Genomic DNA, 47,857 nt, shown 5'->3' on the forward strand with positions numbered 1-47,857 from the left:
TTTTGGGGGGCGGCGGGCTCTCCCCCCCCCCCCCGCGCGCCCCCTGCCCGGGCGGCCCCCCACAGAGGGGGGTGCCTCGCGCGAACCTGTCTCATCTTCCGCCTTACCCCATGCCGCCTCCACCGCAGCAATTGCCGCCGCCGGCAATTCTGCCGAAAATGCGATGTAATCGTGCAAGGTCAACCCGTTATCACCGCGCTCTAACCTCTCCAGCAACTCGCGCGGCGTTTGCGGAATCCCCTCAACGGCGTAGCCCTGTTCCCTCAGGTCATGCAGCATTGCCAGCACGCTGGACGGCACGTCGAGGCCGACTGCGTAGCCGGTGCGACCGGGGGCGCTCGGATAGTCGGGGATCAGGATGGCCAGCTTGCGTTCCGCGCGGGGCGTCCGCTGCAGGCGCACGAAGGCCTCGACACGGTTCGCCACTTGCGCCACGCGGTCGGGCTCAGGCCGGTTGGCGAAGGCGCGAAAGGCCAATGCGGGATCGGTTTCGCTTTCATCCTTGAAGGAAATGGCGCCGGCCAAGATGCGGCCGTCGAGCTCGGGCAGGACGACATGCATGGCAAGGTCGGCGGGCGCCAGGCCGCGCTGGTTACGTTGCCAGATGTCGCGGCGGGTGGTCGCGACGATGACCTGGAACACCGGTACGCCGGCGCGGTCGAAGAGGGTTTCGATGCCAGGCTCGGCCCCGGAGGCGAAAGCAGTGGTGGTGATGATGGCGGCAGGCTTCAGGGTTGCAAGCGCGGTTTCGACGAAGGCGAGCGAGGCCGGGTCCTTGAGGCTGGAGACGAAGATAGGGACCGGCGCTATGCCGCGCGCGCTCAGCGCTTCGAAAAGCGCATCGATGGGCGCCACGTCGGCGGCGAGCAGCATCGAGCGGTAGAACAGGATTGGCACGACGTCTCCCTCCCCCTCGAGGGGAGGGTGGCCCGAAGGGCCGGGTGGGGTCGTCGCGGCAGTGCTCGACGTTTTCTGTTGGTGCGCTTCAAAGTGTTGGCGCGCTTCGGAGAGGACCCCACCCCCGGCCTGCGGCCGGACCCTCCCCTCAAGGGGGAGGGGGACGCCGCGTTCTACGACACCCCGTCCCGGCTCGTAAAATCCTGCCTTTGGCACGCTGACCGGTTCAGCGACCGCCACACCCGATCCAGCGAGACTTGCCAACCTCTGCACCAGCGCCGCCATATTTGCCGGACCGCCTTCGCGGAAATAATCGAGCAAGCTGTCCAACTCCTCGCGCGGCAGCGTTGAGCCTTCGATCAGTCGCAAGTCCTCGTCGTGGCTCTCGCCCGGCAGGAGCGCGAGCTTAATACCGCGATTTCGCGCGACAACGGCGAGCTGATCGCAGCCATAGCGCCACCAGTCATAGCCGCCGAGGATGCGGACCAGAATGACCTTGGCGTGGCGGGCGACGCTGTCGATCCAGAGATCGACGGACATCGGATGGCGCAGGTCGCGCAAGGCGGCGAGCCGCATCGATGGCAGGCGGTGCGCATCTGCCTTCCACGCCGTCGCCAGCCCGGCCAGGTCGCTGTCGGTGAAGGACAGCGCCACGACATCCGCAGGCGTTTGCCTGAGATCGACAGGCTCGGCGAGATCGTCGAGCGAGGCGGATGTGGTGGTGAGGATGTGCATCGCGGCTCGTACCTGGGGTCAGCCGGCTAGGATACGCTCGATCGCCGGGCGGTTCAGCCCTTTCAGGCCGATGACGACAAGGCGCGAGCGGCGGTCGTCTTCAGCGGTCCAGGCGCGGTCGTAATAGTGATTGACGCGCGGACCGACGGCCTGCAGCAGGAGCCGCATCGGCTTGCCGCCGACTTCGACGAAACCCTTGACGCGCAACACGTTTTCCTCCTCCGCCGCCGTGGCGACGCGTTGTGCGAGCTCGTCCGGGTTGGACACGGACGCGATGTCGATGACGAAACTATCGAAGTCGTCATGCTCGTGGTCGAGCTCGTCGTCGTGGTGGGTCTTGCGGTTCTCGATGTCGTCCTCGACGGCGAGGCCGAGGCCGAGCAGCACCGACGGGTCGACCTTGCCTTGCGAAGTCGGCACGATCTTCACCGCCCGCGCAACATGCTTGCCGATGACGGCATTGGCGCGGGCCGAGCCGGCTGCGTCCATCAGGTCGCTCTTCGACAGGATAATCAGGTCGGCGCAAGCGAGCTGGTCCTCGAATACTTCCTCGACCGGATCGTCGTGTTCGAGCGTCTCGTCCTGCGCGCGCTGCGCCTGCAGGGCGTCCATGTCGTTGGCGACGCGGCCATCAGCCAGCGCCGGTCCGTCGACCACGGCGATGACGCCGTCGACCGTCACGCGGCTTTTCACCGACGGCCACTGGAAGGCCTGGACCAGCGGCTTGGGCAAAGCGAGGCCGGATGTTTCGATCAGGATGTGGTCGACCCTCGGCGTCAGCGACAGGATCTGGTCGAGCGCCGGGACGAAATCGTCGGCCACTGTGCAACAGATGCAGCCATTGGCCAGCTCGACGATGTTTTCGTCGGGGCAGCTGTCGATGCCGCAGCCCTTCAGGATCTCGCCGTCGATGCCGATGTCGCCGAACTCGTTGACGATGATGGCCAGCCGCTTGCCCCCGGCGTTTTCGAGCAAATGGCGGATCAGCGTCGTCTTGCCGGCGCCGAGAAAGCCGGTGACGACGGTGCAGGGAACGCGCGAAAGGGAGGCAGCGGTCATGTCAGTTCCTTCAAAAGGTCAAGGGGAGGGATGCGGGCAACCAGGCCGCGCTTCAGGCAATCGGGACGGCCGCGCCACGGAATGAGCCCATCCGTCGAGGTGGCGAACAGCTTTGCGCCGGTCACGAGATCGGCGCCGCTGGTCGCGGTCAGGTCGCCGAAGACGTAGCTCCAGCAGCCGTCGCGCAAAATCGCGGCGCTGAGCCGGCGCTTGCAATTGCCGAGGCATTCGACGGTGCGGATTTTGATGTTTTCGCTGGAAGCGGCGCGGCGCGCGTCCTCGGCGAGCAGTTCGCCGGCGCGGGGATGGGCGTCCGAACCGGTCTCGTCACGGCAGGACGAGCAGACGATGACGGTAACGCCGGCCGGGGAATCACCGTGGCCGGACAATAAATCCGCTGTCTCAGCCGGAAAACTGCTGTCGCGTTCCAAATCAGGCTCCTTGCCCGGAAAACCCGCCAGGCGATCGGATTCTTATGTCCTAGACGGCAGGTCTCCTGGCTCGCGCGTCATCGCCTGGGTGCCGCCTTCCCGGGAATATCCCAGTGGTTTTCGGCCGAGGCTCGTCGCTTACAGTTGCGGGGACAGCCGCGGATTTGAAATCGAGATTTCGCACCGCATTCCCTCTTGGCCCCTGCCGTTGCGGGCAGGGGACCGTCTGGAATGGATTTAGGCGGTTTGGGCAGTGGAAGTCAACGCGGCGTCAGTTGCGCCTTGATTCCATTATGCATCCGTTGGCTTTTTTGTACGACCTTTTAACCAGTTCGCAGCGGTGCCCAACAAACTCGCTTTGGTAGTCTTCTCTTCCGGTAACGCAAGAATGACCTGGCGCAATGCCTGGTACCCGTCGCCGGGTGCCAATCCTGACCAACGATCAGTTCTTGGGCTTCTGGCCATGTTTGGTTATCCAGCAGAACTTCGCTGCCGACCAGTGCTCCTCCATGGCTCGCCAGGAATATCCGGACGAAATGACTGCCGGGGTGAACGCTGGCCGCGAACAACTTTTCCAATCTGGCATAGAACACCGGGTATGTTCGGTTGAGCGTGCATTCCACCGCAGCTTGGGTGATGACGGGTCCGCCGTAGATCTTCCAGCGGGTATCGTCCCGCTGCCAAAACTCGATTTCGGCTTGCATGTTCTCGCAAACATGCTTCGCGAAACCTTCGATCAGCACATGAAATACACCGAGCAGGAATTTTCCGAAGGCCTGGTCCAGCGCTCGTTCACGCGTGTCTCCCATGCCGACAAACGATTCGATGACTGGCTGAGTGTCCAGCAGCGGCGAGAAGATGTAGATTTCAAGGACCAGCCTGTGAGTGGTATCTCGCTGCTCCTTGTCGAAAACTTCAGCTTCAAAGCGAAGGTCTTCAAGTTCAAGTCTGACATCGTATTGTCCGCGTATAGCGCTGATCCCATGCGCAGTCAGAGCGTCGTGAATCAGGTCGAGAACTTCTTGCGATGCCATGTGGAACCTCGACCGACAAACCCCTCAACCGTCTGCGGTCGAGAGCAGTTGTCAAGAGCGCCCTTCGCTATTGAACGCATTCAACAGCGCCGGACCCAGATCACCGGCTGGTGTCACCTCGATGCATTCCAGGCAGAGCCAGCCCTGCATCTGCTTCAGCTCCTCGACCAGCGCGGCCGCTGTTTCAGCCGGTGCGCTAGGTTCGGCATAGGCGGCGTGGACCCGCAGCACGCCGGCCGGACGGTCGGCCCTGAGGTCGACGCGCCCGACGATGCTGTCGCCGAGCAGGAACGGCAGCACATAATAGCCATACTGGCGTTTTTCGGCCGGCGTATAGATCTCGATGCGGTAGTGGAAGTCGAACAACCGCTCGGTGCGCGACCGCTCGAAGACGACGGGATCGAACGGCGCGAGCAAGGCGCGCGCCTCGATCCTGCGCGGCAAACGGGCGTCCTTGTGGAGATAGGCCGGCTTGTTCCAGCCTTCGACGCTCACCGGTAACAGCTCGCCGGCCTCGACCAGTTCCTCGAGGCGGCCCTTGATATCGGCGGGCGAGAGGCGGAAATAGTCGCGCAGATCGCCTGCCGTGGCGACGCCGTGGGCGCGGGCGGAGATACGCAGCAATTCGCGGTGCGCATCCTCGGGGCAGGGAACCGGCAGAGTGAGTACCGCCGGCGGCAGTACGCGCTCCGGCAGATCGTAGAACCGCTCGAAGCCGCGGCGATGCGCTGTGGTGATGCGGCCGGCCCAGAACAGCCATTCGAAGGCGTGCTTGGCATGGCTCCAGCCCCACCAGCCACCATTGCCCTTTTGGCCTTCGAGGGCTGAAGCGGCGATCGGGCCGTGATCGACGACCTGGCGATAGATCTCCTCGATATAGGCGGGGTGCTCGCGGCCCCATTTGGCCAGTCCGCTGTACATTTCGTCGCCGCGCTCGGCCCGCTGCATGCGCCAGCGCATCAGCGGATAGGTCTCGACCGGCAGGAACGAGGCTTCGTGCGCCCAATATTCGAAGACCATGCGCTTGCGCGTTACGGCAGCGTCGTCGAGCAGCGCAAGCTTGTAGGGGCCAAGCCGCGAATAGAGCGGCATATAGTGGGCGCGCACCACCGCGCTGACGGAATCGATCTGCAGCAGGCCGGTACGGGCAAGCACGCGGGCCAGATGCCTGCGGTCGGGCGTACCGGCGGGGCGGGGGTCGTTGAATCCCTGTGCCGCGAGCGCGATGCGACGGGCCATGCGAAGCGAGATTTTTTCCTTCATCAACGCGGTATCCTGATGATGCTGGACAGAGCAGAGAACCTGCGATTCCGTGCCATGCTAGCAGGGTTTTGGCGGCATCCATGTCAGGAGAGAAAAGTGGAGTGAAAAGTGAAAGAAATCAAACAGGAGCGGATCGGACCAGTTTTGCCGGATATGCCGCCCAGCACCGCGATTTGAACAAGGTTTGACTTGCTTCGCCGAAAGCGCTGCGCTAACCCTCGCCGCGTTGCAGCATAGAGCCCCCTTAAAACGGTTCAGTGGTTAAACTGTCACGCTTCCGCAAGTGGGTCCGGTGCTGTAATCAGAGTGGATTGGCCGCCAACGGAAACTGCAGCATGAACGCACTTTTAGGTTCGTACCTGCCCATAGTCCTGTTCATCGGCGTGGCGCTGGTGGTCGGGCTGGCGCTGCTCGCCGCACCCTTCCTGGTGGCCTACCGCAACCCCGATCCGGAAAAGCTTTCGGCCTATGAGTGCGGCTTCAACTCGTTCGACGACGCCCGCATGAAGTTCGATATCCGCTTCTACCTGGTGTCGATCCTGTTCATCATCTTCGACCTGGAGGTGGCCTTCCTGTTTCCTTGGGCGGTGTCGTTCAGTCAGATCGGCATGCTCGGTTTCTGGTCGATGATGGTGTTTTTGGCGGTGCTGACCATCGGCTTTGCCTATGAATGGAAGAAAGGAGCGCTGGAATGGGATTGAGCGACAATTCCGGCACGCTCGTCGCGCCGAAGCCCAAGGGCCTCATCGACCCCAACACCGGCAGGCCGGTGGGGGAGGATGATCCGTTCTTCCTGGAGATCAACAACGAGCTCGCTGACAAGGGCTTTCTCGTCACCTCGACCGAGGCGCTGATCACCTGGGCGCGCAGCGGCTCGTTGATGTTCATGACCTTCGGTCTCGCCTGCTGCGCCGTCGAGATGATCCACACCTCGATGCCGCGCTATGACTCGGAGAGGTTCGGTGTCGCGCCGCGCGCGTCTCCGCGCCAGTCCGATATCATGATCGTCGCCGGAACGCTGACCAACAAGATGGCGCCGGCGCTGCGCAAGGTCTACGACCAGATGCCGGAGCCGCGCTACGTCATCTCGATGGGCTCCTGCGCCAATGGCGGCGGCTATTATCATTATTCCTATTCGGTGGTGCGCGGCTGCGACCGCATCGTGCCGGTCGACATCTACGTGCCCGGCTGTCCGCCGAGCGCCGAAGCACTGCTCTACGGCATCCTTCTGCTGCAGAAGAAGATCCGCCGCACCGGCACGATCGAACGGTGAGCGGCATGACCCAGGCGTTGAACGATCTCTCGACCTATCTCGGCGAGAAGCTGACCGGCCGGATCGGCGAGGCGGTGCTCGCCTATGGCGAACTCACCATCTCGGTCGAGCCGCGCGACCTGATCGAGGTGGTGACCTTCCTGCGCGACGACCCGAAATGCCAGTTCATCTCGATCATCGACGTCTGCGGCGCCGATTACCCGTCGCGGGCAAAGCGCTTCGACGTCGTCTATCATTTGCTGTCGCCGAGACAGAATATCCGCGTCCGCATCAAGGTCCAGGCCGACGAAGAGACGCTGGTGCCGTCGATCACCGGCATTTATCCCGGCGCCGACTGGTTCGAGCGCGAGACTTATGATCTCTACGGCGTGCTGTTTTCGGGCCATCCCGATCTGCGCAGAATCCTGACCGACTACGGCTTCGAGGGCCATCCGCTGCGCAAGGATTTTCCGCTGACCGGCTTCGTCGAGGTGCGCTACGACGACGAAGCCAAGCGCGTCATCTACGAGCCGGTCGAGCTCAAGCAGGAATTCCGCAATTTCGATTTTCTGTCCCCTTGGGAAGGCACGGATTACGTGCTGCCCGGGGATGAGAAGGCAAAGCAGTAAATGGCTGAAACCTCCGTCCGCAATTTTAACATCAATTTCGGCCCTCAACATCCTGCAGCGCATGGTGTTTTGAGGCTGGTTCTTGAGCTGGACGGCGAAGTCGTCGATCGCGTCGATCCGCATATCGGGCTTTTGCATCGCGGCACGGAAAAGCTGATCGAGCACAAGACTTATCTGCAGGCCGTGCCTTATCTCGACCGGCTCGACTATTGCGCGCCAATGAACCAGGAGCATGCCTTTGCGCTTGCCGCCGAGCGGCTGCTCGGTATCGAGGTGCCGAAGCGCGGGCAACTTATTCGAGTTCTCTACTCCGAGATCGGCCGCATCATGTCGCACATCCTCAATGTGACGACGCAGGCGATGGATGTCGGCGCGCTGACGCCGCCGCTGTGGGGTTTCGTCGAGCGCGAAAAGCTGATGGTGTTTTACGAGCGCGCCTCTGGCTCGCGCATGCACGCCGCCTATTTCCGGCCGGGCGGCGTCCATCAGGACCTGCCGCAGAAGCTGATCGAGGACATCGGCAAGTGGATCGATCCGTTCCTGAAGTCGGTCGACGATCTCGACGCGCTTTTGACCGGCAACCGTATCTTCAAGCAGCGCAATGTCGACATTGCCACCGTCTCCTTGGCGGACGCCTGGGCTTGGGGTTTTTCCGGCGTCATGGTGCGCGGCTCGGGTGCGCCGTGGGATCTGCGTAAATCGCAGCCCTACGAATGCTATGCCGAGCTGGATTTCGACATTCCGATCGGCAAGAACGGCGACTGTTTCGACCGTTATCTGGTGCGCATGGAAGAGATGCGGCAGTCGGCGAAAATCATGCGCCAGTGCGTCGACCTGTTGCTCGGCAAAGAGGGCAGCGGGCCGGTGTCCAACCTCGACGGCAAGGTGGTGCCGCCGAAGCGCCAGGCGATGAAGCGCTCGATGGAAGCGCTGATCCATCACTTCAAGCTCTACACCGAAGGCTACCGCGTGCCGGCCGGCGAGGTCTATGCAGCCGTCGAGGCGCCGAAGGGCGAATTTGGCGTCTATCTCGTCTCCGACGGCTCCAACAAGCCCTATCGCTGCAAGCTGCGCGCGCCCGGCTTCGCGCATCTGCAAGCCATGGACTTTTTGTGCCGCGGCCACATGCTGGCCGACGTCACCGCCGTTCTCGGCTCCCTCGACATCGTGTTTGGTGAGGTCGATCGCTAAATGTCAGTCCGCCGTCTCGCAGAAGCCAGCCTCCAGCCAGCCTCCTTCGCCTTCAACCGGGCGAATGCGGCAGCGGCGAAGCAGTGGATCAAGAAATATCCGAAGGGGCGCGAGCAATCCGCGATTATCCCCTTGCTCATGCTGGCGCAGGAGCAGGAAGGCTGGGTGACCAAGGCGGCGATCGAAACGATCTCCGACATGCTCGGCATGCCCTATATTCGCGGGCTGGAAGTCGCCACCTTCTATACGCAATACCAGCTCAATCCGGTCGGCACCCGCGCCCATATCCAGGTTTGCGGCACCACGCCCTGCATGCTGCGCGGCTCGGAAGCGCTGATGGATGTGTGCCGCTCGAAGATCCATCACGACCAGTTCCACACCAACGACAAGGGCACGCTGTCGTGGGAGGAGGTCGAGTGCCTCGGCGCCTGCGTCAACGCACCGATGGTGATGATATTCAAGGACACCTACGAGGATTTGACGCCGGAGCGGCTTGCCGAGATCATTGACCTTTATGACGCCGGCAAGGGCGCTACGGTGAAACCGGGACCGCAAAACGGCCGTGTCACTTCCGAGCCGGCCAGCGGCCTGACGACCCTCAAGAGCGAAAAGGCGATCCTGAAGGCGACCCGCGACCGGGAAACCAGGGCCGCGACCAAGGCCGCCAAGGAAGTGGCGCCGGCGGCTGCCGCCGCAGCACCCGCGGCGCCGGCCCTGCCAGCCGCTCCTGCCGCACCGGCGCCGGTTGCGCCCTCGAATGCCAGCAAGCCGAAAACCGATGCGGTCGAGACGAGCCCGGCGCTGAAATCGCCATCGGCGACAAAAGTCGCGCCCGCGGCGGAAAAGGCGGCGAGCGTTGCAGCGCCGCTGCATTCGGCCGCCAATGCCAACAAGGCCGAGCCGCAGGTCGAGGACGTCTCGAAACAGCGCAAGGGGCCCAAGAACAAGGCCGAGCCGGCGGCTGCTTTCAAGGCGCCGGAGGCCAAGGTTAAACCGGCGAAGGCTGCCGCCAAGCCGACCAAGCCGTCGCCCGGAAACAGGAGCCGGCCGACCGGCAAGAAGCCGGTCTGAGGAACGAGCAATGCTTCAGGACAGAGACCGCATCTTCAACAACATCTACGGCCGCTTCGACAAGTCGCTGGCCGGCGCCATGGCGCGCGGCGCCTGGGACAACACGCCCGGCATCGTTGCCAAGGGGCGCGAGTGGATCGTCAACGAGATGAAGGCCAGCGGTCTGCGCGGCCGGGGCGGCGCCGGTTTCCCGACCGGGCTGAAATGGTCGTTCATGCCCAAGCAAAGCGACGGCCGGCCGAGCTATCTCGTCGTCAACGCCGACGAGTCCGAGCCCGGCACCTGCAAGGACCGCGACATACTGCGCCACGACCCGCACACGCTGGTCGAAGGCTGCCTGCTTGCCGGCTTTGCTATGGGCGCGGTCGCCGCCTACATCTATGTACGCGGCGAGTTCATCCGCGAGCGCGAGGCTCTGCAACGCGCCATCGACGAGGCCTATGCGGCCAAGCTGATCGGCAAGAACAACACCTCCGGCTACGATTTCGACATCTACATGCATCATGGCGCCGGCGCCTATATCTGCGGCGAGGAAACGGCGCTGCTTGAAAGCCTCGAGGGCAAGAAGGGCCAGCCACGGCTGAAGCCGCCATTTCCGGCCAATGTCGGCCTCTATGGCTGCCCGACGACGGTCAACAATGTCGAGTCCATCGCGGTCGCGCCGACCATCCTGCGCCGCGGTGCCGCCTGGTTCTCGTCGTTCGGCCGGCCCAACAATGTCGGCACCAAGCTGTTCTGCATCTCCGGCCACGTCAACAATCCGTGCACCGTCGAAGAGGCGATGTCGATCCCGTTCCGCGAACTGATCGAGACGCATTGCGGCGGCATTCGCGGCGGCTGGGACAATCTGCTGGCGGTCATTCCGGGTGGCGCCTCGGTGCCGCTGGTGCCGGCCGAGCAGATCATCGACGCGCCGATGGATTTCGATGCGCTGCGCGACCTGAAATCGGGCCTCGGCACGGCGGCTGTCATCGTCATGGACAAATCCACCGATATCGTGAAAGCGATCGCGCGGCTTTCCTACTTCTATAAGCACGAGAGCTGCGGCCAGTGCACGCCCTGCCGTGAGGGCACCGGCTGGATGTGGCGGGTAATGGAACGGCTGGTGCGCGGCGAGGCGCAGAAGCGCGAGATCGACATGCTGCTCGATGTGACCAAGCAGGTCGAGGGCCACACGATCTGTGCGCTGGGCGATGCCGCGGCATGGCCGATCCAGGGCCTGATGCGGCATTTTCGCGGCGAGGTGGAGCGCCGCATCGACGAGTTTTCGCGCAACGCACACCGCGCCCAACCGGTGCTGGCGGCGGCGGAATAGAAGAATTCGAAATGCGGACGAATGTCCGAAACGAGGAAACGAGCGCGGGGCAGACGGAAACGACCAGGAGACCACCTATGTCGCTGTTTTCGACACCCGACGATTTTACGCCCGAAATGGACCCGTTGTTGAAGATGAACCATGATCTGACCAGGATGATGCCGAAGGAGATGGCCAGTGCCGTCAATCTCCTGGCGCATCCTGTCGCGGGCGCGGCGGCGATGACGGCACTCGGCATCGGCCTTGCCAACCACGCCTTTGGTATCTGGATGGGCGTGCTCTCAGGCGCGGCCGAGACATCGCAGCGGCTTTGGCAGCCGGTTGCCGAGGATTTCGAGGCCCGAACTGACCGCTTTTCTGCGACCGGCAAAAGCTCATCGATAAAGGCGCGCGCGGCGGCCAAAACCCTGATTGCCGAGGCGCAGTCCTTCGCCAACGACGTGACCGACATTGCGACGAGCACCGCGGCGCGGAGCTTGGCGAATGCCAGCACCGTTGCAGCGGACGCGTCGGCCGGGCTGATGCCGGAAGATTTCAAGCAGCCCAAGCCGATGGACCGGCCAGCCGAGCCCGCCGACCTCAAGGCGATATCGGGCATCGGACCGAAACTGGAAAAGGTGCTGAACGGCCTTGGCATCTGGACATACGCCCAGATTGCCGCGTGGACGCCGCAAGAGATCGCCTGGGTCGAAGATTACCTGTCGTTGAAGGGCCGTATCGGCCGTGACGGCTGGATCGATCAGGCGGCGGCGTTGGCCGGAGCCAAAAAGTGAATTCAATATCGTGCGCGGCCTCGGCAGCGCCCGGAAGGAAAGATTGCGGAACGTCCGCAGGGGTTTGAGGCGAAATGGCAAAGCTCAAGGTCGACGGGAAAGAGATCACTGTACCCGACCATTACACGCTGTTGCAGGCGGCCGAGGACGCCGGCGCGGAAGTGCCGCGCTTCTGCTTCCATGAGCGGTTGTCGATCGCCGGCAATTGCCGCATGTGCCTGATCGAGGTCAAGGGCGGGCCGCCCAAACCGCAGGCGTCCTGCGCCATGGGCGTGCGCGACCTGCGCCCGGGCCAGAACGGCGAGCCGCCGGAAATCTTCACCAACACGCCGATGGTCAAGAAGGCCAGGGAAGGCGTGATGGAATTCCTTCTGATCAACCATCCGCTGGATTGCCCGATCTGCGACCAGGGCGGCGAGTGCGACCTGCAGGACCAGGCGATGGCGTTCGGCGTTGATTCCTCGCGCTACCACGAGAACAAGCGGGCGGTCGAAGACAAGTATATCGGGCCGCTGGTCAAGACGATCATGAACCGCTGCATCCATTGCACGCGCTGCGTCCGCTTTACCACCGAGATTGCCGGCATATCGGAGCTTGGTCTGATCGGCCGCGGCGAGGATGCCGAGATCACCACCTATCTCGAAAGCGCGATGACTTCGGAGCTGCAGGGCAATGTCATCGACCTTTGCCCGGTCGGCGCGCTGACCTCCAAACCCTATGCGTTCCAGGCACGGCCTTGGGAACTGACCAAGACAGAATCCATCGACGTGATGGACGCCGTCGGCTCGGCGATCCGCGTCGATAGCCGGGGCCGCGAAGTGATGCGCATCCTGCCGCGTACCAACGAGGCGGTGAACGAGGAATGGATTTCCGACAAGACCCGCTTCATCTGGGACGGCTTGCGCACGCAGCGCCTCGACCGCGCCTATGTGCGCAAGGACGGCAGACTGGCCCCGGCAAGCTGGGCGGAGGCTTTTGCCGCGATCAAGGAAGCGGTGTCGAATGCCGCACCCGAAAAGATCGGTGCCATTGCCGGCGATCTTGCCGCCGTCGAGGAGATCTACGCGCTGAAGCTTCTGATGGCTTCGCTCGGCTCGAAGAACACCGACTGCCGCCAGGACGGTGCCGCACTCGATCCGTCGCTCGGCCGGGCGAGTTATGTGTTCAACCCGACCATCGAAGGCATCGAACAGGCCGATGCGGTGCTGATCATCGGCGCCAATCCGCGCTTCGAGGCGTCCTTGCTCAACGCTCGCATCCGCAAGCGCTGGCGGGCCGGCAATCTGCCGGTCGGCGTTATCGGCGATGTCGGCGATACGCGCTATGATTACGAGCAGCTCGGCGCCGGGCCGGAATCGCTGAAGGATCTGGCCGACGGCAACGGCAAATTCTTCCAGCTGCTGAAGAAGGCGACGCATCCGCTGATCATCGTCGGACAGGGTGCGCTGGCGCGTCCGGACGGCGCGGCCGTGCTTGGCCAGGCGGCGAAGCTCGCTGTCGCCGTCAATGCCGCAAGGGCCGACTGGAACGGTTTTGCCGTGCTGCACACCGCGGCGGCGCGCGTCGGCGGCCTCGATGTCGGCTTCGTGCCGGGCGAGGGCGGCAGGAACGTCGCCGGCATGCTGGGCGAGACCGACGTGCTGTTCCTGCTCGGCGCCGACGAGATCGACATGGCCAAGACCGGCGGCGCTTTCGTCGTCTATATCGGCACGCATGGCGACAAGGGCGCGCATCGCGCCAACGTCATCCTGCCGGGAGCAGCGTATACCGAGAAGTCGGGCACCTTCGTCAACACCGAGGGCCGCGTACAGCAGACCAACCGGGCGGGCTTCGCGCCCGGCGAAGCACGCGAGGACTGGGCTATTCTCAGAGCTCTGTCGGATGTGCTCGGCAAGAAGCTGCCGTTCGATTCGCTGCCGCAGCTGCGCGCTAAGCTCTATGCGGAATACCCGCATCTTGCCCGCATCGACCATGTCGCGGCCGGCGATCCGGCCGACATCGCCAGGGTGGCCAAGCTCGGCGGGCGGCTGAACAAGGGCACCTTCACCTCGCCGGTCAAGGATTTCTACCTGACCAACCCGATCGCGCGGGCTTCCGCGGTGATGGCCGAGTGCTCGGCTTTGGCGAAGAACGGCTTCAGGCAGGCGGCGGAGTAGACATGGACACCTTCTTCTCCTTCTACGTGCTGCCGGCGCTGCTGATCCTTTTGAAGTCGGTCGTGCTGATCGTCGTTCTGTTGATCTTCGTCGCCTATGTGCTTTACGCCGACCGCAAGATCTGGGCGGCGGTGCAATTGCGCCGCGGACCGAACGTCGTCGGCCCGTGGGGCACGCTGCAGGCCTTCGCCGATCTGCTGAAATTCGTCTTCAAGGAGCCGGTGATCCCGTCCGGCGCCAACAAGGGCGTTTTCTTGCTGGCGCCCTTGGTGTCGGCGGTGCTTGCGATCTCTGCCTGGGCGGTCATCCCGGTCAATGAGGGCTGGGCCATCGCCGACGTCAATGTCGGCATCCTCTATGTCTTCGCCATCTCCTCGCTCGAGGTCTATGGCGTCATCATGGGCGGCTGGGCATCCAATTCGAAATACCCGTTCCTCGGCGCGCTGCGCTCGGCGGCGCAGATGGTGTCCTACGAGGTCTCCATCGGTTTCGTCATAGTCACCGTGCTGCTTTGCGTCGGCTCGCTCAACCTGTCCGATATCGTTTTGTCGCAGCAGGACGGGTTGGGCACGCGGCTCGGCCTGCCCAACACCTTTCTCGACTGGCATTGGCTGTCGCTGTTCCCGATGTTCATCGTCTTCTTCATCTCGGCGCTGGCGGAAACCAACCGTCCGCCCTTCGACCTCGTGGAAGCCGAATCGGAACTCGTCGCCGGCCATATGGTCGAATATTCCTCGACGCCGTTCCTGCTGTTTTTCCTCGGCGAATATGTCGCCGTCGTCCTGATGTGCGCGCTGGCCACCATCCTGTTCCTTGGCGGCTGGCTGCCGCCCTTCAACTTCGCGCCGTTCACCTGGGTGCCGGGGCTGATCTGGTTCGTGCTCAAGGTCTGCCTGGTGTTCTTCATGTTCTCGATGGTTAAGGCGTTCGTGCCGCGCTACCGCTACGACCAGTTGATGCGGCTCGGCTGGAAGGTCTTCCTGCCGATCTCGCTGTTCATGGTGGTCGCCACCGCCGCCTTCCTAAAGATCACGGGGTTTGCCTGATGTCTGCATTATCCCAAGCCGCCAAATCACTGCTTTTGCAGGATTTCGTCAGCGCTTTCTTCCTGTCGATGCGCCAGTTCTTCGCGCCGAAGGAGACGATCAACTATCCGCATGAGAAGGGGCCGGTCAGCCCGCGCTTCCGCGGCGAACATGCGCTGCGCCGCTATCCGAACGGCGAGGAACGCTGCATCGCCTGCAAATTGTGCGAGGCGATCTGCCCGGCGCAGGCCATTACCATTGAAGCCGGCCCGCGCCGCAACGACGGCACGCGGCGCACCGTGCGCTACGACATCGATATGGTGAAATGCATTTATTGCGGCTTCTGCCAGGAAGCCTGCCCGGTCGACGCCATCGTCGAGGGGCCGAATTTCGAATTCGCGACGGAGACGCGCGAGGAGCTTTATTACGACAAGGATCGGCTTCTGGCCAATGGCGACCGCTGGGAGCGTGAGCTGGCGCGCAACATCTCGCTGGATGCGCCTTACCGCTGATATTTGACGCATGGACGGGGCGAGGGCCCTCGTTTAAGGAACACGCAACTTGCCGACCGGAGGCGGTGGCAAAAAAACAGGACGAACGTCCTGTTCTGACAGGAAACCCGGGGGAACCCATGCTGAGTGGACTAGAGGCGGCCTTTTTCTACCTCTTCGCCTTTGTCGCGGTGGCATCGGCGTTCATGGTCGTTTCGGCGCGCAATCCCGTGCATTCGGTGCTGTTCCTGATCCTGACCTTCTTCAACGCCGCCGGCCTGTTCATGCTGACCGGCGCCGAGTTCCTGGCGATGATCCTGCTCGTCGTCTATGTCGGCGCAGTCATGGTGCTGTTCCTGTTCGTCGTAATGATGCTCGACGTCGACTTCGCCGAAATGAAGGAAGGCGCCCTGCAATATGCACCGATCGGCGCGCTGGTCGGGCTGATCCTGGCGGCGGAGCTGATCGTCGTGCTTGGCGGCTATACATTCGCGCCGAAACTGGCGGCGACGGTCGCGAAACCCATCCCGGACCTGGCCGCGCGCTCCAACACGGCAGCGCTCGGCGACATCCTCTATACGGATTACCTCTACTACTTCCAGATTGCGGGGCTGGTGCTGCTGGTCGCCATGATCGGCGCCATCGTGCTGACGCTGCGCCACAAGCCGGGCGTCAAGCGGCAGTCGATCGCCGCCCAGGTCGGCCGCACGGCGGCAACCGGGGTGGAAATCCGCAAGGTCAAGACGGGCGAAGGAGTCTGAGATGGTCGTCGGCATCGCGCACTACCTGACCGTATCGGCGATCCTGTTCACGCTCGGCGTGTTCGGCATCTTCCTGAACCGCAGGAACGTCATCGTCATCCTGATGTCGATCGAGCTGATCTTGCTGGCGGTCAACATCAACTTCGTCGCCTTCTCGGCGGCGCTCGGCGATCTGGTCGGCCAGGTGTTCGCACTGTTCGTGCTGACGGTCGCGGCGGCCGAAGCGGCGATCGGCCTTGCCATTCTCGTCGTCTTCTTCCGCAACCGCGGCTCGATCGCGGTCGAAGACGTGAACATGATGAAGGGTTGACGGAACCACCATGTATCAGGCCATCGTCTTCCTTCCGCTGCTCGGCTTTCTGATCGTCGGCCTGTTCGGCACCTCGCTCGGCGCCAAGGCTTCCGAATACATCACATCCGGCTTCCTGGTGATCGCGGCTGTGCTGTCGTGGGTCGCCTTGTTCTCCGTCGGCTTCGGCGGCGGCGAGGTGTTCACCGTGCCGGTGATGCGCTGGATCCAGTCGGGCGGCCTCGAAGCGTCGTGGGCGCTACGGATCGATACGCTGACGGTGGTGATGCTGGTCGTCGTCAATACGGTGTCGGCGCTGGTCCATATCTACTCGATCGGCTACATGCATCACGACCCGGACCGGCCGCGCTTCTTCGCTTACCTGTCGCTGTTTACCTTCGCCATGCTGATGCTGGTGACGGCCGACAACCTCGTGCAGATGTTCTTCGGCTGGGAAGGCGTCGGCCTTGCCTCCTATCTGCTGATCGGCTTCTGGTACAAGAAGCCGTCGGCCAATGCGGCTGCGATCAAGGCCTTCATCGTCAACCGCGTCGGCGACTTCGGCTTTGCGCTCGGCATATTCGGCGTGTTCGTGCTGTTCGGCTCGGTCAATCTCGGCACCATCTTCGCCAATGCGGCGACGTTCATTCCGGCGGAAGGCGCGCCGCAAGGTGCGGCCGTGCTGACCTTCCTCGGCTATGCGCTGGATAAGCAGGCGGCGATGACCGTCGTCTGCCTGCTCCTGTTCATGGGCGCCATGGGCAAGTCGGCGCAGGTGCCGCTGCACACCTGGCTGCCGGATGCCATGGAAGGCCCGACCCCGGTCTCGGCGCTGATCCATGCCGCGACCATGGTGACGGCAGGCGTGTTCATGCTGGCGCGGCTGTCGCCGCTGTTCGAGCTGTCGCATTCGGCACTGACCGTGGTCACTTTCATCGGCGCCTTCACCGCCTTCTTCGCAGCGACCGTCGGTCTCGTCCAGAACGACATCAAGCGCGTCATAGCCTATTCGACCTGTTCGCAGCTCGGCTACATGTTCGTGGCGCTTGGCGTCGGCGCATATGGCGCGGCGATTTTCCACCTGTTCACCCACGCCTTCTTCAAGGCGCTGCTGTTCCTCGGCTCGGGCTCGGTCATCCACGCCGTCTCCGACGAGCAGGACATGCGCAAGATGGGCGGCCTGAGAACGCTCATCCCGACGACCTACTGGATGATGGTGATCGGCACGCTGGCGCTGACCGGTGTCGGCATCCCGGTCACGATCATCGGCACGGCTGGCTTCTTTTCCAAGGACGCCATCATCGAAGCGGCCTTCGCCGGCCACAATGCGGTCGCCGCGTTTGCCTTCATATTGCTGGTCATTGCCGCCTGCTTCACCTCCTTCTATTCCTGGCGGCTGATCTTCATGACCTTCCATGGCGAGCCGCGGGCCAGCCACGAGGTCATGCACCATGTCCATGAATCGCCGCCGGTCATGCTGGTGCCGCTGTTCATCCTGGCGGCGGGTGCGCTGTTTGCCGGCGTGATCTTCCACGGCGCCTTCATCGGCGAAGGCTATGCCGAATTCTGGAAGGCGTCGCTGTTCACGCTGCCGGACAACCACATCCTGCACGAAATCCACGAAGTGCCGTTGTGGGTCGAGCTGTCGCCGTTCATCGCCATGCTGATCGGCTTTGCGATTGCCTGGCAGTTCTATATTCGCGCGCCGGAAATGCCTCGGAGCGTCGCTGCCAACCATCGCCTGCTCTACGCCTTCCTGCTCAACAAATGGTATTTCGACGAGCTGTACGACTTCCTGTTCGTGCGGCCGGCAAAGCGCCTCGGCAGCTTCCTGTGGAAGACCGGCGACGGCACCGTCATCGACGGGCTCGGGCCGGACGGCATTTCGGCGCGCGTCGTCGACGTCACCAACCGGGTCGTCAAGCTGCAGACCGGCTATCTCTATCACTATGCCTTCGCCATGCTGATCGGCGTTGCCGCACTCGTCACCTGGATGATGCTCTGATGACCGCCTGGCCGATCCTATCGCTGGTCACCTTCCTGCCGCTGGTTGGTGTGCTGCTCATCCTTTTCGTGCGCGACGACAGCGAGAACGCGCGCCGCAACATCCGCGCCATCGCACTGTTCACGACCGCGTTCACGTTCGTGATTTCGCTGTTTATCTGGACCGGCTTCGACAATTCGCAGCCTGGCTTCCAGTTCGTCGAGAAGTTTGCCTGGCTGGATTCCGGCATCTCCTACCATATGGGCGTAGACGGCATCTCCATGCTGTTCGTCATCCTGACCACCTTCCTGATGCCGCTCTGCATCCTCGCCTCGTGGGAATCGATCGAGAAGCGCGTCAAGGCTTACATGATCGCTTTCCTGCTGCTCGAGACGCTGATGATCGGCGTGTTTTGCGCGCTCGACATCGTCTTGTTCTATGTCTTCTTCGAAGCCGGCCTGATCCCGATGTTCATCATCATCGGCGTTTGGGGCGGCAAGCGGCGCGTCTATGCCTCGTTCAAGTTCTTCCTCTATACGCTGGCCGGCTCGGTGCTGATGCTGCTCGCCATCATGGCGATGTTCTTCCAGTCCGGCACCACCGACATCCCGACGCTTCTGACGCACAATTTCCCGGCCAGTATGCAGACCTGGCTATGGCTTGCCTTCTTCGCGTCCTTCGCGGTGAAGATGCCGATGTGGCCGGTGCACACCTGGCTGCCGGACGCGCATGTCGAGGCGCCGACGGCCGGCTCGGTGATCCTGGCCGCCATCCTGCTCAAGATGGGCGGGTACGGCTTCCTGCGTTTTTCGCTGCCGATGTTTCCGATTGCATCCGAAATGTTCGCGCCGCTGATCTTCACGCTCTCCATCGTCGCCATCATCTACACCTCGCTGGTGGCGCTGATGCAGGAGGACATGAAGAAGCTGATCGCCTATTCGTCGGTCGCTCACATGGGCTTCGTTACCATGGGCATCTTCGCCATGAACCAGGAAGGCGTCCAGGGTTCGATCTTCCAGATGCTGTCGCACGGCCTGGTCTCCGGCGCGCTGTTCCTCTGCGTCGGCGTCGTCTACGACCGCATGCACACGCGTGACATCGACGCCTATGGCGGGCTGGTCAACAACATGCCGAAATATGCAACCGTGTTCATGATCTTCACCATGGCCAATGTCGGCCTGCCCGGCACCAGCGGCTTCGTCGGCGAGTTCCTGACCATGCTCGGCGTGTTCCGGGTCAACACCTGGGTGGCGTTCTTCGCCGCCACCGGCGTCATCCTGTCGGCGGCCTATGCGCTCTGGCTCTACCGCAAGGTGATCTTCGGCGCGCTGACCAAGGAAAGCCTGAAAGGCCTGCTCGACCTGTCGACGCGCGAGAAGGTGATCATCTATCCGCTGGTCGCGCTGGTCATCTTCTTCGGCGTCTACCCGGCGCCGATCTTCGACGCGACGGCCGAATCGGTCAAGGCGCTCGTCACCAATGTCACCGCATCCATCGGCGCCGCGCAGACCGCGGCGGCGAACTGACTGGGGGTTTTGCGAACCATGACGCCGGACCTTCTCTCCAGCCTGTCGCTCTCGACGCCAGAGCTGATCCTCGCCATCGGCGCCTTGGCGCTGTTGATGCTCGGCGCCTATTCGCGCGCCAACACCACCGTCACGGTGAGCGGCCTTGCAGTCGCCGTGCTGGTGATCGCCGGCGCCTGGCTGATCTTGTCGCCGGGGCAGGGCAACGCCTATGGCGAAGCCTTCATCCAGGATCCATTCGCCCGCTTCATGAAGGTGCTGGCGCTGATCGGCTCGGCGGTGACGCTGGTCATGTCGGTCCGCTTTGCCCAGGCGGAGCGTTTCGACAAGTTCGAATATCCGGTGCTGATCCTGCTCTGCACGCTCGGCATGATGCTGATGATCTCGGCCAACGGCATGATCGGGCTCTATCTCGGCCTCGAGCTGCAGTCGCTGGCGATCTACGTGCTGGCGGCGATCAACCGCGACAATCTGCGTTCGACCGAGGCCGGGCTGAAATACTTCGTCCTTGGCGCGCTGTCGTCGGGCATGCTGCTTTACGGCATCTCGCTGGTCTACGGCTACACCGGCAATACCGGCTTCCAGGAGATCGCCGCGGCGTTGAGCGGCAGCGAGCGCCAGCTTGGCCTCGTCTTCGGCCTGGTCTTCGTGCTGGCCGGCCTTGCGTTCAAGATCTCGGCGGTGCCGTTCCACATGTGGACGCCCGACGTCTATGAAGGCGCGCCGACGCCGGTGACGGCTTTTCTGGCGGCGGCACCCAAAATGGCGGCGATGGCGCTGATGGTGCGCGTCACCATGGGCGCCTTCAAGCCGATCGCCGCCGACTGGCAGCAGATCATCGTCTTCATCTCGATCGCCTCGATGGCGCTCGGTGCCTTTGCGGCCATCGGCCAGACCAACATCAAACGGCTGATGGCCTATTCCTCCATCGGCCATATGGGTTATGCACTGGTCGGCCTTGCCGCCAACAGCCAGGACGGCGTGCGCGGCGTCGCCATCTACATGCTGATCTACCTGGTGATGACGCTCGGCACCTTCGCCTTCATCCTCGCCATGCGACGCAAGGAGGGCAATGTCGAGCAGATCAGCGATCTCGCCGGCCTGTCGGCGACCAATCCGATCATGGCGACGATCCTCACCATCCTGATGTTCTCGCTGGCCGGCATCCCGCCGCTCGCCGGCTTCTGGGGGAAATGGTACGTGTTCCTCGCCGCCATCAATGCCAATCTCTACGCGCTGGCGATCATCGGCGTGCTCGCCTCTGTGGTGGGCGCCTATTATTATCTGCGCATCATCAAGATCATGTGGTTCGACGAACCGGTCGGCGGCTTCGTGCCGATGGCGACCGAACTGCGCGTCGTGCTCGGTGTCTGTGGCGCCTTCGTGCTGTTCTACGTGCTGATCGGCGGCCCGATCGGAACCTACGCGGCAGCCGCGGCCAAGACCTTCTTCTAACGGAATGACGTTCAGGCTTGCTCCAACCGCGGCTTCGGAAGGGTTCCGGCTCGAGGCGCACGATACGGTCGGCTCCACCAACGCGCTGGCGCTGGAGCACGCGCGGGCCGGCGATCCGGGCAAACTCTGGGTCGTCTCAAAAAAGCAGGAGGCCGGGCGTGGCCGCCGCGGCCGCGCCTGGGCGACGCCCGAGGGCAATCTGGCCGCGACGCTGCTGGTGATTACCAACACCGAGCTTCGACTTGCCGCGACGCTCGGCTTCGTTGCCGGACTGGCGCTGGCCGACGCGCTCGACGCCGTCGTGCCGAAGGGCAGGATCGCGATCGGCCTCGATGGTGCGAGCCAAGGCAAGAACCGTTTCGAGCTGAAATGGCCGAACGATGTGCTTGCCTCGGGCGCCAAGCTCGCCGGCATCCTGCTGGAATCGGCGATGCTGGATGGCGACCGTTCGGCGGTGGCTGTCGGCATCGGCGTCAACGTGGTGGCATACCCTGAGGATTTGCCCTATCCAGCGACGTCGCTCAACGCGCTGGGGTCTGCTTGCGATGCCGAGACGCTGTTTCTGGCGCTGTCGGATGCGTGGAGCGAGAATGCGCGGCTGTGGAACGAAGGGCGTGGGCTTGCCGCCGTCAGGCGGCGGTGGCTGGCGCGTGCGGCGGGGCTTGGCGGGCAGGTTGCTGTCAGAATTGACGGTAATGTGGTGCGCGGCACCTTCGAGACCATTGACGAGGACTGCCGTTTCGTGATCCGCGACGATCAAGGTTCGGTTCTGACGATCGCTGCCGGCGACGTGCATTTCGGCGCGGTTGCCTCGGCTGGCGGTTGACTGGCCAATACGTTTGACTGGCCAGGTATTTGACCAGCTTGAATTTGACCGGCCGACAATTTTGACCGGCCCACAATTTTGACCGGCAAGGAAGGAAAGACCATGGCGATAGCGGAAAACGCCGAACTTGTCTTCGTGCCGCTCGGCGGTGTCGGCGAGATCGGCATGAACTTCGCCCTCTACGGCTATGGGCCGGCCAATGCGCGCGAATGGATCGTCGTTGACGTCGGCGTTACTTTTCCCGATGCAACCCTGCCCGGCGTCGACCTGGTACTGCCCGACATCCGCTTCATCGAGGAGAATGTCGCCAATCTGCGCGGCATCGTCATCACCCATGCGCATGAGGACCATTACGGGGCGTTGCATGACATCTGGCCGAAGCTCAAGGCGCCGGTGTGGATGACGCCGTTCAGCGCCGGCCTGCTGGAAGCCAAGCGGCAGGGCGAACCAGGGGCGCCGAAGATCCCGGTGACGATCTACCGGGCTGGCGAGAAATTCACTGTCGGCCCATTCGAGATCGAAGCCATCCCCGTCGCGCACTCCATTCCCGAACCGATGTCGCTGGCGATCACCACGCCGGCCGGCGTCGTCATCCATACCGGCGACTGGAAGATCGATCCGGCGCCGACGGTCGGGCCGATGACCGACGAGGCGCGCTTCCGCGCCTATGGCGACAAGGGCGTGCTGGCGCTGGTCTGCGATTCTACCAATGCCATGCGGGAAGGGGAATCGCCGTCCGAAGTGGCGGTGGGCGAGGGCCTCAAGAGCGTCATCCAGAACGCCAAGGGGCGGGTCGCCGTCACCAGCTTCTCCTCCAATGTCGGACGCATCGTCTCCATCGCCAGGGCAGCGCGCGATGCCGGTCGCCAGTGCCTGGTGCTTGGCCGCTCGATGAAGCGCGTCATCGATGTGGCTGATGAACTCGGCTATATGGACGGCTTGCCGGAATTCATCGCCGAGGAGGATTACGGCTTCATCCCGCGCGAAAACCTCGTCATCATCTGCACCGGCAGCCAGGGCGAGCCGCTTGCCGCACTTGCCAAGCTGTCGCGCGACGAGATGAAGTCGGTAGCGCTGACGGCCGGCGACACGGTGGTGTTTTCCTCGCGCACCATTCCCGGCAACGAGAAGGCGATCCTCGAGATCAAGAACCGCCTGATCGATCTCGGCATCAAGATCATCGAGGATGGCGATGCGCTGGTGCATGTCTCCGGCCATCCACGCCGCAGCGAATTGCGCAAGATGTATGAATGGGTGCGGCCGCAGATCGGCGTTCCCGTGCATGGCGAGGCGGCGCATCTGGTAGCGCAGGGCTCGCTGATGTCGACGTCCGGCATCGGCCAGGTGGCGCAGGTGCGCGACGGCGACATGCTCAGGCTGTATCCGGGTGCCGCCGCCATTATCGACCAGGTGCCGTTCGGCCGCATCTACAAGGACGGAAGGCTGATCGGCACCGACCAGGCGATGGGTATTCGCGACCGCCGCAAGCTGTCCTTCGCCGGACATGTCGCCGTCAATGTCGTGCTCGACGACAAATACGAGCTTGCCGGCGATCCCGATCTCGTCGCCATCGGCGTCGCCGAGGCCGACGGCAGCGGCGAGAGCCTGGAAGACCTGATGATCGATGCGGCAATCGGCGCCGTGGACTCCATCCCCCGCCAGCGCCGAAAAGACCTCGACCTGGTCCAGGAGGCGGTGCGGCGCGCGGTGCGTGGCGCGGCCAACGAAGCCTGGGGCAAGAAGCCGCTGGTGACAGTGTTCGTCACGCGGTGACGAACAAGGGAGTAGGGGAGTAAGGCAGTAGGGGAATAGGGAAGTAGCAGGTAGGAGCGCAAACAGATGCACTTCTAGATCCAGTTTTTCCCTACTCCCCTACTGCCTTACTCCCCTACTCCCCTAACCCGGGAGTACTCTATGCTCGGACGTCTCAACCATGTTGCGCTTGCCGTGCCGGATCTGGCTGCGGCTGCGGCGGTCTATCGCGATACGCTTGGCGCCCGCGTGACTGCGCCGCAGCGGCTGCCGGAGCATGGCGTTACGGTGGTGTTCGTCGACGTCGGCAACACCAGGATGGAGTTGCTCGAGCCGCTCGGCGAAGCCTCGCCGATCGCCGCATTCCTCGAGAAGAATCCGTCCGGCGGCATGCACCACGTGTGCTATGAGGTGGACGACATTGTTGCGGCGCGCGACCGTCTCAAGGCCAGCGGCGCGCGCGTGCTGGGCGACGGCAATCCGAAGACCGGCGCACATGGCAAGCCGGTATTGTTTCTGCACCCCAAGGATTTCTTCGGCACGCTGGTCGAACTGGAGCAAGCATGAGCTGGGTTTCGTTTGTCGCCCTGTTCTTCGCCACATGGTGGGTGGTGTTGTTCGCCGTCCTGCCGTTCAGCATGCGGACGCAGGACGAAGACCAGGACGTGACGCTTGGCACGGTTCCGAGTGCACCGCGCGGACCGCACATGTTGCGCGCGGCGCTACGCACGACAATCGCCACGCTGGTCCTCATGGGTATCTTCTACGGCATCACGAGAGGGCTTGGTCTCGGTATCGACGACATCCCGCACATCGTGCCGGATTTCAACCAGAGCCCAGCGCATTAGCCGGCTACCTACCGTGTCCGGCTATCCCAGCCTAGCCGACGCCCTGAAATCAAGCTGCGCCAGCAAGGTCAACCCAAAGTAAAGGCCGGGGCGGGTTTGGGCTGACGCAACGTCACGTAGTTTGGTAATCTGTCGTGCTAACCAAATGATTGCACAAAAAAAATGCAAGGCGCGAGGCCTTGCAATTTAAACGCGTCCGATCTGTTTCCGGTGTCCGGCGGCAGCGAGTTACCGCGCCTAGATCGCATCCTCCCAAGACTTTGACCGCGTAGGAGAGCAGATTTTTCTCTACCCTCTCGGTTATGGGGGCACACTAGCCTAAGGCGGGTGAAAATGTCACGAAGAATTTTGCCCGGAAACAGGCAATCTCGTGCTGCAGTGCACAATAGTACGGCAGGCGTTGCTTGCGAAACGCCCAGCAAGCCGTGTGCGGCAATTGCGGCGTCTATGCAGCGCCTGGGCCGGGTTTCCATTCCGCCATGAAATGGCTATGAAGCCGGGGCAAGCAAGCCAGCGCTGCGCCGATTCCGGCGCCGCCATCCTCTCTCACGGACCAGTCCATGCGTTTGTCGCGCTATTTCCTGCCCATTCTCAAAGAAAATCCGCGCGAGGCCGAGATCGTCTCGCATCGGCTGATGCTGCGCGCCGGCATGATCCGCCAGCAGGGGCAGGGCAGCTTTTCCTGGCTGCCGCTCGGCAAGCGGGTGCTGGACAAGGTCTGCCGGATCATTCGCGAGGAGCAGAATCGCGCCGGCGCGCTCGAAATCCTGATGCCGACCATCCAATCGGCCGAGCTGTGGCGCGAAAGCGGCCGCTATGAAGATTACGGCAAGGAGATGCTGCGTATCAAGGACCGGCAAGACCGCGATATGCTCTACGGGCCGACCAACGAGGAGATGGTCACCGAGATCTTCCGCTCCTACGTCAAGTCCTACAAGGACCTGCCGCTCAACCTCTATCACATCCAGTGGAAGTTTCGCGACGAGGTGCGCCCGCGCTTCGGCGTCATGCGTTCGCGCGAGTTCCTCATGAAGGACGCCTATTCCTTCGACCTCGATTATGAAGGCGCCAAAGCCGCCTATAACCGCATGTTCGTGTCCTATCTCAGGACATTTACCCGCATGGGGCTGCAGGCCATTCCGATGCGCGCCGACACCGGGCCGATCGGCGGCGATCTCAGCCATGAGTTCATCATTCTGGCCGACACCGGCGAGAGCCAGGTGTTTTGCCATCGCGACTATCTCTCGCTTGAGGTGCCGGGGGCGGATACCGACTTTTCGAACGACGCCGAGATCGCCGAGATCGTTAAGACGTGGACGACGCCTTATGCCGCCACCGACGAGATGCATGACGAGGCGGCATGGGAGAAGGTGCCGACCGGCGACCGGGTCTCGGCGCGCGGCATCGAGGTTGGCCATATCTTCCATTTCGGCGACAAATATTCCAAGCCGATGGGCGCCAAGGTGACCGGGCCGGACGGCAAGGATCATTTCGTCTCTGGCGGTTCCTACGGCATCGGCCCGTCCCGACTGGTCGCGGCGATCATCGAGGCCAGCCACGACGATAACGGCATCGTCTGGCCGGAAGCGGTGGCACCGTTCGATGTCGGCCTGATCAACATGAAGGCTGGCGATGCCGAATGCGACCGCGTCTGCGGCGAACTGAATGCCGCCTTTGCCGCCGCCGGCAAGGAGGTGCTCTACGACGACACCGACCAGCGGCCGGGCGGCAAGTTCGCTACCACCGACCTGATCGGGCTCCCGTGGCAGGTGATCGTCGGCCCGCGCGGCGTCGCCGCCGGCGAGGTCGAGATCAAGAACCGCAGGACCGGCGAGCGCGAGACGCTGCCGATCGGTGACGTGAAAAAGCGTTTCGGTGCCGCCGCATGAACGAAGCGGCAGCAGCCAAACCTTCGGCGGCAGGACCCTTTTCCGGCTTCGAACGCATGGTGGCGTGGCGCTATCTGCGCTCGCGCCGCAAGGAGACGGTGATCTCGGTGATCGCCTCGATCTCCTTCCTCGGCATCATGCTGGGCGTCGCCACGCTGATCGTCGTCATGGCGGTCATGAACGGCTTTCGCGCCGAACTGCTGACGCGCATCCTCGGCGTCAACGGGCACCTGATCGTGCAGCCGCTCGACATGCCGCTGGAGGACTATGCCCAGGTTGCCGGCCGCATCAACGGCCTGCCCGGCGTTAAATACGCCATTCCGCTGATCGACGGGCAGGTGCTGGCGCAAGGCAATGTCGGCGGCGGCACCGGCGCGCTGGTGCGCGGCATACGCGGCGAGGATCTCGGCAAGATCACCATCGTCGCCAACAACATCAAGGAGGGCTCGATCGTCGGCTTCGACACCGGCGAGGGCGTCGCCATCGGCAGCCGCATGGCCGAAAATCTCGGCCTTGTGCTCGGCGATACCATCACGCTGATCTCGCCCGAGGGCGACATCACGCCGCTCGGCACGACGCCGCGCATGAAGGGCTATCCGGTCACCGCGATCTTCGAGGTCGGCATGTCGGAATATGACAGCTCCATCGTCTACATGCCGTTTTCGGAAGCGCAGCTTTATTTCAACATGGACGGCAGGGCGCAGACGATCGAGATCTACGCCGACAATCCCGACAATATCGACGCACTGAAGCCGAAGGTCGAAGTGGCGGCGCAGCGGCCGATCAGCCTTGTCGATTGGCGGCAACGCAACAAGACGTTCTTCGACGCGCTGCAGGTCGAGCGCAACGTCATGTTCATGATCCTGACGCTGATCGTGCTGGTGGCGGCCCTCAACATCATTTCGGGGCTGATCATGCTGGTGAAGGACAAGGGCCACGACATCGCCATCCTGCGCACCATGGGCGCGACGCGCGGCGCGATCCTGCGCATCTTCCTGATGACAGGGGCTGCGATCGGCGTTGTCGGCACCATCGCCGGCGTGCTGCTCGGCATCGTGATCTGCCTCAACGTCGAGCGCATCCGCCAGTTCTTCTCCTGGCTGGCCAACGAGCGGCTGTTCAATCCCGAGCTCTATTTCCTAAGCCAGCTGCCGGCCCGGATGGATGCCAGCGAGACGATCTCGGTCGTTCTCATGGCGCTGGCGCTGTCGTTCCTGGCGACCCTGTTTCCGGCCTGGCGCGCGGCCAGGCTCGATCCGGTCGAAGCGCTGAGGTACGAATGATGGCCGAGGCCATTATCGAGTTGAAGAGCGTCGAGCGGCACTATGTGCAGGGGCCGCGCAAGCTGACCATCCTGAACGGCGCCGATTTTTCGCTGAAGCGTGGCGAGATGGTGGCGCTGGTGGCGCCGTCGGGCACCGGCAAGTCGACGTTGCTCCATACGGCCGGGCTGCTGGAGCGTCCGGACGCCGGCGACGTGATCCTGGCGGGGCGCGCCTGCGGCCGGCTTTCCGACGACGAGCGCACGGCGATCCGCCGCAACGATGTCGGCTTCGTCTACCAGTTCCATCATTTGTTGCCTGAATTCTCGGCGTTGGAAAACATCATGATGCCGCAGCTGATAAAAGGGCTGCCGCGCAAGGAGGCGGCCGAGCGGGCGGCGCAATTGCTCGACTATATGCAGATCGGCAAGCGGGCGCAGCATCGCCCTTCCGAGCTCTCCGGCGGCGAGCAGCAGCGGGTCGCCATTGCGCGTGCCGTCGCCAATGCGCCGCTGGTGCTTTTGGCCGACGAGCCGACCGGCAATCTCGACCCGGTGACCGCTTCCTATGTGTTCGAGGCGCTGGCAGCGCTGGTCCGGCAATCGGGCCTGGCGGCGCTGATCGCCACCCACAATCACGAGCTTGCCTCGCGCATGGACCGCCGCGTGACGCTGGCCGACGGCAAGGTCGTGCCACTTTAGGTGTGGGCTGCAATTGAGGTGATGACGGCCTGCGAGGCGGCGTGCGCCGTCCCGCCGCATTCCACGGGCGCTGTCGGCCCCGAAAGGGTCGGCAATCTCCCTCTCAACCCTTTCTTAACCCTGCCGAAAATGACCGATCCCAATTCCGGCCATGCCGGGATTGGGCTCGTTGACATTCGAACAAAATTAGAACAAAATACGAACATACTAACAACAGGAGAGAGTTATGACCGATCTTGTTCAGGATGTCGTCTCGTTGGTGTGCATGAGCACGTTCCTCATTTCCATGGCAATCTGGATCGGTGCGATGTGAGGATTGAGCTCAAGGATGTGGCTCGACGCTGATGAGCGAGGGCCGCCTTCGCACCTCGGCGCAGGCGTTCGACGAGTGTTTCAGCCGGCCCTGCGGGACAATTCGACGGGCGATACCGCGGCGGGCCCGAACACGTCCTCGAAGGCGGATTTCAGCGCCAGGTCGAGGTCGGCCATGGTCACGGGAAGGCCGAGATCGACAAGGCTGGTGACGCCGTGATCCTGGACGCCGCACGGCACGATGCCGCTGAAATGGCTGAGGTCCGGCTCGACATTGATGGCGATGCCGTGAAAGCTCACCCAGCGCCTCAGCCTGATGCCGATGGCGGCGATCTTGTCCTCGGCCGCCGAGCCATCGGGCAAAGTAGGGCGATCCGGCCGCACCACCCAGACGCCGACGCGATCCTCGCGGCGTTCGCCACGCACGTTGAAGGCGGCGAGCGTGCCGATGATCCATTGTTCGAGTGCGGCGACGAAGGCGCGGACATCCTCGCGCCGCCGCTTCAGGTCGAGCATCACATAGGCGACGCGCTGGCCCGGCCCATGATAGGTGTATTCGCCGCCGCGCCCGGCGGCAAAGACCGGGAAACGCTCCGGCTCGATCAGGTCCTCGCTGCGAGCGCTGGTGCCGGCCGTGTAGAGCGGCGGGTGCTCGACCAGCCAGACCATCTCGACGGCGGTGCCGCTGCGGATGGCCTCGGCGCGCGCCTCCATCACGGCGAGCGCATCGGGGTAGGCGGTGAGGCCTGGTTCGATGCGCCATTCGACCGGTGCCGAGCCGGGGGAGGGCAGGAACGACGTGGCGATCTGGCTGCGTTCTGTCATGATATCTCGTCTCGCCACTCATATGGCGGCAATCGGTACAAACGTCCAGTTCCGGGCACGCTCGGCCCTTGAAGAGTTATGCCGATGTTCGGCCGATTATTGCTGGCCGCGCACTTGTTTCACCGGAAACGATTTGCTACACGCCGCGGGCCGGTTGGTTCCGGCTCCTACCACGTGCGGTCGTGGCGGAATTGGTAGACGCGCAGCGTTGAGGTCGCTGTGGGGCAACCCGTGGAAGTTCGAGTCTTCTCGACCGCACCATTAGACTGTGAGCTGACTCTCCTAACTCATTGAAATATCATTCCGACAAATCCCCCGTTCTCGGGGGAACTTGGAATTCTTGCCGTAATGCGATACAGTCTGCGATACAAACTGAGATACATCGCGAGATTGGCGCATGCGAAAAGAGGCCGTCGCAGAGCCCGCCAGGGACCCGGATCGCTACCTCATCCGGCGCGACGGGATTTTCTATTACCATCGGCGAGTGCCTGCCAAGCTGGCCGGCATCGACGATCGAGGCACCTTCATTCGCAAGTCTTTGGGAACGGACGAGCGTCGCCTGGCACGTGCAATGCGCGACAGGCTTGAAGACGCGGATAAGACCCTGTGGGCCGTGCTTCTTTGCGGCGGCGAGACAAGATCAGCACTTGATCAGTATCGCGACGCCGTTCGCCGGGCTGAAGCCATGGGCGTTTCCTATCTTTCAAACGGACAAGTGGCAGGCTTTCACAATGTCGATGCGATCTTGAAGCGTGTCGAGGCGCTGGAGCGCGTCCAGGCAACCCCCGCCGTGGCCGACGCTCTTCTCGGCGGTGTGCCAGTGCCGCCGGTCAAAATCTCAGACGCTTTCGATCTCTATGCCGATGAGATCATGGCACATGAAGTTGCAGGCAAGAGCCAGTCTCAGCGCCGAATGTGGAGGAAAGTAAAGCAGAGGGCCGTCAACAATTTTGTCGGCCTGGTCGGCGACAAGCCCATCGGTGAAATCACGCGCGAGGATGGACTGGCCTTCTACCGATTTTGGCTCAAGCGTGTTGCGCCGTCGCCCGACGTCGGACCCGCAACACATTCCGCGTCGGCCGGCAATCGAGATCTCGGCAACATGCGCGACCTCTACAGGCGCTATTTCGCTCATCTGGGCGAAGAACAAAAAGGCACGCCATTTGATGACCTCCGCTTTTCGGAGCGTGGCAAGCGCCGTCGTAAACGGCCGTCATTCGAACCCAAATGGATATCCGATCAGATCATGAGGCCAGGCGCTTTAGCATCCCTGGATGCTCAAGCGCGCCGATGCGTTCTGGCGCTGATTGAGACAGGCGCACGGCCAAGCGAGATATGCAATCTCGACGAGGCCGTGATCTTCCTTGACACACCGGTTCCCTACATTCGCATCACCCCACGAGACGACCCCGATGATCCGCGCGAAATCAAGACCGAATGGTCCGTGCGCGATGTGCCGCTGGTAGGCGTCGCCTTGGAAGTTTTCAAGAAAAGTCCACAGGGATTTCCGCGCTACCGCAATCGTGAAGAGGCGCTCTCTGCAAACCTGAATAAGTTTTTCAAGATACACAAACTTTTCCCGACACCGAAGCACAAGATTTACTCGCTCCGGCACAGTTTCGAGGATCGTATGAAGGAGGCAGGAATCGACAGCGAGCTTCGCAAAATCTTGATGGGCCATACGATAGAGCGGGTAGAGTATGGTACGGGCGGTTCACTGCAATGGCGGCGCGACGAACTCATAAAAATTGCTTTGCCTTTCGATCCCGAGATCGTTTGAGCCGTTCCTGGACGCGCAGCATTGTGCCCGTCTCTGCAATAAGTTTCTTCTTTTCGCTTTCAAGACGCTCGTAAATAGGAAGATACGTTTGTCCTTTCTTGCCGGCCTTGTGAATAGCAAGGGCGAGCGTATCCAGAGCGCGGTCAATTCGCTCTAAGGTCACAGACTCAGGAACCGTGCTGACCCGTGGCAGAGCACAGTTCATCCGCGGTTCCCATCTCCGTTTTCTGTTCGGTGATGACACAGACGAGATAATGGCAGCAGCCGCAGGTGAGAAAAGCGGTTTGCCTCTGGCATAGTGCGGCGGCGCGCTTCGACCTAGAAATCGGAAAACGGGCCTGCGGCGGCAACTCTGAAACCGATCGGCGTTAGGCCTTCATCCGCCGGAGATCCGAATCCGGAACCCCCTCCACGAGCGCGCGAAGGGTCCCGGTGAGTGTCAGCGGGCGAACTGGCGATCAACACGCAAAGCCGCTCGCTCCAGGCCCTTCCGAGGGCGTGCTCGCGAGGGGCGTCGCTACCGCCGAGCTACACCATCTGTGGGACGCGACTGCAGATCAGTCGCGGTTAGGCACCTCTCGCCGGGGGTGGCGGTCCCGCGTCTCGCCTGTGGCGCCGCTATGCTGACGCTCCTTCGGCACCCGGTTAACCGGTCTCGAGGTCACGAACTGGCTACGTCGACGAAATGAATCCCCCTTAGACCAATGGACATTTCATCGACTGCGCTTTGTGCGCCCTTTTTTATTGACGAGGCGTTCTTTTGCTACTGTGGGCAAGCGGCCTGACGGCAAATCGAAATCGATTGCCACGAACTCGAAATTGCGAGTCGGGCCGATGATGGATGGGGCAGATAAGTAAATAGAATCAGCTACGTACAAGACGTTGTGCAACAATCGCACACGAAAGTTCTGCTTCTCTTCTTTTTCGTTCCCACGATTGAGCCGCCAATAGCCTTTATCGAGCGCTCTTCTGCCGACAATATTGTGGCCGGGCGCAGCGCCACCCTCGAACCCGACGGCCAGATGAAGTGACCCACTGGGAACACTTTCGCATCGGCCTCGAAATCGAGAGCAAGGCAGAAAAGGCGCGACAGGATCGGATCGCCCTGCAGCGCGAAGAACACGCCGCGGATCGTCTGGAAGCCCTCTTCCTGCGCATCATCGTATTTCGGCAAGTCCGGAAGGGCCGGCTTCGTCACCTTCTCTTTTCCATCCGCCGCTTTCTTGTTGATCACCGGCGGGGCGACGACGAGTTCGTAGGGTGGAACGATATCGCGCCGCGGCGCCTTCGTTACTTGTGGACCGCCCGACTCCGGCTGCCTGCCGGCGATCGCGTCCGCAATGTCCCCGTAGGTCTTGGCTGCGTAGGCGTTCGCTATCGGTGGCGTTGATCACGTCGTCGAACCGCACTTGCGGGTCGACAACCTCGGTCTCCTCCGCTCCACAATCATCGAGAACGGCGAACGGCCCGGCATACTGCTTGGAGCACGCGTGCGGCGCGCACCGTCTCCTCCTCGACAGTCAGATCGCTTTGCCGCACCGGGACGATCGCGTTGAGCGAGAGCTTGTCGGTCGATCGGGGCGGCTCAGCGGTAATCGAACCATCCTTGGCCAGGATTGATCGATTTCGTTCCTGGCCGGATCGACGAGCGGGTAAGCGCGGTTCCGGCCTATCTCCATGCCCGTTGGTATGAATTCAAGTCGCAGCCCAGTGCAGGAACTCGTCGAGATCGTATGAACTGCCAGCTTCGTCGGTGAACGGCGGTATTGCCCGGGCAAGCGAAACAGTTTCGCCTTGTCTGGCCTGGCTGAGAAGATTTCTAAGCACCAGGAACGGAAGGCGCCGGAGCGTGACCGCGTTCAGCTTTTCCCGCGCCTCGTCGCGTCCCCAGCTTGCGGAGCCCCTGACCCGCGCTTCGGTGCGGAACAGCGCCTGCGCGATATTCGGGACGTGAGCCTGAAGCTTGCTCAGCTCGTCAAAGACGGCCTTTACCTGCGGATCCTGAAACAGATCGCTCGGATGGGGTAGCTCGTCCTCGTCGAAAGCATGACCCATCATCTTTTCATAGTGCAGCCGAATGTCGGTTCCGAGATACGGCGTCATATGTGAAAAGATATGCTCCCATGGCACATGGTAGTCGAGATTGTTCCTCTCGATCATGTCGACGTTGCGTCTGATGTCATTCAGATTTGCTTCCGCATCGAACATGATGAAATCAAAAATCAGCTGTATTCCATGACTCTTCAGAAGATGCAGCGCCTCGTCGTTCTGCTCGGGCGTGGTGTCTTTCGCAAACCGCTTCAACGCGTCGCCGCTGCCACTTTCGATACCCAGTTCGACAGCTCTCAATCCAAGCCTCTGCAGCTCGGAAAGCAGGCTCTTGCCCTTGATCAGCTGGTTCACCCTCGTGGAAAAGCTGAAGGTGATGTCCGCTCGATAGCAGTGAAGCGCTTCCGCCACTTCCAGCGACCGCTTGGCGCTCACGAAGAAGTTGGCGTCCAGAAAGTAGATGTGTCCGTATTCGAGCCCATTCCTGGTTTCCAGCTCCTTCAGGTCGGACACGACCTTGGCCGCGCTCGCTTTTCGCCATTGCCGGCCGATCAGGATGATCGCGCAGAACGAGCAGCTATATGGGCAACTCCTGCTCGAGACCAGTCCCACCGCACGCTTTCGCGTTCCGCTTACCCTGTCGAAGTAGAACAGCGGGTTCTCTTCGGTTTCGGACTGGAAATCGAAGGCAGGGGCCGGCAGGTCATCCAGGTTTTCCAGGCGGCTTCTGTCGGGCGCTACGACGCTGCGGCCACCGCTCATGTAGGAAATGCCGCTGATTCCGCTCAGCGGCAGCTTGCAGCGGAGTGCCTCGATGACTTCCAGTAAGCTCTCCTCGCCCTCGTTTCTCACGACGAGGTCGATTTCTGGATGCCTTTCGAAAAGCGTGGCATGGGCCGCGCTCGCGTGCGGACCGCCGCCCACGACCACGCAGTGCGGGTTTCGAGCCTTAACGGCTTCGGCCAGCCGATAAGCGGCCTTGGCGTTTATGTTGTAGAACGAGAGACCGACCACAGGATAGTCCGCGAGCCGATACCGCTCGACGATCTCGGTCGGATTCATTGAAGAATCGGAGAAGTCGAAACCGTTGGCGCGTACGCCCCGGTCGGCGAGGAACGCTCCGAGGTAGCTCAGCCCGAGTGGCCGCATGCTGCGCTCGCCGCCAGCCGAACCATACGGCACATTGACCAGCGCGATTTCCGTGGCTTTCTCCCGGCGAGCCAACCCGAATTCCCCACAATGCCGCGCTACGATCCGGGAGTTATTTGCGCATCGATGCACGTAACTTCCTGCAAGCGCGACGCTTTTCTGTCTTCACCCGGCACGACAATGTTCTCGCTCACCAAAAGCCTCAGCAGCGATTCGACCTCATTGTCTTGGAACGTACCGCTCTTCAAAAGGCGGCCGGCCTTCGGTATGCCGACAAGCGCCTCGAGCATACGGGCGCTCGCCGAATTCAATCTCAATATCGTGCCTTTCGTTGCGATGACGATGTCTTCCTCTTCTCGGCGCCAGTAGGCATCGGAGGCCAGATGCCAACGCAGCGATCTCAGCTCGCTCGCGGAGCGTTTCGGCACGGCCGTTCGCTCATTTCTTCTTGGGGGCCGGCTTAACGTCCGCACGACCGGCAACTATAATAAAATCCTCTCCACCAATTTCTATCTTAGCAACGGAAGGATCACTCTTTTCTTCGTCGGTTGCCTCGTCCTCCGGGATGATCGTCACTTGTACTGATATATTTACCCTGCTGATCCGGCGGCTCTTCTTGACCATCCAATCCTCCTGCAATTAGGGCCAGTATATCAGAAGAATCTAATAAACATCGCACGACCCCCGGTGGCTGTCAAGACGACGGGTAAACTGGTGCGACGGATTTGCTTGTTACGAAGTAAGAATACTCAGCGCTCTGCGGTTCTCGGTCCAGTCGGCGCTCAACTGCGCGCGGCCTCGGCGGCCCTCAGCCTCTCCTCAGCAGTTGCGATCAGGGAGTGATACCCTGGATGACGGTGCAGAGGGTCGAGGTCGTTGTCATTCTTGACCCAATTCACGAATTGGGCGGGTATCCTACCGATGCAGGATTCCAATAGATCGAAAGCCTCGTCCAACTCCCCGACTTGAGCCATGGCGCAGGCTACATTGTACTGTTCCAGCGTGTCGTCGGGATCGACGACGATGAGAGCGCGCGAAATCCATTCCTTGGCACGCTCGACCTCCCCCAGGTAAGCCAATGCGAGAGCGCCGCTCCCCACCGCATGAGCGTTGTCGGGGCGTACCGCGATCTCCATTTCGGCGCGTTCCACCGACTGCCGCGCCGCAGTGAGGCTTTCGTTGTGCCGGCCGAGCGCCCGGCAGCTCTGGGCTACAAAGCCGGGGGAAACATAGTCCGTGTCGAGAAGCTCAGCAGCTCGCTCGAAATGCCTAATCGCCGCTTCATGGTCGCCGAATCGTATGTTAGTGCGGCCGAAACAGTAGCGGACGTCATAGGAGTCCGGATCGAGCCGCAGCGACTCCTCGTGCTCCGCGATAGCCTCCTCGTAGCGGCCGAGCTCGCCCAGGATCCGCCCCTTGGCGGCGTGGGCCTCGGCTAATGTCGGATCCAGCGAAAGGGCCCTCTCAGCGGCTGACATGCCCGAGTCCTGCGACATTCCAGCGAGATACCGATCCGCTTGGTAAAGCGCGAGCATGGCCCAGGCCTGGGCGTAGTTGGGGTCGATTTCCACGGCACGCCGACAGAATCGGAGAGCTATTTCCACCTGCCGCGGCCCATGCTGCAGGTAATGCCGGCCCAGCAGATAGAACTGGTAGGCGCGGGGATCATTGGTCGCGCGGTGTTCGATCGCCCGCCTCTCGGCCGGCAACAGCTTGACCTTCAATGCGGCAACAATGGCGTGCGCAATCTGATCCTGCAACGCGAAGATGTCGTTCAGATCGCGGTCGTATCGCTCTGCCCAGATATGATCGCCTCTGGCTCCATCTATCAGCTGCGCGGCAATGCGCACCCGCCCACCGGCCTTGCGGACGCTGCCCTCGACAACGTGAGTAACCTCCAACTGCCTGGCAAGTTGCCCCACATCGACGGCTTTGCCCTTGAAAGTGAATGCGGTATTGCGGGCGGTGACGGAGAGCGTGGAAACCTTGGACAGGTCGATGATGATGTCCTCCGTAATACCATCGCTGAAATACTCCTGCTCGGCATCGCCGCTCATGTTGATAAAAGGCAGGACGCAAATCGCAGGCCGCACCGGTCTGGCGCTCGAACGCTCCGCTCTGGGATTTTGTGCTCCACTCGCCTCAACAAGGCTCACCCCGAAAACCCGGATGGGGCGTTCGCCGTCCTTGACGACGTGCTCTCCGAAATCCCCGAACGTCACGGCGAGCCTTCCCGCTATGTGGTCGCGGACAGTCTGGGAAACGACAACGCTTCCAGGGCTGGCCAACGTCTGGAGCCGGGCAGCCACGTTGACACCCTCGCCGTAAAGGTCGTCCCCGTCGACGATCAGATCGCCCAGATTGACCCCGATCCGGAAGCGTATCCGCTGGGATTCCTCCAGATCGGACTGGCACTCGGCGGTTGCCCGCTGGATACCCAGGGCGCAACTCACAGCCGCAACGACGCTCGCGAACTCTACGAGCAAACCGTCGCCCATGAGCTTGACGACCCGCCCCCGGTGTTTCTGGATCTCGGGCAGGACAAGCGTGCTGCGATTGCTTCGCAAGCGCTCAAGGGTTCCTGCTTCATCAAGCTCCATCAGTCGGCTGTAGCCGACCACATCGGCGCTCAGAATCGCTGCAAGCCGGCGTTGGACGCTTTCTCCTACCATGTGACGCCTCTGTTCCTGGAGGCCAGACTGGATTGTATGGACGGTCGGGTCAGGAGTCTATCCGAGCGAAAGGTGTACTGCCTCAAGTCCCAGTGTTGCGTAACGCCGATGTTCGACGATGCCATGGCCTAAAGAGGCCGGCAACCCTCGCCTTGGCGCAGGGCTGGCGGGCTCGAAGGGCCGCAGCCTTCCTTGGCACCCACGGAGGCCCCGCGTTGGCGAAACCTCAAACCTGAAGCGCACATCGGTCGAGGGAGCGATTCTTTAGACTACGATCTTGGGGGTCAGGAGTTCGAATCTCTTCGGGCGCGCCAATTATTTCAACACGTTAAATGACAACGCTCAGCTTCAGTCTCGCTCGTGCAACTTTCATGTAACCGATCCTCAAACAGAGAATTTATAATCGAGGCTGCATGAATGCGCATCGCAGATTTTAGCCCCCTCAAGGGCCGGTCTAGCGCCGACGCCTTCGCAGAGCGGATCGATCGGGAACAGGGATCGGTAAAGTTCGGAAATCCGCGGTTGCGATCGACGCTATTGGAAATGGCCTGGCTTTGGCTGCGATACCAACCGGGTTCGTTGCTCCGTCGATGGTTCAACGAGCGCGTTGCCCAGAATGGCGGCCGCTTTAAGAAGGTGACAATCACCGCGCTGGCCCGCAAGCTGGTCGTGGCTTTATGGAAGTACGTCAGCGCCGGCGTGGTGATAGAGGGAGCCGTCGTCGGCCATGACGACCTTGGTGAATCACAGTTCGTCCCGGGCCTGATCAGCCCCGCCGGAACAAGGGGGCGACCGCATTGCGGCAGGGTTAGCCGCCGTCATCGAGACTGGTCTCGTGCTCAGACCTGAGGTTCATGGAGCGGGACGGATCGCACCCCTTGTGCCGAACGCATGATTGAAGGGCCGATGGTTAGCGTCGTTCTCGTGAGACTGATGCTGGGATCTCCCTATACGGCCTCTCTTCTGGCTGGTCTGGCGCCGGCCCGGCCTTGGCCTGCAACAGCTTCGCCGACCTTCTTCCCCTGCGGCTTTGCCGCATTCCTCGCGGGACAACAAGCTCGGCTGCCGCCGTCCTCCGCTGTCGCTGCGGTCCACAGGATGCAGTCGGCCAAACCGTCGCCTCACGACCGCTATCGAGGCCGCACAGGGCGGCTTCGTCAACCTGTCAGGAGAACGACAATGGCTACCATCGGCAACTTCCAGCAGTCCAGCGACAACGAGTTCAACGGCGAGATCGTGACCCTCTCCCTCCAGGCCAAGAAGGTCCGTATCGTTCCCGATACGCGCTCCAGCGGCGAAAACGCTCCCAGCCACCGGGTCTTCGTCGGCCGGATCGAAATCGGCGCCGCCTGGTCCAAGCAGTCCAATGAGGGCCGCAACTACCTTGGTCTCAAGCTCGACGATCCCAGCTTCACCGCCCCGATCTACGCCAACCTCGTCGAGGACGAGAACGGCCAGGGATACAGCCTCATCTGGTCACGACCCAACCGTCGCAACGGCGACTGAGCACCTTCGATACGACGCCCCGTCCCGGCGGCCGTCATTCAGAAACCGGCCGCTCAGCAGCTCAGAACCACAGCTTGACGAGTGATCCCTCATGTGAGGCCGCGACATCCTCCGACCCGAGATAACAGAAGGAACCGCCACAATGGCGACGATCGGCACTTTCTCCCGCACTGCGAACGGCTTCTCCGGCTCGGTTAAGACCCTGAACCTCAACGTCAAGACGGTGACTTTGACACCGGCCGAAGGCGACAACGAAAAAGGTCCGGACTTCAGCATCTTCGCCGGAGCCACCGAATTCGGGGCGGCATGGAAGAAGACCTCGCGCGAGGGCCGCGACTATCACTCGGTCAAGCTCGACGATCCAAACTTTCCCGCTCCGATCTATGCGAGCCTGGTCGAGACCGAGACCGAAAACGAGTTCTCCCTCATCTGGTCCCGCCGCGCTGCTGAGTCACCCGACCCAACATGGAGCCCCGCTGCAAGGCGGGGCTACGTTCGGGTCCGGTGCCGTCTGGCACATCAGTCGGGTGCAGCACGCTATGCTTTGACGAGTGCCTTGCGCGCCTTCCTAGCCGGCGACTTGATTGCCGTTGCGGTTGTTGTCGCTGCTGCGGCGCGAGCAATTCGTTTTGGTCTTTCTACCGCAACTGGTGTGGGCGCCGCCTTGCGGCCGAGCCCGATTGATTTCGCAAGGGCCGAGCGGGTGGCTGCGTAGTTCGGCGCCACCATCGGATAATCCGAGGGCAGGTTCCATTTCTGCCGGTATTGGTCTGGGCTTAGATTGTAATGCGTACCGATATGACGCTTCAAGGATTTGAACTTTTTTCCGTCTTCCAGGCAGATGATGAAATCAGGTGTCACTGATTTCTTGATCGACACCGCCGGCTCCAGCTTGGCCGCGGCCGGAGCGACAGGCGTGCCGATCACTTGCAAAGCAACATAGGTATCTCCGATCAGCTTCGACAACTCGCCGACCGGCAGCGGATTGTTCGAAACGTAGGCGGAAACGATGTCGGCGGTAATTGATACGAGATCATCGTGGTTGTTTCGGTCTGGAGCAACGGTCATCAAGTTTTCCTTTTTGTGTAAGGGCGCGCGTTCAAACGGATGAGCTGTTTATTGCCGATCAGGCAAACAATTCGTTATTTCCGCCAACAAACCTCATTCGTTGCAAATATCAAGCGGGCAAGCTTCGCTTCCATCGTTCTGCCCGGCTGCGATGAAGTTGCTGATCGCGTCGGAGAAGCGACACTTTCCGCTTGCCTTTGGCACGGGGAGGCGCCCAGACCTGGACACACAAGCGCCAGAACGTATCGCTCCTGCGCTGCACGATTGAGCGACGAACGTGCGCGCACAATCTTTATCGTCGCGACATTCGGTGGCGCGGTCCTCGTCGCCACGTCGACGTGAATTGGACCTTGGGGTGCAGTTCATCTGGAACGCGTCGGTCAAGTTCAGGTTGGGCTGTTCCTCGTCGGTCAACGGTTCGGCAGGCATGTTTCGGGCGGCGGGACGCTGCACCTAAAGCGGGTCTCAACATAATCGAGGATCTCGCTGGCGCTGTCGCAGATGCTGCGCAGGGTGCCACCGCAACAGCCGCCAACGGAGTTGTCGATGTCGATGACCTGTCCAACGCGCGGCGGATGATCGGGCAACGGCCGGCGCTTCGGTTGTGCTTTTCCGTGTTCGCCACCGGAGCGGAATGATGTTCGCGCACTCGCTCGATGTCGCTTTCGATGTTCTCCAGGCAAGCTCGACTGGTCGGGGTCCATGCGCTCGGAACTGGAGAAGGGATACGCCTTCAGCCGCTCCTGGATCCTGGACCAGTGTGGTGAGCCCGTCGAGCGCCTCGCGTATGCCGGTATGACCGAGCGCCAGACGCACCTTCACGCCCGCCCGGAGCGACGATCATGATGCTTTCTCCTTACCAGTGAGCTGCCGGATTACCGCAGCCGGAGTACTGCCCGCCGGTGCAAACACGCGCGGTCCATCTGCCAGCTCAATCGCCATTATTCCGTCTGGCGGCCGCACGAGATTGCGCAGGGCAGTGAATGGCTGCAGTTCGTTTTCCGCCCCATGGATGAGCGCAACCGTTCCTAATTTGCGGCGCCTTGCGAGCGGTCAGGCCGAACTCGACCCGCCAGTGGAACGGGGGCGGAAGGCTTTCGATCAGGCTGTGCGCGATGCGACGATTGGCGATGCGCTGACGTCAGAGCTGATGGACGCCATGCTGACGGCACGCGCCGCGCTGTGGAAGCAGTACTGCCGGCTGCACGAGCTGGTCGTGAGGTTCGTCGCCCGCGACGAGCTATGCCGCCGCTTCATGGCGATCCCCGGCGTCGGCCCGGTGACCGCGCTGAGCTTCATGACGGCGGTCGAGGACCCGTCCCGCTTCCGCCGCTCGCGCGACGTGGCAGCCTACTTCGGCCTGACGTCGCGGCGTTGGCAGTCGGGCACCTCGATCGACTCGCAGGGACGTATATCGAAGGCCGGCGACGCGGACGTCCGGCGCGCCCTCTACGAGGCGGCGTCGGCGCTGATGACGCGCTTCCGCGGCAAGGACAAGGTCGGGAGCTGGGGAACGATGCTCGCGAAGCGGGGCAATCACCGCAAGGCGACGGTGGCGGTGGCGCGCAAGCTGGCGGTGCATGCCATGTGGACGGACGGGACGTGCTATGTCGGCGACCCGACGGCGCGCGAAACCGACCTTGTTGCGCGCGCCCGGGTCAAGGCCTGGAAGACGCTTGGCGCAGCCCGATGAACGGCGCGACGACGCTTGACGTGCAACGACTGCGCAGCATGACAGACGCAAACTGAACACACGAGCTCCGCTGCGAAGCGGATGAGGACCGGTGCAGACCAGGAACGACGGGACGCACGCTATCTTGCTTGCGGCCGAGCCGATCGAAAGACGGCCGGACCGCGTTGGACTGCCTGTGATGATGCCCCGTGAATCCGATGGAAAGTTGCACCCCGACGGCAAAAGCGCTGCCAGCATGCAGCCCGAAAACGCCGTCGGCGAGTGCGGAGGACTGCACGGCGCACCGGATCTCCGTCGCTTCGCGGACAAGCATGTTGCGGAAAGCCGCAAAGTGTTTTTGAGTAGAAAAGAGGAGAGACGACGATGGTGAAAAGAGTACCGGAAGCACAACCGATTATGACAGCAAGATAAAGCGAGCTGGCGCTCGTCCTCGCTTCGCTCGTAAGTGTCTGTCTGCACATTGTTTTTTCCGCCGGCTGAAGGCGCCAAGCGACTCCGCGTGAGGTGTGAAGGATGCCGGTGGTCCGCTATGTTGTTGAGTCGAAAAGCAAATCGATGATGCCGTAGCGATGTGCGATCGGCTGTTCTGCGCCACTGCAAGTCTTTGCGCGCCGTAGCAGGCTCGGTGCTCCAGCCATCTTGAAGCAGGGAATCTGACTCCCGATGCTCTCGCCATGGCAAATCGTGACAGCGAAAGATTCCAGGTTCGCACCGGCCGGACGCGCCGCGGCGGCGCGCCGGTCAATTCGCGCACGCTGCCTTTCGTGCGCCAGGTCGAGATCGCCATCCGCAAGCAGGGCGGCAACCCCAATCACCTCGGCGCAAGCAGCGGCGCCGGGAAGGGGAGTGGCCGCTTCAACGCCCGCGGCCGCGGCGGCAAGCTGGTAGCAGGGTTGCCAAAGGACGGCGGCGGGTGGAAGCAGGACGGCAGTGGCGTCCGCTCTCGCTCTCGCCGCGTCGTGGTGAAGGCGCGCGTCGTCAAGCTGCCGAAGCGAGGCAAGGGGAGCGCGCGCGGCCAAAAATTCGTGACGACGAGCAAGGCTGTCGATGCGCATCTGCGCTATCTCCAGCGCGACGGCGTGACCAGGGACGGCGAGAAGGGCAGGGTGTATTCGGCCGGCGATGACGAGGCCGACGGCAAGGCCTTCGTCGAGCGCGGCCGCGGCGACCGGCATCAGTTCCGCTTCATCGTCGCGCCGGAGGATGCGGCCGAGATGGAAGACCTGCGCTCCTTCACCCGCGATCTCATGCGGCAGATGGAGACAGACCTTGATACGCGCCTCGACTGGATCGCCGTCGACCACCACAACACCGGTCATCCGCACACCCACGTCCTGGTGCGCGGCGTCACCGACGACGGCAAGATCCTGAACATCGCCGGCGACTACATCGCCCACGGCATCCGCCACCGGGCAGGCGAGCTGGTCGAACGGGAACTCGGGCTGCAAAGCGAGATCGAGGTCGCCCGCAAGCTCGCCAACGAGGTGGACGCCGAACGGGTGACTCGGCTCGACCGCATGCTGATCGCCGAACAGCAGGAGCATGACCTTGTCGACCTCCGTCCCAATGCCAGCGACAGCTACACAATTCGCAGCAACCGCTACCTGCTGATCGATCGGGCAAAGAGACTGGAGCACTTCGGCCTGGCGAGCGAGATCGAGCCCGGCCGGTGGATTGTCTCCGACAAAACCGAAAGCACGCTACGGGCACTTGGCGAGCGCAACGACATCATCAAGACCATGCACCGGGCGCTGGACGAACACGGCCTCGCCGATGAGCGGGGTGCTGCGCAATATGTCATGCACCGGCGCACCATCACCGACCCGATCGTCGGCCGTGTGCTCGCCAAGGGCCTTGCCGGAGACGAGATGAGCGACGGGCTGTCGCTCGTCATCGATGGCGTCGACGGGCGCACTCACTATGTCGAGACGGCGCACGCCACAAAGCTCGACGACATCCAGCGCGGCCATATCGTGGCGCTCGATCCGATCCCGCCGAAGGAAGAGCCACGTGCGGCCGACCGCAACATCAGCGGCGCAGCCGGCGAGGGTGGCATCTATCGGCCGAGCCATCACCTGGAGGCGATCCGCGAGACTTTCTTGCAGCAGGGCAAGGACCCGGACGCCTTCGTCCGTTTCCACGTCCGCCGCCTCGAAGCACTGCGCCGGGCCGGCCACGTCGAGCGCATCGACGAAGACCACTGGCGCATTCCAAAAGACCTGTCCGAGCCCGGCATCGCCTACGATGCTCGCACCCGCGGAAAGGACTTTTCCGTCCGCGTGCTTTCGACGTTCGATCTTGATGCGCAGGTCGGCAGCGACGGTGCCACCTGGCTCGACCGGGAGCTTACGGCCAAAAGCCCGGTGCCGCTGGTGAGGTCAGGTTTTGGTCTTGAGGTGGACACCGCGCTCGACAGGCGGGCCGCCCAGCTCGTCACGATCGGCCATGCCGAACGCGATTCGACGAGCGGGACGATCACGTTCGCGCGCGACCTTGTTGCCACGCTGGAGCGCCAGGAGATCACGCGCGTCGGCAAGGAAATGGCCGCGGCGCGCGGCCTCATCTTCGCGCCCGTCCAGCCCAGCAACCATGTCGGCGGCACGCTGCTTGGCTCGGTCCGCCTTGCCAGCGGGCGTTTCGCCATGTTGGACGACGGGCTCGGGTTTCAACTGGTGCCGTGGCAGCCGATGCTCGACAAGCGCATCGGCCAGCACATCAGCGGGCTCGTGCAAAGCAGCGGCGGTATCGACTGGAGCTTCGCCAGAAGGCGGGGACTAGGGCTGTGAGCGCGCTCATCGGCGCGGCAGTTTTGGCTCGTAACTATCGCCGGCATATTGCTGCGCCTTTCTGGCTAACGAGTACGGATCGCCGGGCTGAACTGATAGCTTTGCCGACCACAACAGATTGCATTTAATCAGGGCGCTCTGTTCTGCCTTGTACCTGGGATCCACTGCTGCTCGGGCGTCAGCAGTAAAGATCGTAAGTCCCACCAGCATCGCAAGTAAAGAACGCTTCATTGTAGCCCCAAGGAGCGACAGAAGCCGAAATTTCTCTACCTTTCAAGCTTGGCATTTCGGGGGGCTAAATGGAGCAAGCCCATACGGCCCTGCTGCTGCTCATGGGTTTCGACCGACAGGGCGGCCGCGTTCCGTTGCTCGCGGTGCGTCGAGAAGCTCAAGTTGGCAGGGATGAGGAACATTCGATAGCGCCAGGGATTCCTTACTGCTCTACCGCTGGCGAGAACTATCACGAGAGTGTCGCCCTTGATCGTTCAACAAAACACGCACGTGGGCGCTCGCCTGCAGGAATAAACGTTTTCGACAGCGCCACACGCCGTCGTTGCGAAACTAGACAAACATCATAACGATGATCGCGCCGAGGACTATCAGGACAAGCCCACCTATAAGCATTGGCATCAGACTGTTGTCAGGGTCGATACCAGAATCAATTTCCTTCGTTAGCGGCTTGTCGTTCTTCTTTGATTCGGCCATGACTCATCTCCATCCGAGTAAAGCAGCAAGCCTCTAAACCATGTAATACTACGCCCCGTTGCGTGCCACCCCGGTGCGCACCGATAGTATTGGGCCACCAATGAAGTCTTCCGGCATCAGCGTGATGTCGGTCAGCGTATAGCGGTCAAGAGTGTTCTGGAAGGATGCTATCGCTTCGCCAAACATGCTTGAAAGCTTGCAAGAGCCGGTCAATATGCACTGGTTTGCAGTGGAGAAACACTCAACCAGTGCGAAATCCGGCTCGGTCAATCGCACGACATCGCCGATCCGGATCAACTCGGGCCGGCGCCCCAGAACGAGACCACCGGAACGGCCACGGATCGCCTTCAGATAGCCGCTGCGGGTCAGCGTGTTGGCGACCTTGTTGAGATGCGTCTTCGACACGGTAAAGCTACGCGCAGCTTCCTCGATCGTTATGACCCGGCCACCGGCAGAGGCCGTGTACATCAGCAGCCGCAATGCATAGTCCGAGAAAGCTGTAAGCCGCATGGATGTCTCCTTCCGTCGATCGCTGCGCGTTTGTGGAAACCCTCACAAACCAATCCTGCATCACAGGTCCTTCTCAACGATGGGTTCGATGCCGATCGTGGTCTCGCCGCGATTGAAGGCGATCGCGAGACGGAAACTGTGAGCGATGCGCAGAGCGCGCTCCATAAAAAGCGCTGCCACCTCGGGCGGGCAGATGCGGCGCACCGTTGTGCGAAACAACTGTAGCCAGCGACGGAAATGCGCCGAGCCGAGGCCGGCTATGGCCAGATGTGGTGGCAGTGGCCGGCCTTCATATCGGGACGTTCGAAGTGACGTCGCAGACCAGAAGTCGCACATCTTCGCAAGATGCTGTGGCCATCGGTCCGGCTCGATCTGATCGTGGAAAATGGGGCCGAGAAGGTCATCGCGATGAATTTCTTCATAAAAACCATGCACCACGCCGCGGATCATTGTCTCGTCGAGCAGGTCCGGCAGCGGAACGCCATCGACTACGATCGTTCTCGTGCTTCGACCATCCTCGCTCATCTGCAGCTCCTGCTTTTTCTCCCATGCAAGCCGGTTCAAGCCGTTGGGTTCGCTCCTTGAGGCATCCTCTATAAAAGATAGATTGTCAATCTATGTTATTCTCCGACGGAGGGTTCGGACCAAAGGTAGGCCTGTCCGACCTGGGCATTGCTGAACTGCGTGGACATCATCACGCTAGGCCCGACCCGGGCAGTAGGCAAATTGGCGGAAATTCTCCGATGTGGCCCATTTTCGAGAAAGGCCAACGCCTCATCGGATGAGCGTGCCGATCGGAGTCGCTCCCGAACCTGAGATGCCTGGAGGAGACGACAAATTTGCGAAAGGGCAGGGAGGAAGGCGGAAGTGGCAGAGCGCGGCCAGAGTACCGTGTAAATGAGATCAACAGGATCGTCGTCGGGGCCGTCGAAATCGATGGGCTTGGCCAGACGTGTCAAAGACGCGGCAGGCGAAGAGATTGTGCCAAGTAGAGCGTGAGGGATCGCGACCCCACGACCTAAGCCCGTCGAGCCGCGATACTCGCGGTCGAAAAGGCCACGAAGAACCATCTGCTCGTCCAGCCCGGTCCTTCGCGCAATCCTGATCGCAATTTTTGACAGGGCTGATTGCTTTCCCTTTGTCACAAGATCAAGCGAAATGTCTTCTTCTGACAAGATGGGGCAGATCATCGGGGTCAACCTCAATGTCGATCCCAACCGGAATCGCAAAATGGGAGTGCAGCCGCACTGCTTGGGCAGGCAGAATGCACCGCGGGATAAGTGGAATTCCTGGCTACCCCCGGACGCGAAGCCAGGGCCTTCTCGCGTCCGGGCTAAAGGCCCGTTTTTAAGCGCTTCGGCTCCCGCCGGAAATCGAGGCTGAAAATATTCATGGCAATTCAGAGGTAGTGAAGGTTGTTTTGAAATCAAGCAAACAGTGCGCACCCGAGCAGCAGAAATAATGCATTGAAATGCCAGTTAATTTCGTTTGACGAGCGAAACAGTCTGCTGCTTGCTGGGCGGGCGCGAACAGGTCGTGTCGAAAAATGGAAATCGCTTTTTCAAAACAGCCTTCCAGATCTTCGGCCAGCGCGGCTTTATTTCAACAAGGAGGTCCGTGATGAAGAAACTCGTCCTCGCAGTTGCCCTGACGACGGGGAGTTCGCTTTGCGCCATGGCGGCGGGTGAGGTTACCAAATCTCCGCCAGCCGCGCCTTACCAGCAGGTCAGCAAGCTTGTGAAGCTGCCCGACTTCCTGCCGGGCATGGGCCAACTCTTCGTCGATCCGACGACATTGCCGGCCGGACCATTCCTTGCCTATGACCACGACGGCAAGCTTGTCAGCACGATTTATATGCTGCCGACCAAGGACCTCAATCCAGACAAGCGTTTTGACGATCTCGCTTCACCCGGAGGCAATGTCGACCATGTCGACGTCTACTACAATGCCGGCCATCCGGGAGTCGAAGAGCCGCATGTTCACGTCGTGCTGTGGCATGTCTCGGCCGCTGACGAGGCCCAGGTCGCCAAATGACACTCACGCGTCGTGAGATACTAAGCGCGGGGGGGGGGGGGGGCGCCGCCCCCGGGGGGGGGGGTGTGGGGGGTTGGGGGGGGGGGGGGGGGGGAAAAGGGGGGGGGGGGGGGGGGCGCGGGGGGGGAGGTGGGGGGGGGCCCCGGGGGCGTG

General features: G+C 62.1%; 43 protein-coding genes, 1 tRNA gene, 3 pseudogenes and 1 riboswitch. Of the genes and pseudogenes, 30 read left to right on the forward strand and 17 right to left on the reverse strand.

The annotated features are described in order from the left end of the window. The 5 genes from NKJ46_RS29400 to NKJ46_RS29420 form a co-directional block, all read right to left on the reverse strand. Positions 1–1,632 (reverse strand): cobaltochelatase subunit CobN (locus tag NKJ46_RS29400; RefSeq protein WP_352669953.1); only part of this gene is annotated, 1,632 nt, incomplete at its 3' end. A gap of 18 nt (positions 1,633–1,650) precedes the next feature. After that, the gene (cobW, locus tag NKJ46_RS29405) at positions 1,651–2,691 is read right to left on the reverse strand and encodes a cobalamin biosynthesis protein CobW (RefSeq protein WP_352669956.1); all 1,041 of its coding nucleotides are present in this window, start codon (positions 2,689–2,691) and stop codon (positions 1,651–1,653) included. Further along, complete coding sequence (locus tag NKJ46_RS29410) at positions 2,688–3,122, reverse strand: DUF1636 family protein (RefSeq protein ID WP_352669959.1); 435 nt, start codon at positions 3,120–3,122, stop codon at positions 2,688–2,690. Before NKJ46_RS29410 ends, cobW begins: the two co-directional genes overlap by 4 nt. Before the next feature lie 38 nt (positions 3,123–3,160). Continuing rightward, a riboswitch (cobalamin riboswitch) is annotated at positions 3,161–3,364 on the reverse strand. 81 nt (positions 3,365–3,445) lie between these two features. Beyond that, a complete protein-coding gene (locus NKJ46_RS29415) occupies positions 3,446–4,156 on the reverse strand; it encodes a DUF6348 family protein (protein ID WP_352669962.1) in 711 nt (236 codons plus the stop codon). A gap of 51 nt (positions 4,157–4,207) precedes the next feature. Continuing rightward, on the reverse strand, positions 4,208–5,419 hold the full coding sequence (locus NKJ46_RS29420; RefSeq protein WP_352669964.1) for a winged helix-turn-helix domain-containing protein: 1,212 nt from the start codon (positions 5,417–5,419) through the stop codon (positions 4,208–4,210). A 335-nt stretch (positions 5,420–5,754) separates the two neighbouring features. Here NKJ46_RS29420 and NKJ46_RS29425 point away from each other — a divergent pair, with 335 nt between their 5' ends. The 22 genes from NKJ46_RS29425 to NKJ46_RS29530 all read left to right on the forward strand — a co-directional run bounded on the left by NKJ46_RS29425 (position 5,755) and on the right by NKJ46_RS29530 (position 28,615). After that, complete coding sequence (locus tag NKJ46_RS29425; RefSeq protein WP_023720750.1) at positions 5,755–6,120, forward strand: NADH-quinone oxidoreductase subunit A; 366 nt, start codon at positions 5,755–5,757, stop codon at positions 6,118–6,120. Next, positions 6,111–6,692: a NuoB/complex I 20 kDa subunit family protein gene (locus tag NKJ46_RS29430; RefSeq protein ID WP_292664697.1), complete on the forward strand. Its 582-nt coding sequence runs from the start codon at positions 6,111–6,113 to the stop codon at positions 6,690–6,692. Before NKJ46_RS29425 ends, NKJ46_RS29430 begins: the two co-directional genes overlap by 10 nt. Positions 6,693–6,697: 5 nt before the next feature. Continuing rightward, a complete protein-coding gene (locus tag NKJ46_RS29435) occupies positions 6,698–7,300 on the forward strand; it encodes an NADH-quinone oxidoreductase subunit C (protein ID WP_352669967.1) in 603 nt (200 codons plus the stop codon). After that, a complete protein-coding gene (locus NKJ46_RS29440; RefSeq protein WP_352669969.1) occupies positions 7,301–8,491 on the forward strand; it encodes an NADH-quinone oxidoreductase subunit D in 1,191 nt (396 codons plus the stop codon). Next, entirely contained in the window at positions 8,492–9,562 is a 1,071-nt protein-coding gene (nuoE, locus tag NKJ46_RS29445; RefSeq protein ID WP_352669971.1) for an NADH-quinone oxidoreductase subunit NuoE, read from the forward strand. A gap of 10 nt (positions 9,563–9,572) precedes the next feature. Further along, positions 9,573–10,877 (forward strand): NADH-quinone oxidoreductase subunit NuoF, encoded by a 1,305-nt coding sequence (gene nuoF, locus NKJ46_RS29450; protein WP_352669973.1) that lies wholly within the window; start codon positions 9,573–9,575, stop codon positions 10,875–10,877. 77 nt (positions 10,878–10,954) lie between these two features. After that, positions 10,955–11,650: a helix-hairpin-helix domain-containing protein gene (locus tag NKJ46_RS29455; RefSeq protein ID WP_352669975.1), complete on the forward strand. Its 696-nt coding sequence runs from the start codon at positions 10,955–10,957 to the stop codon at positions 11,648–11,650. Between the two features lie 74 nt (positions 11,651–11,724). Continuing rightward, positions 11,725–13,806: an NADH-quinone oxidoreductase subunit NuoG gene (gene nuoG / locus NKJ46_RS29460; RefSeq protein ID WP_352669978.1), complete on the forward strand. Its 2,082-nt coding sequence runs from the start codon at positions 11,725–11,727 to the stop codon at positions 13,804–13,806. Positions 13,807–13,808: 2 nt separating this feature from the next. Then, a complete protein-coding gene (gene nuoH / locus NKJ46_RS29465) occupies positions 13,809–14,852 on the forward strand; it encodes an NADH-quinone oxidoreductase subunit NuoH (protein WP_352669980.1) in 1,044 nt (347 codons plus the stop codon). Then, a complete protein-coding gene (gene nuoI, locus NKJ46_RS29470) occupies positions 14,852–15,343 on the forward strand; it encodes an NADH-quinone oxidoreductase subunit NuoI (protein ID WP_023676622.1) in 492 nt (163 codons plus the stop codon). The genes nuoH and nuoI overlap by 1 nt, the downstream gene beginning before the upstream one ends. Before the next feature lie 119 nt (positions 15,344–15,462). Further along, positions 15,463–16,083, forward strand: a complete 621-nt coding sequence (locus tag NKJ46_RS29475) for an NADH-quinone oxidoreductase subunit J (protein WP_352669982.1) — start codon at positions 15,463–15,465, stop codon at positions 16,081–16,083. Position 16,084: 1 nt separating this feature from the next. Continuing rightward, the gene (gene nuoK / locus NKJ46_RS29480; RefSeq protein WP_023676620.1) at positions 16,085–16,393 is read left to right on the forward strand and encodes an NADH-quinone oxidoreductase subunit NuoK; all 309 of its coding nucleotides are present in this window, start codon (positions 16,085–16,087) and stop codon (positions 16,391–16,393) included. A 10-nt stretch (positions 16,394–16,403) separates the two neighbouring features. Beyond that, a complete protein-coding gene (gene nuoL, locus NKJ46_RS29485) occupies positions 16,404–18,377 on the forward strand; it encodes an NADH-quinone oxidoreductase subunit L (protein ID WP_352669984.1) in 1,974 nt (657 codons plus the stop codon). Next, positions 18,377–19,882: an NADH-quinone oxidoreductase subunit M gene (locus NKJ46_RS29490; RefSeq protein WP_352669987.1), complete on the forward strand. Its 1,506-nt coding sequence runs from the start codon at positions 18,377–18,379 to the stop codon at positions 19,880–19,882. Before nuoL ends, NKJ46_RS29490 begins: the two co-directional genes overlap by 1 nt. A gap of 18 nt (positions 19,883–19,900) precedes the next feature. Then, entirely contained in the window at positions 19,901–21,337 is a 1,437-nt protein-coding gene (gene nuoN / locus NKJ46_RS29495; protein ID WP_352669989.1) for an NADH-quinone oxidoreductase subunit NuoN, read from the forward strand. Between the two features lie 4 nt (positions 21,338–21,341). Next, on the forward strand, positions 21,342–22,163 hold the full coding sequence (locus tag NKJ46_RS29500) for a biotin--[acetyl-CoA-carboxylase] ligase (RefSeq protein WP_352669992.1): 822 nt from the start codon (positions 21,342–21,344) through the stop codon (positions 22,161–22,163). A 102-nt stretch (positions 22,164–22,265) separates the two neighbouring features. Continuing rightward, positions 22,266–23,936: a ribonuclease J gene (locus NKJ46_RS29505; RefSeq protein WP_352669995.1), complete on the forward strand. Its 1,671-nt coding sequence runs from the start codon at positions 22,266–22,268 to the stop codon at positions 23,934–23,936. 141 nt (positions 23,937–24,077) lie between these two features. Beyond that, a complete protein-coding gene (gene mce / locus NKJ46_RS29510; RefSeq protein ID WP_352669998.1) occupies positions 24,078–24,482 on the forward strand; it encodes a methylmalonyl-CoA epimerase in 405 nt (134 codons plus the stop codon). Further along, positions 24,479–24,763, forward strand: coding sequence for a DUF1467 family protein (locus tag NKJ46_RS29515; RefSeq protein ID WP_292663027.1), 285 nt, complete (start codon positions 24,479–24,481; stop codon positions 24,761–24,763). Before mce ends, NKJ46_RS29515 begins: the two co-directional genes overlap by 4 nt. A 560-nt stretch (positions 24,764–25,323) precedes the next feature. Continuing rightward, positions 25,324–26,652 (forward strand): proline--tRNA ligase, encoded by a 1,329-nt coding sequence (gene proS / locus NKJ46_RS29520; RefSeq protein ID WP_352670001.1) that lies wholly within the window; start codon positions 25,324–25,326, stop codon positions 26,650–26,652. After that, entirely contained in the window at positions 26,649–27,935 is a 1,287-nt protein-coding gene (locus NKJ46_RS29525) for a lipoprotein-releasing ABC transporter permease subunit (RefSeq protein WP_352670004.1), read from the forward strand. Before proS ends, NKJ46_RS29525 begins: the two co-directional genes overlap by 4 nt. Further along, positions 27,932–28,615 (forward strand): ABC transporter ATP-binding protein, encoded by a 684-nt coding sequence (locus NKJ46_RS29530; protein WP_254818120.1) that lies wholly within the window; start codon positions 27,932–27,934, stop codon positions 28,613–28,615. Before NKJ46_RS29525 ends, NKJ46_RS29530 begins: the two co-directional genes overlap by 4 nt. A 393-nt stretch (positions 28,616–29,008) precedes the next feature. Here the strand turns inward: NKJ46_RS29530 and lipB are convergent, their stop codons facing one another. After that, on the reverse strand, positions 29,009–29,752 hold the full coding sequence (lipB, locus tag NKJ46_RS29535; protein ID WP_352670007.1) for a lipoyl(octanoyl) transferase LipB: 744 nt from the start codon (positions 29,750–29,752) through the stop codon (positions 29,009–29,011). 176 nt (positions 29,753–29,928) lie between these two features. Here lipB and NKJ46_RS29540 point away from each other — a divergent pair. Next, positions 29,929–30,013, forward strand: a tRNA-Leu gene (locus NKJ46_RS29540). 136 nt (positions 30,014–30,149) lie between these two features. Next, the gene (locus tag NKJ46_RS29545; RefSeq protein WP_352670009.1) at positions 30,150–31,532 is read left to right on the forward strand and encodes a DUF6538 domain-containing protein; all 1,383 of its coding nucleotides are present in this window, start codon (positions 30,150–30,152) and stop codon (positions 31,530–31,532) included. Here NKJ46_RS29545 and NKJ46_RS29550 read toward each other — a convergent pair. The 6 genes from NKJ46_RS29550 to NKJ46_RS29575 all read right to left on the reverse strand — a co-directional run bounded on the left by NKJ46_RS29550 (position 31,492) and on the right by NKJ46_RS29575 (position 37,402). Beyond that, positions 31,492–31,737 carry a hypothetical protein gene (locus tag NKJ46_RS29550; protein WP_352670011.1) on the reverse strand — a complete coding sequence of 82 codons (246 nt, stop codon included), beginning with the start codon at positions 31,735–31,737 and terminating at the stop codon, positions 31,492–31,494. The two genes, NKJ46_RS29545 and NKJ46_RS29550, sit on opposite strands and share 41 nt — an antisense overlap. A gap of 663 nt (positions 31,738–32,400) precedes the next feature. Next, on the reverse strand, positions 32,401–32,766 hold the full coding sequence (locus NKJ46_RS29555) for a hypothetical protein (protein WP_352670014.1): 366 nt from the start codon (positions 32,764–32,766) through the stop codon (positions 32,401–32,403). A 461-nt stretch (positions 32,767–33,227) separates the two neighbouring features. Next, positions 33,228–34,805 carry a B12-binding domain-containing radical SAM protein gene (locus tag NKJ46_RS29560; protein ID WP_352670017.1) on the reverse strand — a complete coding sequence of 526 codons (1,578 nt, stop codon included), beginning with the start codon at positions 34,803–34,805 and terminating at the stop codon, positions 33,228–33,230. A 23-nt stretch (positions 34,806–34,828) separates the two neighbouring features. Then, positions 34,829–35,158 (reverse strand): hypothetical protein, encoded by a 330-nt coding sequence (locus NKJ46_RS29565; RefSeq protein WP_352670019.1) that lies wholly within the window; start codon positions 35,156–35,158, stop codon positions 34,829–34,831. Between the two features lie 10 nt (positions 35,159–35,168). Next, positions 35,169–35,354, reverse strand: a complete 186-nt coding sequence (locus NKJ46_RS29570) for a hypothetical protein (protein ID WP_352670022.1) — start codon at positions 35,352–35,354, stop codon at positions 35,169–35,171. A gap of 158 nt (positions 35,355–35,512) precedes the next feature. Beyond that, on the reverse strand, positions 35,513–37,402 hold the full coding sequence (locus NKJ46_RS29575) for an adenylate/guanylate cyclase domain-containing protein (protein ID WP_352670024.1): 1,890 nt from the start codon (positions 37,400–37,402) through the stop codon (positions 35,513–35,515). A gap of 448 nt (positions 37,403–37,850) precedes the next feature. Here NKJ46_RS29575 and NKJ46_RS29580 point away from each other — a divergent pair. The 3 genes and pseudogenes from NKJ46_RS29580 to NKJ46_RS29590 form a co-directional block, all read left to right on the forward strand. Then, a pseudogene (locus NKJ46_RS29580) lies at positions 37,851–38,125 on the forward strand (transposase); the annotation flags it as partial. A gap of 456 nt (positions 38,126–38,581) precedes the next feature. Then, a complete protein-coding gene (locus NKJ46_RS29585; RefSeq protein ID WP_352670027.1) occupies positions 38,582–38,908 on the forward strand; it encodes a DUF736 domain-containing protein in 327 nt (108 codons plus the stop codon). Between the two features lie 142 nt (positions 38,909–39,050). Beyond that, positions 39,051–39,356: pseudogene (locus NKJ46_RS29590) on the forward strand (DUF736 domain-containing protein); the annotation flags it as partial. An 89-nt stretch (positions 39,357–39,445) separates the two neighbouring features. Here the strand turns inward: NKJ46_RS29590 and NKJ46_RS29595 are convergent. Then, positions 39,446–39,976 carry a Ros/MucR family transcriptional regulator gene (locus NKJ46_RS29595; protein ID WP_352670042.1) on the reverse strand — a complete coding sequence of 177 codons (531 nt, stop codon included), beginning with the start codon at positions 39,974–39,976 and terminating at the stop codon, positions 39,446–39,448. A 1,087-nt stretch (positions 39,977–41,063) separates the two neighbouring features. Here NKJ46_RS29595 and NKJ46_RS29600 point away from each other — a divergent pair. Further along, a pseudogene (locus tag NKJ46_RS29600) lies at positions 41,064–41,669 on the forward strand (transposase); the annotation flags it as partial. 674 nt (positions 41,670–42,343) lie between these two features. Further along, positions 42,344–44,455, forward strand: coding sequence for a DUF3363 domain-containing protein (locus tag NKJ46_RS29605; protein ID WP_352670030.1), 2,112 nt, complete (start codon positions 42,344–42,346; stop codon positions 44,453–44,455). Positions 44,456–45,016: 561 nt separating this feature from the next. On the opposite strand, the gene NKJ46_RS29610 is transcribed toward NKJ46_RS29605, so the two are convergent. Genes NKJ46_RS29610 through NKJ46_RS29625 form a run of 4 tightly spaced genes read right to left on the reverse strand, consistent with a single transcriptional unit; the run spans position 45,017 to position 46,860 of the window. Beyond that, a complete protein-coding gene (locus NKJ46_RS29610; protein WP_352670032.1) occupies positions 45,017–45,160 on the reverse strand; it encodes a hypothetical protein in 144 nt (47 codons plus the stop codon). Positions 45,161–45,208: 48 nt separating this feature from the next. Next, the gene (locus NKJ46_RS29615; RefSeq protein ID WP_352670034.1) at positions 45,209–45,670 is read right to left on the reverse strand and encodes an RrF2 family transcriptional regulator; all 462 of its coding nucleotides are present in this window, start codon (positions 45,668–45,670) and stop codon (positions 45,209–45,211) included. A gap of 60 nt (positions 45,671–45,730) precedes the next feature. Further along, positions 45,731–46,234, reverse strand: a complete 504-nt coding sequence (locus NKJ46_RS29620; protein ID WP_352670036.1) for a group III truncated hemoglobin — start codon at positions 46,232–46,234, stop codon at positions 45,731–45,733. A gap of 56 nt (positions 46,235–46,290) precedes the next feature. Next, on the reverse strand, positions 46,291–46,860 hold the full coding sequence (locus tag NKJ46_RS29625; RefSeq protein ID WP_352670039.1) for a PTS sugar transporter subunit IIA: 570 nt from the start codon (positions 46,858–46,860) through the stop codon (positions 46,291–46,293). A gap of 430 nt (positions 46,861–47,290) precedes the next feature. Here NKJ46_RS29625 and NKJ46_RS29630 point away from each other — a divergent pair, with 430 nt between their 5' ends. Beyond that, entirely contained in the window at positions 47,291–47,704 is a 414-nt protein-coding gene (locus tag NKJ46_RS29630) for a DUF5602 domain-containing protein (protein ID WP_352566336.1), read from the forward strand. The last annotated feature ends 153 nt before the right edge of the window (positions 47,705–47,857 follow it).

Source organism: Mesorhizobium sp. M0166 (genome assembly GCF_040322255.1).
Taxonomy (GTDB): domain Bacteria; phylum Pseudomonadota; class Alphaproteobacteria; order Rhizobiales; family Rhizobiaceae; genus Mesorhizobium.

What these genes read in the sequence shown, in the direction of transcription:
- cobW (WP_352669956.1), bottom strand. Translation starts at nt 2,691, where the DNA reads ATGACCGCTGCCTCCCTTTCGCGCGTTCCCTGCACCGTCGTCACCGGC.
- NKJ46_RS29415 (WP_352669962.1), bottom strand. Translation starts at nt 4,156, where the DNA reads ATGGCATCGCAAGAAGTTCTCGACCTGATTCACGACGCTCTGACTGCG.
- NKJ46_RS29420 (WP_352669964.1), bottom strand. Translation starts at nt 5,419, where the DNA reads ATGAAGGAAAAAATCTCGCTTCGCATGGCCCGTCGCATCGCGCTCGCG.
- NKJ46_RS29425 (WP_023720750.1), top strand. Translation starts at nt 5,755, where the DNA reads ATGAACGCACTTTTAGGTTCGTACCTGCCCATAGTCCTGTTCATCGGC.
- NKJ46_RS29430 (WP_292664697.1), top strand. Translation starts at nt 6,111, where the DNA reads ATGGGATTGAGCGACAATTCCGGCACGCTCGTCGCGCCGAAGCCCAAG.
- NKJ46_RS29435 (WP_352669967.1), top strand. Translation starts at nt 6,698, where the DNA reads ATGACCCAGGCGTTGAACGATCTCTCGACCTATCTCGGCGAGAAGCTG.
- NKJ46_RS29440 (WP_352669969.1), top strand. Translation starts at nt 7,301, where the DNA reads ATGGCTGAAACCTCCGTCCGCAATTTTAACATCAATTTCGGCCCTCAA.
- nuoE (WP_352669971.1), top strand. Translation starts at nt 8,492, where the DNA reads ATGTCAGTCCGCCGTCTCGCAGAAGCCAGCCTCCAGCCAGCCTCCTTC.
- nuoF (WP_352669973.1), top strand. Translation starts at nt 9,573, where the DNA reads ATGCTTCAGGACAGAGACCGCATCTTCAACAACATCTACGGCCGCTTC.
- NKJ46_RS29455 (WP_352669975.1), top strand. Translation starts at nt 10,955, where the DNA reads ATGTCGCTGTTTTCGACACCCGACGATTTTACGCCCGAAATGGACCCG.
- nuoG (WP_352669978.1), top strand. Translation starts at nt 11,725, where the DNA reads ATGGCAAAGCTCAAGGTCGACGGGAAAGAGATCACTGTACCCGACCAT.
- nuoH (WP_352669980.1), top strand. Translation starts at nt 13,809, where the DNA reads ATGGACACCTTCTTCTCCTTCTACGTGCTGCCGGCGCTGCTGATCCTT.
- nuoI (WP_023676622.1), top strand. Translation starts at nt 14,852, where the DNA reads ATGTCTGCATTATCCCAAGCCGCCAAATCACTGCTTTTGCAGGATTTC.
- NKJ46_RS29475 (WP_352669982.1), top strand. Translation starts at nt 15,463, where the DNA reads ATGCTGAGTGGACTAGAGGCGGCCTTTTTCTACCTCTTCGCCTTTGTC.
- nuoK (WP_023676620.1), top strand. Translation starts at nt 16,085, where the DNA reads ATGGTCGTCGGCATCGCGCACTACCTGACCGTATCGGCGATCCTGTTC.
- nuoL (WP_352669984.1), top strand. Translation starts at nt 16,404, where the DNA reads ATGTATCAGGCCATCGTCTTCCTTCCGCTGCTCGGCTTTCTGATCGTC.
- NKJ46_RS29490 (WP_352669987.1), top strand. Translation starts at nt 18,377, where the DNA reads ATGACCGCCTGGCCGATCCTATCGCTGGTCACCTTCCTGCCGCTGGTT.
- nuoN (WP_352669989.1), top strand. Translation starts at nt 19,901, where the DNA reads ATGACGCCGGACCTTCTCTCCAGCCTGTCGCTCTCGACGCCAGAGCTG.
- NKJ46_RS29500 (WP_352669992.1), top strand. Translation starts at nt 21,342, where the DNA reads ATGACGTTCAGGCTTGCTCCAACCGCGGCTTCGGAAGGGTTCCGGCTC.
- NKJ46_RS29505 (WP_352669995.1), top strand. Translation starts at nt 22,266, where the DNA reads ATGGCGATAGCGGAAAACGCCGAACTTGTCTTCGTGCCGCTCGGCGGT.
- mce (WP_352669998.1), top strand. Translation starts at nt 24,078, where the DNA reads ATGCTCGGACGTCTCAACCATGTTGCGCTTGCCGTGCCGGATCTGGCT.
- NKJ46_RS29515 (WP_292663027.1), top strand. Translation starts at nt 24,479, where the DNA reads ATGAGCTGGGTTTCGTTTGTCGCCCTGTTCTTCGCCACATGGTGGGTG.
- proS (WP_352670001.1), top strand. Translation starts at nt 25,324, where the DNA reads ATGCGTTTGTCGCGCTATTTCCTGCCCATTCTCAAAGAAAATCCGCGC.
- NKJ46_RS29525 (WP_352670004.1), top strand. Translation starts at nt 26,649, where the DNA reads ATGAACGAAGCGGCAGCAGCCAAACCTTCGGCGGCAGGACCCTTTTCC.
- NKJ46_RS29530 (WP_254818120.1), top strand. Translation starts at nt 27,932, where the DNA reads ATGATGGCCGAGGCCATTATCGAGTTGAAGAGCGTCGAGCGGCACTAT.
- lipB (WP_352670007.1), bottom strand. Translation starts at nt 29,752, where the DNA reads ATGACAGAACGCAGCCAGATCGCCACGTCGTTCCTGCCCTCCCCCGGC.
- NKJ46_RS29545 (WP_352670009.1), top strand. Translation starts at nt 30,150, where the DNA reads ATGCGAAAAGAGGCCGTCGCAGAGCCCGCCAGGGACCCGGATCGCTAC.
- NKJ46_RS29550 (WP_352670011.1), bottom strand. Translation starts at nt 31,737, where the DNA reads ATGAACTGTGCTCTGCCACGGGTCAGCACGGTTCCTGAGTCTGTGACC.
- NKJ46_RS29570 (WP_352670022.1), bottom strand. Translation starts at nt 35,354, where the DNA reads ATGGTCAAGAAGAGCCGCCGGATCAGCAGGGTAAATATATCAGTACAA.
- NKJ46_RS29575 (WP_352670024.1), bottom strand. Translation starts at nt 37,402, where the DNA reads ATGGTAGGAGAAAGCGTCCAACGCCGGCTTGCAGCGATTCTGAGCGCC.
- NKJ46_RS29585 (WP_352670027.1), top strand. Translation starts at nt 38,582, where the DNA reads ATGGCTACCATCGGCAACTTCCAGCAGTCCAGCGACAACGAGTTCAAC.
- NKJ46_RS29595 (WP_352670042.1), bottom strand. Translation starts at nt 39,976, where the DNA reads ATGACCGTTGCTCCAGACCGAAACAACCACGATGATCTCGTATCAATT.
- NKJ46_RS29605 (WP_352670030.1), top strand. Translation starts at nt 42,344, where the DNA reads ATGGCAAATCGTGACAGCGAAAGATTCCAGGTTCGCACCGGCCGGACG.
- NKJ46_RS29610 (WP_352670032.1), bottom strand. Translation starts at nt 45,160, where the DNA reads ATGGCCGAATCAAAGAAGAACGACAAGCCGCTAACGAAGGAAATTGAT.
- NKJ46_RS29615 (WP_352670034.1), bottom strand. Translation starts at nt 45,670, where the DNA reads ATGCGGCTTACAGCTTTCTCGGACTATGCATTGCGGCTGCTGATGTAC.
- NKJ46_RS29625 (WP_352670039.1), bottom strand. Translation starts at nt 46,860, where the DNA reads ATGATCTGCCCCATCTTGTCAGAAGAAGACATTTCGCTTGATCTTGTG.
- NKJ46_RS29630 (WP_352566336.1), top strand. Translation starts at nt 47,291, where the DNA reads ATGAAGAAACTCGTCCTCGCAGTTGCCCTGACGACGGGGAGTTCGCTT.